53 protein-coding genes (1 of these 53 only partly in view) are annotated in these 57,671 nt (G+C 61.4%); 34 read left to right on the top strand and 19 right to left on the bottom strand.

Translation table 11 applies throughout. From position 1 onward, the window contains the following. The 5 genes from ACWHTU_RS13210 to ACWHTU_RS13190 all read left to right on the top strand — a co-directional run. Nucleotides 1–397: the final stretch of a calcium-binding protein gene (locus ACWHTU_RS13210; RefSeq protein WP_447859839.1), read on the top strand. The gene continues 968 nt to the left of window position 1, outside the view; the window shows 397 of its 1,365 coding nt (coding positions 969–1,365); its start codon lies beyond the left edge, outside the window; it ends in the stop codon at nt 395–397. After that, on the top strand, nt 398–931 hold the full coding sequence (locus ACWHTU_RS13205; protein ID WP_447859838.1) for a hypothetical protein: 534 nt from the start codon (nt 398–400) through the stop codon (nt 929–931). Nucleotides 932–1,007: 76 nt separating this feature from the next. Further along, complete coding sequence (locus tag ACWHTU_RS13200) at nt 1,008–7,724, top strand: calcium-binding protein (protein ID WP_447859837.1); 6,717 nt, start codon at nt 1,008–1,010, stop codon at nt 7,722–7,724. A gap of 14 nt (nt 7,725–7,738) precedes the next feature. Next, nucleotides 7,739–8,956, top strand: a complete 1,218-nt coding sequence (locus ACWHTU_RS13195; protein WP_447859836.1) for a M23 family metallopeptidase — start codon at nt 7,739–7,741, stop codon at nt 8,954–8,956. A gap of 179 nt (nt 8,957–9,135) precedes the next feature. Further along, complete coding sequence (locus tag ACWHTU_RS13190) at nt 9,136–9,411, top strand: hypothetical protein (protein WP_447859835.1); 276 nt, start codon at nt 9,136–9,138, stop codon at nt 9,409–9,411. A gap of 31 nt (nt 9,412–9,442) precedes the next feature. On the opposite strand, the gene ACWHTU_RS13185 is transcribed toward ACWHTU_RS13190, so the two are convergent. Further along, entirely contained in the window at nt 9,443–10,012 is a 570-nt protein-coding gene (locus ACWHTU_RS13185) for a hypothetical protein (RefSeq protein ID WP_447859834.1), read from the bottom strand. Between the two features lie 300 nt (nt 10,013–10,312). Between ACWHTU_RS13185 and ACWHTU_RS13180 the strand changes: the two genes are divergently transcribed. Beyond that, entirely contained in the window at nt 10,313–12,955 is a 2,643-nt protein-coding gene (locus tag ACWHTU_RS13180; RefSeq protein WP_447859833.1) for a PAS domain S-box protein, read from the top strand. After that, nucleotides 12,955–13,653: a hypothetical protein gene (locus ACWHTU_RS13175; RefSeq protein ID WP_447859832.1), complete on the top strand. Its 699-nt coding sequence runs from the start codon at nt 12,955–12,957 to the stop codon at nt 13,651–13,653. The genes ACWHTU_RS13180 and ACWHTU_RS13175 overlap by 1 nt, the downstream gene beginning before the upstream one ends. Nucleotides 13,654–13,660: 7 nt before the next feature. Here ACWHTU_RS13175 and ACWHTU_RS13170 read toward each other — a convergent pair whose 3' ends face one another. The 6 genes from ACWHTU_RS13170 to ACWHTU_RS13145 form a co-directional block, all read right to left on the bottom strand. Continuing rightward, a complete protein-coding gene (locus ACWHTU_RS13170) occupies nt 13,661–15,070 on the bottom strand; it encodes a hydroxysqualene dehydroxylase (RefSeq protein WP_447859831.1) in 1,410 nt (469 codons plus the stop codon). Next, entirely contained in the window at nt 15,067–15,927 is an 861-nt protein-coding gene (gene hpnD, locus ACWHTU_RS13165; protein ID WP_447859830.1) for a presqualene diphosphate synthase HpnD, read from the bottom strand. The genes ACWHTU_RS13170 and hpnD overlap by 4 nt, the downstream gene beginning before the upstream one ends. Before the next feature lie 10 nt (nt 15,928–15,937). Next, complete coding sequence (locus tag ACWHTU_RS13160) at nt 15,938–16,870, bottom strand: cobalamin-binding protein (RefSeq protein ID WP_447859829.1); 933 nt, start codon at nt 16,868–16,870, stop codon at nt 15,938–15,940. Nucleotides 16,871–16,989: 119 nt separating this feature from the next. Further along, entirely contained in the window at nt 16,990–17,682 is a 693-nt protein-coding gene (locus ACWHTU_RS13155) for an HAD family hydrolase (protein WP_447859828.1), read from the bottom strand. A 186-nt stretch (nt 17,683–17,868) separates the two neighbouring features. Continuing rightward, nucleotides 17,869–18,522: a hypothetical protein gene (locus tag ACWHTU_RS13150; protein WP_447859827.1), complete on the bottom strand. Its 654-nt coding sequence runs from the start codon at nt 18,520–18,522 to the stop codon at nt 17,869–17,871. A 175-nt stretch (nt 18,523–18,697) separates the two neighbouring features. Next, on the bottom strand, nt 18,698–20,443 hold the full coding sequence (locus tag ACWHTU_RS13145; RefSeq protein ID WP_447859826.1) for an adenosylcobalamin-dependent ribonucleoside-diphosphate reductase: 1,746 nt from the start codon (nt 20,441–20,443) through the stop codon (nt 18,698–18,700). 179 nt (nt 20,444–20,622) lie between these two features. On the opposite strand from ACWHTU_RS13145, the gene ACWHTU_RS13140 reads away from it, so the two are divergent. Next, complete coding sequence (locus tag ACWHTU_RS13140; RefSeq protein ID WP_447859825.1) at nt 20,623–21,036, top strand: secondary thiamine-phosphate synthase enzyme YjbQ; 414 nt, start codon at nt 20,623–20,625, stop codon at nt 21,034–21,036. A gap of 181 nt (nt 21,037–21,217) precedes the next feature. Further along, nucleotides 21,218–22,231: a hypothetical protein gene (locus tag ACWHTU_RS13135; RefSeq protein WP_447859824.1), complete on the top strand. Its 1,014-nt coding sequence runs from the start codon at nt 21,218–21,220 to the stop codon at nt 22,229–22,231. A 119-nt stretch (nt 22,232–22,350) separates the two neighbouring features. On the opposite strand, the gene ACWHTU_RS13130 is transcribed toward ACWHTU_RS13135, so the two are convergent. From ACWHTU_RS13130 to folB, 3 genes are all read right to left on the bottom strand, one after another. Then, on the bottom strand, nt 22,351–22,776 hold the full coding sequence (locus tag ACWHTU_RS13130; protein WP_447859823.1) for a hypothetical protein: 426 nt from the start codon (nt 22,774–22,776) through the stop codon (nt 22,351–22,353). Nucleotides 22,777–22,882: 106 nt separating this feature from the next. Beyond that, a complete protein-coding gene (locus ACWHTU_RS13125) occupies nt 22,883–23,728 on the bottom strand; it encodes a PHP domain-containing protein (RefSeq protein ID WP_447859821.1) in 846 nt (281 codons plus the stop codon). Continuing rightward, entirely contained in the window at nt 23,715–24,665 is a 951-nt protein-coding gene (gene folB / locus ACWHTU_RS13120; protein ID WP_447859820.1) for a dihydroneopterin aldolase, read from the bottom strand. The genes ACWHTU_RS13125 and folB overlap by 14 nt, the downstream gene beginning before the upstream one ends. Nucleotides 24,666–24,806: 141 nt before the next feature. On the opposite strand from folB, the gene moaC reads away from it, so the two are divergent. The 11 genes from moaC (at nt 24,807) to recN (ending at nt 36,384) form a co-directional block, all read left to right on the top strand. Continuing rightward, on the top strand, nt 24,807–25,298 hold the full coding sequence (moaC, locus tag ACWHTU_RS13115; protein ID WP_447859818.1) for a cyclic pyranopterin monophosphate synthase MoaC: 492 nt from the start codon (nt 24,807–24,809) through the stop codon (nt 25,296–25,298). Nucleotides 25,299–25,393: 95 nt separating this feature from the next. Then, nucleotides 25,394–26,113, top strand: coding sequence for a molybdenum cofactor biosynthesis protein (locus ACWHTU_RS13110; RefSeq protein WP_447859817.1), 720 nt, complete (start codon nt 25,394–25,396; stop codon nt 26,111–26,113). Further along, nucleotides 26,110–27,174, top strand: coding sequence for a GTP 3',8-cyclase MoaA (moaA, locus tag ACWHTU_RS13105; RefSeq protein WP_447859815.1), 1,065 nt, complete (start codon nt 26,110–26,112; stop codon nt 27,172–27,174). Before ACWHTU_RS13110 ends, moaA begins: the two co-directional genes overlap by 4 nt. Before the next feature lie 60 nt (nt 27,175–27,234). After that, nucleotides 27,235–27,948: a HoxN/HupN/NixA family nickel/cobalt transporter gene (locus ACWHTU_RS13100; RefSeq protein ID WP_447859814.1), complete on the top strand. Its 714-nt coding sequence runs from the start codon at nt 27,235–27,237 to the stop codon at nt 27,946–27,948. Nucleotides 27,949–28,087: 139 nt separating this feature from the next. Further along, a complete protein-coding gene (locus ACWHTU_RS13095) occupies nt 28,088–28,885 on the top strand; it encodes an MBL fold metallo-hydrolase (RefSeq protein WP_447859813.1) in 798 nt (265 codons plus the stop codon). A gap of 13 nt (nt 28,886–28,898) precedes the next feature. Beyond that, on the top strand, nt 28,899–29,735 hold the full coding sequence (gene accD / locus ACWHTU_RS13090; RefSeq protein WP_447859812.1) for an acetyl-CoA carboxylase, carboxyltransferase subunit beta: 837 nt from the start codon (nt 28,899–28,901) through the stop codon (nt 29,733–29,735). 31 nt (nt 29,736–29,766) lie between these two features. Continuing rightward, entirely contained in the window at nt 29,767–31,062 is a 1,296-nt protein-coding gene (locus ACWHTU_RS13085) for a bifunctional folylpolyglutamate synthase/dihydrofolate synthase (RefSeq protein WP_447863362.1), read from the top strand. Nucleotides 31,063–31,126: 64 nt separating this feature from the next. After that, complete coding sequence (locus ACWHTU_RS13080) at nt 31,127–33,529, top strand: LPS-assembly protein LptD (protein WP_447859811.1); 2,403 nt, start codon at nt 31,127–31,129, stop codon at nt 33,527–33,529. An 80-nt stretch (nt 33,530–33,609) separates the two neighbouring features. Beyond that, the gene (locus ACWHTU_RS13075; RefSeq protein WP_447859810.1) at nt 33,610–34,164 is read left to right on the top strand and encodes a hypothetical protein; all 555 of its coding nucleotides are present in this window, start codon (nt 33,610–33,612) and stop codon (nt 34,162–34,164) included. Between the two features lie 162 nt (nt 34,165–34,326). Further along, nucleotides 34,327–34,674: a thioredoxin gene (gene trxA / locus ACWHTU_RS13070; RefSeq protein WP_447859809.1), complete on the top strand. Its 348-nt coding sequence runs from the start codon at nt 34,327–34,329 to the stop codon at nt 34,672–34,674. A gap of 24 nt (nt 34,675–34,698) precedes the next feature. Continuing rightward, nucleotides 34,699–36,384 (top strand): DNA repair protein RecN, encoded by a 1,686-nt coding sequence (gene recN, locus ACWHTU_RS13065; protein WP_447859808.1) that lies wholly within the window; start codon nt 34,699–34,701, stop codon nt 36,382–36,384. Between the two features lie 10 nt (nt 36,385–36,394). On the opposite strand, the gene ACWHTU_RS13060 is transcribed toward recN, so the two are convergent. The 9 genes from ACWHTU_RS13060 to ACWHTU_RS13020 form a co-directional block, all read right to left on the bottom strand. Continuing rightward, the gene (locus ACWHTU_RS13060; RefSeq protein WP_447859807.1) at nt 36,395–37,540 is read right to left on the bottom strand and encodes an HD domain-containing phosphohydrolase; all 1,146 of its coding nucleotides are present in this window, start codon (nt 37,538–37,540) and stop codon (nt 36,395–36,397) included. 212 nt (nt 37,541–37,752) lie between these two features. Continuing rightward, a complete protein-coding gene (locus ACWHTU_RS13055; protein ID WP_447859806.1) occupies nt 37,753–37,932 on the bottom strand; it encodes a helix-turn-helix domain-containing protein in 180 nt (59 codons plus the stop codon). 48 nt (nt 37,933–37,980) lie between these two features. Then, on the bottom strand, nt 37,981–39,165 hold the full coding sequence (locus tag ACWHTU_RS13050) for a sigma-54-dependent transcriptional regulator (protein WP_447859805.1): 1,185 nt from the start codon (nt 39,163–39,165) through the stop codon (nt 37,981–37,983). Continuing rightward, nucleotides 39,162–40,451, bottom strand: a complete 1,290-nt coding sequence (locus ACWHTU_RS13045; RefSeq protein ID WP_447859804.1) for an ATP-binding protein — start codon at nt 40,449–40,451, stop codon at nt 39,162–39,164. Before ACWHTU_RS13045 ends, ACWHTU_RS13050 begins: the two co-directional genes overlap by 4 nt. A gap of 142 nt (nt 40,452–40,593) precedes the next feature. Continuing rightward, entirely contained in the window at nt 40,594–44,247 is a 3,654-nt protein-coding gene (locus ACWHTU_RS13040) for a PilZ domain-containing protein (protein WP_447859803.1), read from the bottom strand. A 418-nt stretch (nt 44,248–44,665) separates the two neighbouring features. Then, complete coding sequence (locus tag ACWHTU_RS13035; RefSeq protein WP_447859802.1) at nt 44,666–45,679, bottom strand: hypothetical protein; 1,014 nt, start codon at nt 45,677–45,679, stop codon at nt 44,666–44,668. Between the two features lie 75 nt (nt 45,680–45,754). Further along, entirely contained in the window at nt 45,755–46,678 is a 924-nt protein-coding gene (locus tag ACWHTU_RS13030; protein WP_447859801.1) for a YybH family protein, read from the bottom strand. Between the two features lie 89 nt (nt 46,679–46,767). Then, the gene (locus tag ACWHTU_RS13025; RefSeq protein ID WP_447859800.1) at nt 46,768–47,532 is read right to left on the bottom strand and encodes a Stp1/IreP family PP2C-type Ser/Thr phosphatase; all 765 of its coding nucleotides are present in this window, start codon (nt 47,530–47,532) and stop codon (nt 46,768–46,770) included. 8 nt (nt 47,533–47,540) lie between these two features. Beyond that, nucleotides 47,541–48,329: a ribonuclease H-like domain-containing protein gene (locus tag ACWHTU_RS13020; RefSeq protein WP_447859799.1), complete on the bottom strand. Its 789-nt coding sequence runs from the start codon at nt 48,327–48,329 to the stop codon at nt 47,541–47,543. Here ACWHTU_RS13020 and ACWHTU_RS13015 point away from each other — a divergent pair. The 14 genes from ACWHTU_RS13015 (at nt 48,310) to ACWHTU_RS12950 (ending at nt 57,636) form a co-directional block, all read left to right on the top strand. Next, complete coding sequence (locus tag ACWHTU_RS13015) at nt 48,310–48,876, top strand: cyclophilin-like fold protein (RefSeq protein WP_447859798.1); 567 nt, start codon at nt 48,310–48,312, stop codon at nt 48,874–48,876. The genes ACWHTU_RS13020 and ACWHTU_RS13015 overlap by 20 nt on opposite strands. 4 nt (nt 48,877–48,880) lie before the next feature. Next, nucleotides 48,881–49,162, top strand: coding sequence for a DUF507 family protein (locus ACWHTU_RS13010; protein ID WP_447859797.1), 282 nt, complete (start codon nt 48,881–48,883; stop codon nt 49,160–49,162). Nucleotides 49,163–49,256: 94 nt separating this feature from the next. After that, nucleotides 49,257–49,535, top strand: a complete 279-nt coding sequence (locus ACWHTU_RS13005; RefSeq protein ID WP_447859796.1) for a DUF507 family protein — start codon at nt 49,257–49,259, stop codon at nt 49,533–49,535. 38 nt (nt 49,536–49,573) lie between these two features. Then, a complete protein-coding gene (locus ACWHTU_RS13000; RefSeq protein WP_447859795.1) occupies nt 49,574–50,017 on the top strand; it encodes a tetratricopeptide repeat protein in 444 nt (147 codons plus the stop codon). A 26-nt stretch (nt 50,018–50,043) separates the two neighbouring features. Further along, complete coding sequence (gene bcp / locus ACWHTU_RS12995) at nt 50,044–50,511, top strand: thioredoxin-dependent thiol peroxidase (RefSeq protein WP_447859794.1); 468 nt, start codon at nt 50,044–50,046, stop codon at nt 50,509–50,511. Nucleotides 50,512–50,567: 56 nt separating this feature from the next. Next, a complete protein-coding gene (locus ACWHTU_RS12990) occupies nt 50,568–50,807 on the top strand; it encodes a hypothetical protein (protein ID WP_447859793.1) in 240 nt (79 codons plus the stop codon). A gap of 32 nt (nt 50,808–50,839) precedes the next feature. After that, nucleotides 50,840–51,739 carry a hypothetical protein gene (locus ACWHTU_RS12985; RefSeq protein WP_447859792.1) on the top strand — a complete coding sequence of 300 codons (900 nt, stop codon included), beginning with the start codon at nt 50,840–50,842 and terminating at the stop codon, nt 51,737–51,739. Nucleotides 51,740–51,819: 80 nt separating this feature from the next. After that, a complete protein-coding gene (gene radA, locus ACWHTU_RS12980; protein ID WP_447859791.1) occupies nt 51,820–53,181 on the top strand; it encodes a DNA repair protein RadA in 1,362 nt (453 codons plus the stop codon). Nucleotides 53,182–53,209: 28 nt separating this feature from the next. After that, a complete protein-coding gene (locus ACWHTU_RS12975; protein ID WP_447859790.1) occupies nt 53,210–54,049 on the top strand; it encodes a hypothetical protein in 840 nt (279 codons plus the stop codon). 12 nt (nt 54,050–54,061) lie between these two features. Then, complete coding sequence (gene tsaB, locus ACWHTU_RS12970; protein WP_447859789.1) at nt 54,062–54,850, top strand: tRNA (adenosine(37)-N6)-threonylcarbamoyltransferase complex dimerization subunit type 1 TsaB; 789 nt, start codon at nt 54,062–54,064, stop codon at nt 54,848–54,850. Then, complete coding sequence (rimI, locus tag ACWHTU_RS12965; protein ID WP_447863361.1) at nt 54,850–55,362, top strand: ribosomal protein S18-alanine N-acetyltransferase; 513 nt, start codon at nt 54,850–54,852, stop codon at nt 55,360–55,362. Before tsaB ends, rimI begins: the two co-directional genes overlap by 1 nt. 67 nt (nt 55,363–55,429) lie before the next feature. Further along, nucleotides 55,430–55,672 (top strand): YdcH family protein, encoded by a 243-nt coding sequence (locus ACWHTU_RS12960; RefSeq protein WP_447859788.1) that lies wholly within the window; start codon nt 55,430–55,432, stop codon nt 55,670–55,672. A gap of 78 nt (nt 55,673–55,750) precedes the next feature. Continuing rightward, complete coding sequence (gene tatC, locus ACWHTU_RS12955) at nt 55,751–56,518, top strand: twin-arginine translocase subunit TatC (RefSeq protein WP_447859787.1); 768 nt, start codon at nt 55,751–55,753, stop codon at nt 56,516–56,518. Further along, nucleotides 56,515–57,636, top strand: a complete 1,122-nt coding sequence (locus tag ACWHTU_RS12950) for a ligand-binding sensor domain-containing protein (RefSeq protein ID WP_447859786.1) — start codon at nt 56,515–56,517, stop codon at nt 57,634–57,636. Before tatC ends, ACWHTU_RS12950 begins: the two co-directional genes overlap by 4 nt. The last annotated feature ends 35 nt before the right edge of the window (nt 57,637–57,671 follow it).

Raw genomic sequence — 57,671 nt, 5'->3', positions numbered from 1 at the left:
CAATGGCCAGGAGGGGCTTGATTATCTGGAAGGCAATCAAGGAGACGATCAGCTTGAGGGCGGTGCGAAGAACGATATCCTCTTGGGCCAGCAGGGTGACGACCAACTCTGCGGCGAGGCGGATAACGATCGCCTCAACGGCGGGCTCGGCGATGATCTGTTGGACGGCGGCGACGGCCTCGACACCTATTTCTATCGTACCGGCCCAGGCCAAGATCGCATTGTCGATTCAGATAAGATCGGGGCCATCGTGCTCGATGGCCAGCCGCTCGCCGGGGGCATCTGGCGCCAAGGGACGACCGCAGATACGTGGGTCAGCCTCGATGGCCAGTTCACCTATGTCATAGTGAAACAGAGAGACCTGATCAATCGGAGGTTCAGAAGAAAGGTGGCGTAGATGTTTGGCTTAGCATTGCTCGTTGTCCTGGTGGTCTATGTTTACTTGGCGAAGTTCGTCGTCAAACTCGTCGGGCGATACACCGAGAGCAAGATCGTGAAGTATCTCACGATCGCTATCTTTGTGCTGATTCCGACGTGGGACATCATTCCGGGACACCTTTATTTTGGTCATCTGTGTCGAGATAGAGCAGGCATAAAGGTGCACAAGACGGTTGAAGTAGAGCAGAAGTATTTTTCGGCGAACGGACAACCAGACCGGAAGGAGCTTGGTGAAATCTATCAAAGCGGGAGCAAATTTGATGACCATTTCTCTAGGCTTTTCCATATCACTAAGGTGGAGACATTTGTCCGAGATATTCACACTGGAGAGATATTAGGATCAGCGACGCTCTTCCACTTTTATGGAGGATGGTTAGTCGCCTACCTGTTCCCTCAAGGTCCACCAAGTAGCTGTCCAGGATACGCTGTATATGATGATTTGTGGAAAGCTGTAATTAAACCGAAGCGAAACGTTCAAGTGGGAGGTATGTGAAATGGCAAATTTTATAAGCACTTATTTCCAGCAAGCTCAGTTCTCCTTGGCAGCCTATGCCAACTTGACGATATCAATGAATTCTAATCGGCAAGCATTTATAGACGCACTGAAGCTCGCTGGCTTCGCTGAGGCGCTCGCCACGCAATTTGCCGCCACCTATTCCATCGTCAGTGTCAGTCCGCCCAATCTGAATGGGTTCTCGGCGGTCTTGTTTCAGAAGAACGATGGGTCGAACGACCGCTTCCTGGCGATTCGCGGGACGAATGATCCTTTTGACGCCTTTACCGACCTCGTCGACATCGGGTTGCTCGGGAGTGCGGACATTCAGGCGCAATATGCCTCTCTGGAGGCGTTCTACACCCAGTTGAAGGATGAACTGAAGTTAACTCCTGCGGAGAGATTGATCGTGACCGGGCATTCCTTGGGCGGCTTCCTCGCCCAGACGTTTACCGCGGACCATGCCGACGTGGTCTCGGCCTACACGTATAACGCTCCGGGCATTGGGGGCTCGGTGCTGCAGGTGCTAGAAGTGCTGGGCGTCACCCCAGCCACATTGAATTTTCCGAACATCACCAATGTGGTCGGCCAAGGTCCTTCCCTGATCAGCGGGTTCGGGACCTCTCTGGGCACGATGGAGCGTGTATTCATCGAGGGGAGCCTCTTCGATCCCATCCACAATCATCGCATGACAACCATCACCGATGCGTTAGCGTTGTACGATCTCTTTGCCAAGGTGGATCCGACCGTGTCCGTTGCAGACGTCACACGTCTTCTGAAGGCCACCTCCGCGACCGCGGGCACCAGTTTGGAAACCGGCCTCGACGCGCTCCGCAAAGTCTTCCAGGGACCGACGGTGACGAGCACAGCGGTCGGAGATCGCAACGCGTACTACACGAACCTGGTCGTGCTCCGCGACATCTTGCCGGCGGCAAGCCCGTATCGCGTGGACAGTTTGGTTGAGGTGGCAAGCAGCACGGTGTTCAGTCAGGCTAAGGCCGCCACGCCGGATGGTTTGGCCTATCGCTATGCGTTGCGGGAGTTGAACCCCTTCGTCGTGCAGGGCGTGGAGTACCAAGCGCTGCATAATCAAGACGGGTCACTTGACCTTTATGATGCCACGACGGGTCAAGGGACCTGGACGCTGGTGGCGCTCAGTGATCGGGCGGAGCTGCTGGCGGAGAAGATCGCCTTCAATCAGACGGATGGCAGTCCAGCGAGTGGGACGTTGTTCGTGGATGAGACGACCGGATTTCATAATGGTCGTGGTGCCACGGCGACACAGGTCGTGATTTTCGGCGATGCCTCAGGAAATGATTTGATCGGGCGCGCCGGCGATGATCATCTCTATGGGGGCGCAGGGGATGATTCCATTCAAGGAGGTGAGGGGCGCGATTACATCGAAGGGAATGACGGGAATGATTTCTTGCTCAGCGGTGGCGCCGGCAATGACATTCTCCTCGGCCAACAAGGCAACGATCTACTGGATGGCGGGGTGAACGATGATCGATTAGATGGCGGGCTCGGTATCGATACGCTCAAGGGAGGCCCAGGCACGGATGTGTATTACTCTCGCAGCGGCTATGGCCAAGACATCATTGAGGATGCCGACGGGCTGGGCTCCATCCAGTTTGACCAGCGACAGCTCCAAGGCGGTCTTCGTCGAGCCAGCGATCCGGCCAACACCTACACCAGCCCGGATGGGCAGTTTCGCTATATGCTCTCAGGCACCACGCTGACGATCACGAGTCCCATCAATCCGGGGGACAGCCTCACGATCACACAGTGGCAGAACGGCCACTTGGGCCTTCGGCTCATCGAAGCGGGTGCCTTGCCTAATTACGACAACGGCCTGCCCACACGGACAGAGTTCACGCGCGAAGAGCCGGATCCGAACAATCCGGGGCAAACGATTCCCGTGCCGGTCTTTGATGACACCAATAACTCGTACACCATCGTCGGCGCGACCAACAACATCGTCCACGCCCTCGGGGGCGACGACACGGTGGGGAGCGATCTAGGAAATGACCAGCTCTTCGGCGATGCTGGGAACGATACGCTCTTGGGAGCCGACGGGCATGATCGGCTGTTCGGCGGGACAGGCAATGATGTGCTATCAGGGGATGAGACGGGAGCCGCCCCCGGGCAGGATGTCTTGGACGGCGGTGACGGGGATGATCAACTGTTCGGCGGTGCGGGGGATGACGAATTACTCGGTGGGGTCGGGGACGATCATTTGCAGGCCGACGAGGCGGGTGTGGCGGGCAATGATTGGCTGGAGGGTGGAGCAGGAAGCGATGTGTTGCTCGCGGGAGCGGGCAATGACTGGCTGGATGGCGGGACGGAGACGGATCTCTTGAAGGGCGAGGATGGCGACGACATGCTCTATGGGGGCGACGGGGACTGGTTTGATGAGTTGCAAGGCGGCTATGGAAACGATGTCCTCACCGGCGGTGACGGCAACGACAGTCTGTTTGGCGACGGTCCCAACTTCGCGACGGCGTATGATGCTTCCTTGGACGGCAACGACAGCCTCGATGGCGGCGAGGGGAACGACTTTCTGTTTGGTGGCGGCGGGAGCGATTTCTTGGTCGGCGGCGCCGGTCATGACTGGCTTGCGGGCGACTATACGAATCTCCTCTTCGATACGGGCGGACATGATCTGCTGGACGGCGGCGAGGGGGATGATCGGCTCGAAGGTGGAGCGGGGGATGACATCATCTATGCCGGGATTGGGGATGACACGCTCTTTGGCGACAATCCCAATGGCCCGACGACTACGGGAGGTAATGACTTTCTGGATGGAGAAGAGGGAAACGATAGCCTGCGTGGAGGGAAAGGGCGCGACACGCTGTACGGGGGACTGGGCGACGATGTCCTGTTCGGTGAGGAGGGCGATGATGTCCTGGATGGCGGCGCCGGGGTCGATGTGCTCGATGGCGGAACGGGTGATGATCTCGTGCACGGCGGCGCGGGCAACGACCGTCTGTTTGCCGGGCAGGGGACGGATACGCTCTTCGGTGATGAGGGGGATGATTACCTCAACAGTGGCAATGAGTATTTGGACACCGGCAACTCGGTGCTCATTGGCGGCGCGGGCCACGATATCTATGTCGTGGACAGTGCTGCCGACACGGTGATTGAAGAGGCCGCGAGCGGCACCGACACCGTCGAGAGCTTTGTCAGTTACACCCTCCCGGACCATGTAGAAAATTTCCTGGCCGCCGCAAACGGCCTTATCGGCACCGGCAATGCGTTGGACAACGAGATGCGGGGAAGTGGCTCCGCCACCCTGGATGGCCGTGCCGGTAACGACACGCTCATCGACGGGCGTACCTATGTGTTCGGCCACGGCTACGGGGTTGACACGATCGTCGAACACGATTCGAGTAGTGCCCCCTATTTTCCCGGCGGGGTCGGTGATGCGATCCAGTTCGCCGCCGATGTCCTGCCTGGCCACGTCCGGTGGCAGCGCAGCGGCGAGGATTTGATGCTGAGCCTTGATGGCACGACCGACCAGCTCCTGATCCCGTCGTTCTACACGGTCGCCTTTAACCAGGGCACCTATCTCTTGTCATCCAACATCTTTCTGCCGGGAGCCATGGTGACGGCGGGCGGGAATCCCTACTATGTGGCGCCCTCGCAGGTCGAGCGGGTCCAATTCGCCGATGGGACGGTGTGGGGGCCGGAGGCGTTCGATGCGCCGATGATCGGGGCCTACCATGCCAACACGTACAGGTTCGGGCGTGGGAGTGGCCAGGACACGATCATCGATTTTGATTTTACCAGCGACCAGGTGACGGATCTGATCGAAATGGGGGCGGACGTGTTGCCGAGCGACCTGACTGTCAGCCGCGTGGGGGATACTTTGACCCTTAGCATCGACGGGACATCGGACCGGCTCACGGTGCAGTCGCACTTCGCCTCGGTCTTTGTGCGGCCCTCGTTCTCGTTCTCCGGGATCACCGTCCCCGCCTATCGGATCGAGGAGATTCGGTTTGCGGACGGGACGGTTTGGGATGCCGCGGCCATCAACAGTCAGGTTCGGGATATCACCGGCACCGAGGTCTCGGAGTTTCTGCAAGGGAATGGGAATGACAATACGATCCTGGGGCTGGGAGGCGACGACACGTTGCATGGGCAAGAGGGCGATGATCTGCTGGATGGGGGAGCCGGCGACGACACGTTGTTCGGCGGGATCGGCGCGGATACCTACCTCTTTGGCCGAGGCAGCGGCCACGACACGGTCTACGACGACAATTTCAACGGCGCGGAGATCGACACCGTTCGGCTGGCGCCTGACGTGACGCCGGACGAGGTCGCCCTGCAGGCGAATGCGGAGAATGGGCTCGTGCTCGGGATCACCGGCACCAGCGATCAGCTCACCCTGCGCTTCTTCCTGGACGGCCCGTTCTACGAGATTGAACAAATCGCCTTTGCCGACGGCACGATCTGGGATACCGCAGCAATACTGGCCAGGGCCACAGGGCTCTTGCTAACGGGAACCGAGGATTCGGACTATGTACCCGGTACGGCACTGAACGATGTGTTGGTCGGATTGGGGGGGAATGATTTTCTGGACGGCCGGGAGGGCGACGACACGCTGCGCGGGGATGCCGGCCAGGACGAACTGGCCGGACGGGCCGGGGCGGATCTCCTGGAGGGCGGGGCGGGCCACGACACGTACTACTTCAACCCCGGCGATGGCACGGACACGATCGTGGATATGGCGGCGCCCGGCGAAGGGAATCGGCTCGTGTTCGGCGAGGGGATTGCCCAAGCCGATCTCAGGCTGACGCAGAACCCGAACACCTTGACGATTCGGGTCGGCACGGGCGGCGAGGCGATTCAGCTTGTGAACTTTGATCCTACCGGTGCGAACGGCTCGCTGGTGGTGGAAACGCTGGCCTTTGCCGACGGCAGCGAGGTGGCGTTGGCGAGTCTGCTCACTCCCACGATCCCCGGGACGGAAGGTGACGATGTTCTCTATGGCACCAACGACAGCGAGATCATTGATGCGTTGGGGGGCAATGATTATGCCGAAGGCCGGGGCGGCAACGACCAGGTGATTGGCGGGATGGGCCATGATCAATTGTTCGGCAATTCGGGCGATGATGTGTTGGTCGGGGGGGCGGGGAACGACCGGCTCTATGGCGAGTATGCCTACGATATCGGAGACACGCCGGGGAATGATCTGCTGGACGGGGGCGAGGGGGATGACAGTCTCACCGGCAACGGGGGACATGATGTGCTGCTGGGCGGCGCGGGGAATGACGGCCTGGCCGGCGGTGACGGCGATGACCTTCTGGATGGCGGGCCGGGGGACGACATCCTCACCGGCGGGGTCGGCGCGGATACGCTGCGGGGCGGCGACGGCGATGATTGGCTGATCGTCGACGGCGAGGATCTCGACGTCGATGGCGGGGCCGGCTCCGACACCGTCTCCGTCCAAGGCGTCAGGGGGGCGACGCTCGATCTGGCGACGGTGGAACAAGTCTTCGGCGGGGCGGGCGATGACCTCTTCACCAACAGCGCCCCGGACCGGCTGGTGAATCTCTCTGTGGAAGGTGGAGGCGGTCACGACACGGTGATAGGCGGCGCGGGCCATGATCAGCTCTTTGGTCGGGCGGGGAACGACACGCTGGTGGGCGGCGCCGGCCATGATACGTTGGGCGGAGAGTATGCGTACGACGTCGGGGATGGATCAGGGAACGATGTGCTGGATGGCGGCGACGGGAATGACACCTTGTTTGGCGGGAGCGGCGATGACCTCCTGCTGGGCGGGGCGGGCGATGATGCGTTGTATGGAGACTATGCGGGAGGCTCCGGAACGGGGAACGATGTGCTGGATGGCGGCGACGGGGATGACACCCTGTACGGCAATGCCGGGGCCGATACCTTGCTGGGCGGAGCCGGGGACGACACGCTGGTGATGGACGCGGAGGATATCCAGGTCGAGGGCGGCGCGGGGTACGACCGGCTGCTGGTGCAAGGGGGCGGGGGCGTGACCGCGGACCTGGCGACGTTCGAAGAGGTCTATGGCGGGGCCGGCGACGACGTCTTGACCCACAGTGCGCCGGACAGCACGGCGGCGCTGTCTGTGGAGAGCGGCGCCGGGGACGACCAGGTCACCGGGGCCGCAGGCAACGACTTGATTTACGGCCGGGCGGGGAACGACACCCTGGTAGGCGGGGCGGGCCATGATCGCCTCTATGGCGAGTATGCGTATGATGTGGGCGACGGCGCGGGCGATGATGTCCTGGATGGCGGCGCCGGTGATGATTACCTGCAGGGCGATGCGGGGAACGATACGTTGCTGGGCGGCGAGGGCGATGATCAGCTCATCGGCGGTCCGGGCAACGATACCTTGATCGGCGGCCCGGGCAACGACTCGCTCAATGGCGGGACCGGGAATGATTACTACCACTTCGATATGGGATTTGAACAGGACCTCTTGAACGATACGGATGCGATTCCGGGGAACACGGATACCGTGTTGTTCGGGACCGGTATCAATCCGCTGGATTTGATCTTGCGTCAAAATGGCAACGATCTGGAGATCGCGCGATACAATTCCACGGATCAACTGACGATCCAGAACTGGTACACCGGCGCGTCCTCTCAGACTGAGGTGATCCAAGCCGGCAACGGGCAGCACCTGCTGAACACGCAAGTCGAGCAACTCATTCAGGCCATGGCCGGGTTCAGCGCCCAGACGGGCCTCACGTGGGAGCAGGCCATCGCCCAACGGCCGGAGGACGTGCAGGCCATCTTGGCCGCCAACTGGCAGTAAGCTCACGGGCGGGGATGCTCTGGCTGGCGCTTCTCTGGGTACTCCTTGCGTGGGGGAGCGCCGCGCCCGCTCTTGTCGCCCAGGACGCCCGCCTTCTCGACCCTCCCGGCGGGCCATTCGCACTTGATCTTCCGCTCGCCTGCCAAGTCGGCGAGACCTGCTGGGTCGCCAACTACGTGGACGTCGATCCCGGCAACGACGCCAAAGATTTCCGCTGCCACGGCCGCACGGACGATGCCCATGACGGGACCGATTTTGCGATTCGTGATCGGGCCGTTATGGAGCAAGGCATTCCGGTACTGGCGGGCGCTCCCGGTGTCGTCCGGCGGGTTCGAGACGGCATGGAGGATCAGCCCATCACCGATGACACCTCACGGGCGCGTATCGCGGGTCGCGAATGCGGCAACGGGGTGATGATTGATCATGCGGGCGGCTGGCAGACCCAATACTGCCACCTGCGCCGCGGCAGTGTTCAAGTCAGGGTAGGCGAGCGGGTCGATCGCGGAAGCCAGCTTGGCCTTGTCGGCCTTTCTGGAAAGACGGAGTTCCCGCACGTGCATGTGACGGTCCGTCATCATGGCCGGGTGGTCGATCCGTTTACCGGGCAATGGGCGAGCGCCGGCTGCGGACTCGGGGGAAAACCCCTCTGGCGTGATGACGCGCACATTTCGTATGAGGAAGTGGCCCTCTACAATGCCGGCTTCTCAGGAGAGCCGCCGAACGTGGAGGCGATTCGTGGCGGTCGAAATGAGAACGATCTGCTGTCTTCCGCCGCGAAGGCCTTGGTGCTCTGGGTGGATATCTTTGGCGTCCAGGCTGGTGACACGATCAGGTTTCGCATCATTGGCCCCGATGGGAAGTTGGTGCTCGACCATGAAACGCGGATTGACCGAACCCAGGCGCGACGCTTTGTCTTTGCCGGACGAGGTCGGCAGACCGGTGCTTGGCAGGCTGGGTCCTACGTCGGCAAAGTCACGCTCCTCCGAAGCACCGGCGGCCAACAGGGAGAGCAGAGCGTCACTCGGCGAGTCACTATCGAGTCAGGTCGGACAAAAAGGAAGTCTTCATCACTGTTCCTCTTTCCTGATCTCCGGCAGGTAGCCGGCAGAGAATTGAGTGAGGTGCCGGAAACGGTTTTAGGAAAAAGGCCTGTGAGTGTTAACTATCGGGCAAACCATACGGATTTTCAGTCCGAGCGCGTGACCGACCACGACGCTCTTCTGAAGGGATAATCCTACATCTTCTGCGCTTCGTCCGGCACGGGTTCTCAGCTTGCCCGCTCGCAACCCCAATTACCACTGGAGAAATACCGGCCGATTGATACTCTGCGGCGCTGGCACAGCGGTTGCTGAGTTCCGGAGTGCCGTGTGTACCGCGCGAATCGCACGCTCACGGCGGAGGAGGATGGCCTATGGCGTTTGCATGGACGTGGCGAGTCTTTCAGGCCTATCGGAAATGGAAGCATGCGACCACTCCCGTGCTGCTGAACACCGAGACCGGGGAGCTGGTCGGATTCGATACCTACGCCAAGCCAGGGGAGGGGAACTGGGTGCTGCGCCGCCCGCTGACCTTGCCCGGGAGCACGCTGCCGCTGTTCCTAACCGCGAAACTGTCCACGGGCAACGAGTCTGCCGCCGGTGAAAGGTGCTCGCACACTTCCGACCAAGGGAAACAAGAGCCTTGCTGAACAAAGCCCCCCGGGCCAGAGCACCGGCGCATCATCGCGTCTCCGCCGAGGCGCCTCCGTTACCCGGTTTGCTTTCCTCCGGTTGGTCTTCTTTCCTGTTCGCGAGCAGATAGTCGGCGGCGAATTGGGCAAGGTGCCGATTGAGCTGATCGAGGACGCTGGTCTTGGCTTTGTCGCGGGTTCCAAACACATACGACTGAAGATCCCAGGCCCGTCCGGCCGTCAGCAGAGCCGTGTCCTGGAAGACCGCTTTCCGAGTCACTTCGATCGCGATGTGTCCGAAGAATCCCTTGAAGGTGTCCGTCGACGCATCCTGGAGAAACACCTTGCAATCGATACGGTCCGGACATCCGGGTTCGATCTTCAGGCGCGGCGCGTGGGTCCTCAGTCCGGCCCGGATCGCTTCCCGCAGCACGTCGGTCGTGATGCCGAAGGAGTCGCCAACTTCCCAGACGGACGCTTGGACGGACACGCAGTCGAGCCGGCTGAGAAACGGATCGGCAGCGACGGGGTGCGGGATCAACCACAGCAGCGCAGAAAGCGTCCACACTGCGCGGCGCGTGTGAACGTGAAATGGCTCGCGGGCGTCCATAGTGCGCATGGGCTCCGTGACCTCACCGGCTCCGTACCGGTTTTGACGGGGATTCCAACGCTCCTATCGGCGATCTCGATGCCTGACAAGCTAGGCTTCCTTTCTCGCCATGTCAAGCGGGGTCGTCGGATCTGGCCTGCCGATGCCCACAGCGGGAAACGAATCCCCTTGTAGGAAACGTGTATTTGCAAGACATAAAGGCCGTCCAGCCCTATACTGCCGATAGCCACGCAGTAGGGAACTCAGAATGCGGCAATCGGGTCGGCGCCGTTTCGAGACGCGTAAGGTCTTCCTCTCCCACGCTTGCCGATGGCCAAATCTCCCGCACAGAAGTTCGCCGCTCTCGTAGAGCGAGCGCAAACCATGCCATTGGCGGTGATGACCGCTGGGGTTGTGCTGACTGTCGCGCTAATGGCATTGGTCGGCTGGAACGCCTGGGACGTGTTCGAGCGCATCCGGTCAAGCGCGCGCATCGAAGTGCAGTTCCAGAGACTCAACGGCGATATCGTCTACCTCAATGAAGCGCGGACCATGTCGGCGCGGATGGCCTTGCTGATGGACGACTTTCAATGGAAGACCCGCTACCGGCGGTTGGAGCCCCAGTTGGCGGGCGTCATTCGGGAGATAGTCGAACTGGCGGGCGACACCGATGCTCGAGAACCCGCCGTAGGAATCGATAAGGCGAACCGCAAGCTGGTGGAGATGGAATCCCGTGCGTTCGCGCTGCTAGGGCGGGGACAGCGCCGGGCCGCCGCGGCGCTGTTGTTCGGCGACGAATATGAGAGGCAAAAACAACACTATGACGAAGCAATCCGGCTGACTGTGGAGACTGTTCGCGCGCGGATCAGGAACCGATTCATGGAAGTGCAGGGGCAATTCCTGGTTGCCGTCATCGTCTGGGTGATCTGCCTGGTGCTTCTCGTGTCGGCCTGGATCACCATTCTGTCTCTCGTGCAGCGATACCATGTGGGCCGAGACCGGACGGAGGCGGAACTTGCGTCGGCACGGCGGCAAGGCCTCTTGATTCTCAACTCGGTGAATGAAGGCATTCACGGCCTTGATGCCGAGGGACGGATTCTGTTTACCAATCGGGCGGCGGCGACGCTGTTCGGCTATGACGAACACGAACTGATAGGGAACCAGGCCCACCGACTTATCCATCATCATCATGCGGATGGCCGGGACTATCCATGGGAAGATTGTCCGGCGTTCCGGACGTTGCACGACGGCGAAGCGCGACAGGTCACGGGCGAGGTCTTTTTCCGCAAGGACGGTAGCAGCTTTCCGATCGAGTACATCTGTTCCCCGATACGGGACGAATCCGGAACGATCACCGGCGTGGTCGTGTGCTTTCACGACATTACGGCGCGCAAGCAGGTCGAGCAGCGGCTCCGCGAGAGCGAAGAGCGTTTTCGCCTGCTGGCCAAAGCCACAAACGATGCCATCTGGGACTGGAATCTGGAGACCAACGAACTCTGGTGGAACGAGGGCTTCGAGGTCCTGTTCGGCTATCGGCGGGACGAGGTGGAGCCGACCATCGAATCGTGGACGACCCGCATCCACCCCGACGACTATGATCGCATCGTCCCGGATATTTACCGTGTCATCGACGGCCGCGGCGAACAGTGGTCGGGGGAATATCGCTTTCGGCGCAAGGACGGCGCCTATGCCTACGTGCTGGACCGCGGCCACGTCATTCGCGATCCGTTCGGCACGGCCGTGCGTATGGTGGGCGGGATGACGGATCTGACCGAACGGAAGAATCTGGAAGCCCAGTTGCTGCACAGCCAAAAAATGGAAGCCATCGGTCGGCTGGCAGGAGGCGTCGCGCACGATTTCAACAATCTGCTGACCGTCATCAACGGGTATTGCGAACTCTTGCTGGAAGACAGCCGTGATGCCAGTCGAGGTCATGTCGAGCAGATCGCGCTGGCGGCCGAACGGGCCGCGACATTGACCAGCCGCTTGCTGGCGTTCAGCCGGCGCCAAGTCGTGCAGTTCAAGGTGGTGGACCTCAATGCCGTGCTGGAGAACGCCCGCAATCTTCTGATCCGGCTTATCGGCGAGCCCATCGAATTGGTCATGGTTTTAGATCAGGCGCTGGGGTGGGTCAAGGCCGATCCCGGCCAGATCGAGCAGGTCATCATGAACCTGGCAGTCAACGCGCGGGATGCGATGCCGCAGGGCGGGACGTTGGCGATTCGAACCGCCAACCTCGAGCTGGAGAAGCCGGACATTCACACGCGGTTTACGGTGCCGCCGGGCTCGTACGTGATGCTCGTGGTGAGCGACACGGGCGTCGGGATGGACGCGGAGACGCAGGCGCGTATTTTCGAGCCGTTCTTCACAACCAAAGCTCAGGGGGAAGGAACGGGGTTGGGGTTGTCCACGGTGTACGGGATTGTCAAGCAAAGCGAGGGGTATATCCTCGTGGACAGCCAACCCGGCCGGGGAGCGACCTTCACGATCTTGCTGCCCCGAGCGGCGGGGGAAGCTGTGACCCCCGAGGGGGTGCCGTCGGAACACCGACCGATGCGTGGGCGGGAGACCGTTCTCCTGGTGGAGGACGAGGACATGATCCGCGATCTCGTCCGGCATATTCTCGAAGCGCACGGCTATACCGTCATCGCCGCGTCGAGGGGGGAGGAAGCGGTGGAGCTCGCGAAACGCCACGACGGTTCGATTGATCTGCTGGTGACCGATGTCGTGATGCCAGGCATGAGTGGGCGGGAGCTGGCCGATCGGCTTGGCCGCTCCCGCGCGAATCTGCGCGTGCTGTATATGTCGGGGTATACCTACAACGAAATCGGCCGGCACGGTGTACTGGGGTCCGATATTGCGTTCATTCAGAAACCATTTGCTCCGGACGGGCTGATGCGAAAGGTGCGTGAGGTTCTGGACGCACCCGTGCCGCGTGAGCATGCCGCTGCCGGGGGAACACCGGTGCTGTGATGTTTCCCATCCTGCCCGAAGCCGTGACCACCGTGAGCCGCAGCGGGGCGGTTGGCGTGGGCTGGCTTGCGGTCGCCACGCTGGCTTTGGCGGGTGGCGAGCTGTATCAGACGGTGATGAGCAAGGAACCGAGAGTCTGCGAGACGATGGCAGAGGTGTTGAACCGCGACGCGGAGTGGGACGGCAACCTCCGCTATACGCACGACGTCTTTCGGCGCATCGCCTGGACTCCCGTGAAGTTACGCGGGCAGGCGCCCCGTGACGGACGGTGCTCGACGTTGGAGCAGGCGCGGTTCGACCTGGACAACGACGGCCGGGAAGACCTCGTAATCCGCAGCAGTTTTTGCATGCGCGGCCTGCCCAGCGACAGCCTCTACGTGTTCCCGCCGGACAGCGAGGTGCTGGAGCAGGCGACCTGGCAGGATCTGAGTCCGCTGCATGCGACCGCCGACAAATTCGAGCGGACGGGCGGAGCCTATGCGCTGAAGGAGTTGCCCGCCGAGGACACCCGGAGGAACGCAGCGCCACCAGCCGGCGTCTTCACGCTGCGGCCGTTCATCTTTGACCAGATCTCCTATGTCAGCCTGACGGACGCCCGTCGAGCCTGGATCGTCGTCGCGAAGTATCAGCAACGCGGACGCCTCCAGGATCTCTGTTATTTCCATGCTCCCTCACGGGAGCCCCGTCCCATCCAATGACGCACGATCAGTGATCAGCGGTCAGCCGTTCTCCGTATTGCCTCGCCGCCGGAGCCGAGGCATTCCAGACGATCGCCTCCGCGCACCGTTCGCCGCTGACGATCGCGCTTTCCAGCGAGGCGGGCCAGCCGGTGTCGGTCCAGTCTCCCGCGACCAGCAGGTTGGCGAACGGACTCCGGGGCAGCGGCCGCATGGCCCGCGTGCCGGGGCGGAGCGATAGCCACGCCCGCGGCTTTCGCGAGACCCGCGCGGTACTCATCGAGGCGGCAACGAGCGCCGGCAGGGCGTCGACCGCGTCGCGTTGCGCGATCTGAATCAACTCCGAGTCGGCGCGCTCCAGCGCTTCGGCGGTGCCGACGGCAACAGTCGAGACCCAGACGCCTTCTTCCTGCGATTCCGACAAGGGCCGGCTGACTATCCAGTGGAACGTCCGTCCTGCCAAGAGCACCAGGCGGGGAGATCGCAGCCGCCCCTCGAAGCGCAGGTGAACCGTGAGGGCCGAAGAGTCGGTCAGGTGCGCTAATTGCTGGAAGTAGGCGAAATGCGTGACGATCCGCTCTGGAATGAGCGCGCTCAACGCGCTGTGCGGCAGAGCGGCGATGTACCAGTCCGCGGTGAGGGTTTCGCCGTTGTGCAGGTGCACGGCGGCGACGCGGTCGTCGTCGAAAACAAGCCGCGCGGCGGCCGAGTTCAGCCGCAGCGTGACGCCGGTGCGCAGCAAACGCGCCCGCAGCGGAGCGAGCAGCCAGTGTTCAGCGTCCGTCGGCGGAATCGTAACGGCCGAATCACGCTGTCGCGAGAGAAAACACCGTTTCAACATGGTGGCGAACATGGCGGCGGAGACCGTTTTGAGATCGTCGCCCAACAGGAAGCGGGACAGGGGGTTCCAGACCGTGGCCCGCGCGGTCTGCGACTGGCCAGTCTCCTCCAGCCAGGCGTCGGCTGTCTGAAGTTCCAAGTTCTGCGGAAGCGGAGGAGCTCCCTCCCAGGTTCGCTCCAGAAATGACAGGAGACGCCAGCGGTCCCGGAACGACAGCGCCGTGAACAGTGCCACACCGCCTAGGGTATGCCAGGGGCCCGGTGCCCACAGGCGAGGGAACCGCATGCGTCGGTCGGCGGCGAAGAGCAGTTCGAATCCGACTGTGGGCGTTGAACGGATCAGCGGAGCCGTCCCGCAGCGATCCAGGAGATTCCACGTCGCGGTCTGACAGCCCAACAGGAGGATCGGGGCAGGCTCGGGCGGGATTGGTCCTCCGGCCGACTGCTCGCCGTCCAGGCAATCGATCAGGCGTCCGCCGAGCCGTCCCCGCTGCTCGCACAGGGTGACCGCGAAGCCCCGTTCGCTCAGTGCGAGCGCGGCCGTTACCCCGGCGGCCCCTCCACCGATAATCAAGACGGTTGGCTTTGTTTTGTTCACGGCAGTCGAGATCGTAGCCAGACGCCGGCGGCGATGGCCAGCCGATGGGAGGAAGAAAGACCGATGCGCGGTCCGAAGACCCGGTAACCGGATCGTTCGATGCGCCCCAAGATTCGCATATAGACGCCGCGCATGATTTCGGCTACGGTCAAGGCGCGCCGATCGTGTGCGGGGAGGGCGTCGATCGCCGCCCGCGCCCGGTCGTAAAACTCGCGCGCCCGCGCGGACTCGAACCGCATCAATTCCAGGAATGTCGGCGAATAGGTCCGCTTGAACAGTTCGTCTTCACTGTAGCCGAACCGCGCCAGATCTTCCTGCGGGAGGTACACGCGACCACGCTCCGCGTCCGCGCCCACGTCCCTCAGGATGTTCGTGAGCTGGAACGCCGTACCCAAATTGACGGCGTAGTCACACGCGCGGGGGGAGGTCAGGCCGAAAATGTGCAGACAAATCAGCCCGACCACCGACGCGACGCGGTAACAATAAAGCGAGAGTTCTTGGAACGTCGCATAACGCAAGATCGTCAGATCCATTTCGACGCCGTTGATGAGATCGTCAAAATACGCCTGCGGCACCGCCAGGCGGCGGGCGTGCTCCGCCAGACTGATTGTGACCGGATGGGTGGGGGACCCGTGATAGGCGGCGGCCAGTTCCTCGCGCCAGCGGCGAAGCTGGTGGTGCGGATCGCTTCCGGGAGGCGGTTCGTCCACTGCACTGTCCACTTCCTTGCAGAAGGCATACACGGCGTACATCGCGTCACGGCGCGGCTTCGGCAGAAACAGAAAGGAGTAGTAAAAGTTGCTGCCGCTCTTTTTGGTAACCGCGGCGCAGTAGGCTTGGGCGTCGGCGAAAGTCATGCACACGGTATTACGATGTGGCGTGGAGGAGCATGTCGAGTTGCTGGACGCCGGGCGGCAACGCTTCTCCGAACACGGTTGGGTGAAAGATCGCGGCCAGGAGCTCTACGCCGTCCACGAGGCGTGGTCCGGGGCGGCTGAAGTAGGAAACCGCCTCCACGACGTAAGCCTGGCCCTGTCGCCAGGCGCGCAGCGACTGCCACTCCGGCCGATCGATGAGGGATTTGATCTCCCGCGCTGTCCTGGCGATGGAAAATCCGCACGGCATCAGGACGATGACGTCCGGATCCGCGGACAGGAGCGCAGACCAGGTGATTCGTGGTGACGGCGTCCCGCTCGTGCCCAGCGCGTCGAGCCCTCCCGCGGCGGTGACCATGTCCGGCACCCAATGGCCCGCCGCATAGAGGGGCGACAGCCATTCGAGGCAGGCGATCCGCGGGCGTCTGGTGTCGCCGGCGACATGTTCGCGGATGCGGGCCAGCCGCGCGCGAAGGTCGGCGACAAGCCGCCGCGCTTCGGCCGTCCGCTCAGCCGCCGCGCCAATCCGTTCGATATCTGCCAGCACCTCCTCCAGAGTCGCGGGGTTCAGCGTCAGCAAGCGAGGCGGGCGTGGCAACGCCTGCACGGCCCGTTGCAATTGGTCCGGCGTGATCGCGCACACGTGGCAGAGGTCTTGAGTGATGACCAGATCCGGCGCCGCCTCGAAGAAACGCGGTTCATTCAGTCGATACAAACGACGGCCGGCTTGCACGGTCTCCCGGACACGGCGGTCGATCTCTTCGCTGGACGTGCATTCGCTGTCGATGACGGCTTCAACGAGGACCGGTTTTTCGCGGACGGTCGGCGGATAATCGCACTCGTGGCTGATTCCAACCAGATGGTCCGTCAGCTCCAGCGCGGCGACAACTTCGGTGGCTCCGGGGAGGAGGGAAACAATGCGCATAGCGGGTCACCGTCAGTATACCGGGTGATAGGCTCCAGGTGAGCGATAATGGACCGAATCGGCCAACTTGCTGCGTTCTCGCCCTGCGGATCCTTGCGTATCGTCTACGCGCCTCTGTTCTATACCCTTGGCATCCACAATCGTTTGTTCAGTTCGGCTAGGTCCACCCGCTCCAGCGATGGAACGACGGCGTCCGCTTCGCGCAAATCCTGAACTGTATGGGTGTTGGCTACGGCCAGGACCTTCATGCCGGCGGTGCGGGCTGCGCGGATGCCCGGAATGGAGTCCTCGATGACCAGGCAGTCCGCCGCCGCCAGGGACTCGTCAGACCGCTGCTGGTTCAGTGCGGCGAGCGCATGTAGAAAGCCTTCTGGATCCGGTTTGCCGCGCATCACGTCTTCCGAGCTGGTGATGTGTGCGAATTCCTTTCGGATGCCGGCCTGTTCCAGAATGAATTCGATCTCGGGACGCAGGGCTCCCGAGGCGATGGCCAATCGATACCGCGCGGCTGCGTCGCGTACCAGTTCCCGAACACCGGGAAAAATGATGAGATGCCGGCGAATGTGTTCCATGTAGGTGTTGGCCTTGCGGGCGACCAGATCGGCGATCAGCGCAGGCGGTGCAGACCGCCCGTTCGCTGCGAGCGCCGCCGCGAAACAGCCTTTGTCGTCGTAGCCCAGATAATTAGCATAATAGTCGGCCTCCGTCAGGGAGACGCCGATCTCGGCGAGCACTTTCCGGAATGCCGCGAAGTGGATCGGCTCCGTATCCGCGATGACCCCGTCGAAGTCGAAAATCAAGGCGCGTAGCATGTCAGCACGATCGAGAGAGAAGGCCGCCGCGCGGGGCTGCGGATGACGCGGATAGCTCCCGCTCCGAGAAACTGACTGCGTGGATGGATCGGCGCATGATCACACAGTGCGGTGCACCGGCAGGGTCGAGCCTGCGGCGAGTCAACGGGGTTCAAATTCGGAGAATGACGCGCTCGCGAGGCGAAGTCAGGGTTTTAGCCGCAGCCGGCTTTCCGGGATCCAACCCTTTACACCCTCGTCGGTCTTGACGAGGTAGACCCAGGCGTTGTTCCGCCATTCGCCGTCCAATACGGTCAATGTGGAACCGGGTCGAACGGCGGGACCTGGCCGTAGGCCCGCGGCGTCGAACGACAACGTCACCGTTGCGTCGGTAAGACCGGGATCGGCCACGACGGTGACTTTCTGGCCTTCAGCGAACAGCGGGCTGGGCGGCGAAGCTGGAACGGTCATCGGCACGGATGACGGACTTCCGGGTTCCGCGGCGGAAGGAGCCGGTGGCGCGGGCGGAGGCGCGGCCGGCGCAGCCGGCGTCCGCGTCGGGACCGTGGCGGTCGGCGCAGGTGCGGGTTCGCCCAGCAGCGACCCGAGCAGATCCATGACGATTTCCGGATCCATCGCGACGTATGCGGCGCCCGCAAGGAGCACGAGGATCAGCCCCCACAGAAGCGGGCGTCCGCCCGAGCGTTTGGGCGGCTTGCGGTCCGCAGTCCCGCGACCGGGACCGGTCTCTTCTTCGAGCGTGTCTTCAAATTCCAAATCCGGTTCGGGTTCGCGGGCCAAGTGGATGTTCCAGTTGGGGACTCCGGTCACTGCGCCTGCAATCCCTGACGAGGCGAGCATCAACAACCTCCTTCGACCATCGTGACGGGCCACGATCGAACTGGGCCACTAGATAGCATTATCGATCGGCAGTGTCAATTTTCTTTCGGAGGGGGCGAACGTTGCAGACGCTCAGCCATGTACGCAGCGATCCCTAAAAAAGGCTGCTGCGAAAGCCACGAGCGCGTCTTGCGCCTCAACAGTATTGAATCTGCGCGCAAGAAAGCACCTGCCTCTCGCGGCTCCCGGACCTGAAGACCGTGAGACCTTTGCAACCGAGCCGGTAGGCCAGCAAAAATGCGGAGGCGACGTCGCGCTTGGTGGCGGCCGGCGGGAGATTGATGGTCTTGGACACGCCGCTGTCGCTGTATTTCTGAAAGACCGCCTGTATGCGCACGTGGTGAGCCGGCGCGATGTCATGCGCGGTGACGAAAAGCCGCCGCAGGTCCGTGGGCAGGTCGGCCAGCTTGCGGATCGATTCGTTCACCGCCACGCGGCGCAGCAGTCTGGCAGAATAGAGCCCGGCTGCGCGCAGGCGGCGAATGAACTCGGGATGGATGGTGACCAACCGCACGTCTTCCATGACGGTCCTGACGAAACTGACGCCGTAGAGGGGTTCGATCCCGGGTGAGCAGTCGGCGATGATGCTGATGGTGCCGGTGGGGGCGATCGTCGTGACGGTCGCGTTGCGGAGCCGTCGGCCTTCCGATTCCCACCGGCTTCCCTTGAAGCTCGGAAACACCCCGCGCTCTTTCGCCAGTTCGGCCGAGGCGGCGTGCGCGCGCGCCTGCACAAAACGCATGAGCGCTTCCGCCGTTTTCAGCGCGGCGCCGGTGTCGTAGGGAATCCCGAGCTTGATCAGCAAGTCGGCGAATCCCATGATCCCCAACCCGATCTTCCGCGTGCTCTTGGTCATTGTCTCGATCTCGGGCAACGGATAGCGGTTCATGTCGATCACGTTATCGAGGAAACGGACGGCGATCGGGATCACCTGCGCGAGACGATCGTAATCGATCGACGGAGCCTTGGCCGGCCCTTTGACGAACCGGCCGACATTGATCGAGCCGAGCGTGCAGGATTCGTAGGGGAGCAGGGGCTGTTCACCGCATGGATTCGTTGCCTCGATTCGCCCGAGGTGCGGCGTCGGATTGGCGGCGTTGATCGTGTCAAGAAAGACGACGCCCGGCTCGCCGGTCCTCCACGCGGCTTCGGTCAGGCGGTCGAAGACCTCCGTCGCCGGCAGGCGTCTCACCGACTGGCCCGTGCGGGGGTTGATCAGGGCGTACGAACGTCGCTCCTTGAATGCCTGCATAAAGGCGTCGGTGATCCCGACGGACAGGTTGAAGTTCGTCAGTTCCTTAGGATCTTCCTTCACCGCAATGAAGTCCAGAATGTCCGGATGATCCACGCGCAGAATGCCCATATTCGCGCCGCGCCGCGCCCCCCCCTGCTTGATCACCTCCGTCGCCATGTTGAAGATCTTCATGAACGAGACCGGGCCGGAGGCGACTCCGCTGGTGGACGCGACGCGATCGTGTTTGGGGCGCAGATGACTGAACGAAAAGCCGGTGCCGCCGCCCGATTGATGGATCAACGCCTGGTGCTTGAGCGCGTCGAAGATGGATTCGAGGGAATCCTCGACCGGCAGGACGAAGCACGCGGACAGTTGTTGGAGATCCCGGCCGGCGTTCATGAGCGTAGGTGAGTTGGGCAGAAAGTCAAGTTGGGTGAAGAGCCGGTAGAACTGTTCCGCAATCCGGCCGCGTTCCGCCCGGGCGGAATACAGGCGCTCGGCTTCGGCGATGTTCTCTGCGACGCGTCGGAACATGTCCGACGGCGATTCGATCGGCACGCCGGCCTCGTTCTTGGCGAGGTAACGGCGACGGAGCACCGTCAGGGCGTTGGCGGAAAGACGCGGAGTGCGCGAACGGGTCTTGTCCATGGGAACGTCAAAATAACGGCCGATGATGACCTACATTATAAGTGATAGTTTCCAATCGGTACCATGCCAAATCTTCGACTCCTATGTGCTCTACAAAGAGTCCGACGCCGAGATGTCGAGGAGGGCTTGCATCCGGGCGTCGTCTGCGGCAGAATCGCCTCCCCCGCGATGACACCGCGATGAAGACCTATCGAGAAGAGCTGTGGTTTGAGACCGAGACCAGACGGGCTTACATCAACATCACCCCGCAGGTCGAGGCGGCCGTCAAGAAGAGCGGCGTGCGGGAGGGGCTTGTCCTGGTCAATGCGATGCACATTACCGCCAGCGTGTACATCAACGATGACGAGCCGGGGTTGCTCAAGGACTACGACGACTTTTTGGAGAAATTGGCGCCGCAGGGCGACCGGTATCGCCACAACCAGACCGGCGAAGACAATGGCGACGCGCACATCAAGCGCCAGATCATGGGACGGGAAGTAGTGGTCGCCATCACAGACGGACGGCTGGACTTCGGGCCATGGGAGCAGATTTTTTACGGCGAGTTCGACGGGCGGCGCCGGAAGCGGGTTCTCATCAAGGTGATCGGCGAGTGACCGAAGCGACGGGCCGGTCGATGCGAGTCCGGCGATCGCTCGGGAAAGGTCAAGATGGAGAAGTCGGGACGAGCGATGGAACGGGGAAGGTGCTTGCCACGGTTGCGAAAGTTTGGCAACATGACGCATCATACGCTGGAGAACCGACTTGATCCGGCGGTGCTGGTCTGAGGAGGTCACTATGTCAAGCTGGTCGCGGCCCGATCCGCTGATGCGCGATCTGATCCACCTTATTAACGCTCGCCGACACGACCACGGCGACACGGACGCGGCGGTGGACACCTTGCAGGCGTTTCTAGAGCAGGGCCGGGAGCAGGACCTGCTCACCGTTTTAGCGGCGCTGGACGAAGACATGGCGGAGTGGTTGTTCGATTTAGTTGCCGAAGCCGCCTGCTCGGTCGTGCTCGACGGTGATCTCGACGAGAAGCCAGCCTATGCGGTGATGGCGGCGTTGGAATTGCCGCTGCAGGCGAACCTGCCCCCGCCTCTTAAGCTCAAAATCGATCCGGTGGCGACCGCCGATCTGCTGCATCGGCATCTGCGCCTGCCAGCCGGCACCGTCGTGCGGGTCGAGCCCAGATTGCTCACCGATGCGACGCTGGAGCTGATGACGCTCCAGGCTCTCAACGAACATCTCATCGCGCTCGCCGATTCTCAGCGGACGCAGCCGATCACCGCGCGCGTGCATCCCCCAGTCGAGAACACCGCGTTCCTGATTTTCGAACTGATTGGCGCGCCGGATCCCAGTCTGCCGGAAGCGCTCGAAGAGCGGCATCGCCGCGTGCTGCTGGAAGGGTTGGTGGAACAATGTCCGGAGTTGGCCCTGGCGCCCCACATGCTTGAGGCGCCAGTCTATGCGGCCTATGCCATGTTCGACGCGCAGAACGCCGTACGACTGCACCGACTGGCAGATGAAACGGCGGCTGTGTGGCGAGACCTCGATCCGGTCGTCCGCGCGCGGACGATCGTGCACCTGCATACTCAATGCGGGAACGGGGTGTACATGCCGGTCTGGACCGACCTCTTCGACCCCGAACTCCCCGAAGACCACGGACCACTGTGGACCTCCCCGGACGTGTGGGTCTTCACCGCCGACTTACCGATCGAGTGGCCCGGGGAGATGCTCACCAATCGGCTGCTCGCTGAAGGCTGCACGCGGTTTGAGAATCATATCGTCGAAGCGCCGGAAAACTAGCCTGAAGTCAACAGTGAACAGCCAGCAGCTTCCGGCGATCAGGACACGGTCGAGGGCGCGTCGGTGCGACACGTCATTTGTCACCGTCCCCTTCCTCGTTTGGCGACCCCGCAAGTCCGTTATCGTCCCGGTCGTCCGCTGCCGCTTCCGCTGAACACGCCAAACCCGGAACGCGGAGTGAACGACGCAACAGGCGGGGGCGACTCGCGTGGCATGAGCGCGCCATGCGGATTGAAGGGCAGGATCGGCGCGGGCGTGAAGTTGTTGGGCGGAGGCGGCAGGCCGAAATTGAAAATAGTCCCGGCCCTGGTTTCTCCGCCGGGGCCGGTAAATTGATACGTCGAGATCCCGCCGAAATCGTAAATCGTGCCTCGTGTGCCGTGGCTGTCATGGTACAGCTTGATCCCGCCAAAGTCATAGACGGTGCCGGTCGTGCCATCACTGCCTTGGATGATCGTGATGTCGCCGGCCAAGGTGGGAGTGGTCGCGAGCAGGACCCAGATGATGAGCCCGGTGGTCCGGGCGATCCGGAGGTGTCTCTTCATGGCCGCCCCTCCTTGGAAACAATGAGAGCGACAGGAATCCGTGCGGTCTTGTCTTCATGATACTAAACGGAGGGCCTGAGTGGAGCAGCGTAAACGGGCGCGGGTGCTATACGGAGGCGGCTTTTTTGAGCGGATCGAGCAACTTCTCCGGCACCTTGAGATTGCCCCGGCCGACCCCGACCTCGATGTCGGGCTTTGTCACGCCGTGAAAGTCGCTGCCACCGGTGACGAGGAGGGCGAGGCGTTTGGCGATGTTGAGATATTGGGACGTCTGCTGCGCGGTGTGCGTACTGTAATAGACTTCGATGCCTCCGAGCCCCTCGCCCTTCAATTTGTCGCAGAGCCTGTACAGCCCTTCCGCTGACTCCTTGATCCAGGTGGGATGCGCCAGCACCGCCACGCCATGCGCGGCTCTGATCCAGGCGATGGCTTCGGCCGGCGTGGGCAGGGCGCGTGGCACATAAGCGGCCGCGCCTTCGGCCAAATACCGATCGAACGCTTCTTTCGCCGAGGTCACATACCCCTTGTTCATGAGCACACGGGCGATGTGTGGGCGGCCGACCGACTCGGTTCCCGCAAGGGCTCTTACCTCTTCGTAGGTGACCGCGAGACCGAGTTCGTTGAGTTTTTCGATGATGCGCGGATTACGGTCGTGGCGGCTGTTTCGCAGGTTGGCCAGACGACGAGTCAATTCGGTGTCCTTCCAATCAAGAAAGTAGCCGAGGATGTGTAATTCGCCGTCGCCGTAACAGGAGCTGATCTCGACGCCCGGGATGACCTCGATGCCCAGGCGTGCGCCGGCCTCCATGGCTTCCGGAATGCCGTCCACGATATCGTGATCAGTGATCGCCAGCGCGGTCACGCCGGCTTTCCCAGCGAGTGCCAACACGTCGATCGGTGGCAGGCTGCCGTCCGAATGCGTCGTGTGAAGATGAAGGTCAATACGGCTCATACGCCCCCTTGCCCGTCTTCTGCGCCACCAGTTGAGCGGTGAACGTGGCGCCAGCGCCGTGCCCGCCTTCGTGTTCGCCTTCGTCGTAATGCAGTACGCGCAGACGCGAAGCGAGGCGCAGCAATTCGTTATGCGCAAGGCAAAATTCCCAGCGCCGCGGGTGCTGATGGCGCAGGTAATTGTCGATCACAAACGTCTCGTAGACGAGCACGCCGTTCGGCTTCAGCGCATCGAGCAAAGCGGGAAAGAGCGACCGATAGAGGTAAAAGAAGACGACGATGACGTCGTACTCTTCCTTCGGAAGTTCGGGCGCTCGGTCACCTTTTTCCAGGTCAACCGTTCGGACGGTCAAGTTCTGGAGGTTCCGCTGCCGGGCGGTGGCCGCAAGCTGGGCCAGCGCCTGTTCGTCCCGGTCGATGGCTTCCACCTGGAATCCATGCGAGGCGAGGAACAGCGCGTTCCGGCCGGATCCAGCCGCCACGTCGAGCGCCTTCCCCTTCGGCAATCGGTGAAGCTGTTGGACGAGGAACCTCGCCGGCGGCGGATCGGCCGCCTGAAGCTGCTGGGCCGTTCGGCTCCGCTCTAGCCGGATCCCGACCGACTCGGTAGAGAGTTTAAGCGGCGGAGCCAGCTTGCGGACCCAAATTCGGACACGCTCGGCGGGAAATTCCGCGAACAACGTCCCGACGAGCCGTTCGGCCAGCGTTTCGAGGAGGCAGGTATCCTGACTCCTTCCGACTTCGACGATCCGTTCTGCGACCCGGGCATAGTCTACAGTATGGTTGATATTGTCGGTGGCCGCTGCCGCTTCGGTCTGATACTCCAGCTCCACATCGACGGCAATCGGTTGAGGCGTTTGCCGCTCTTCTGGGATGACTCCGCAATGCCCTTGAAATTCGAGGCGTTCGATGACGATACGACCAACCATACTGGCCATTCTCGTTGATCGTTCGGAAGGGTGTCAAGCAACGGGCGAGGAATCGGCCTGAATATCTTCGTGCTTGACTCCCCTTTTCAGCGGCTTCTATAATTTCTTGCATTCCTCACGCACTCGCAACGTCCTGATTCGCCGAGGAAAATGGCTGAGTTTACGCACTTTAACGAGGCGGGACGGGCGCGGATGGTCGATGTCACCGGCAAGGATCCGACTGAACGGATCGCCTCGGCGCAAGCTAAGGTCTACCTCGAGCCTGAGACGCTCGAAAAGATCCAGCGGGGCAAGATCGCCAAAGGAGACGTGCTGGCCGTGGCGCAGGTCGCCGGGGTTATGGGTGCCAAGCGGACTCCCGATCTGATCCCCATGTGCCATCCGCTTCTGCTGACCAGCGTGGACATCTCGTTCAAGGAAGATCCCCAACCCGATCGGAACGGCCGGTGCGCGATCACCATCACCGCGACCGTCAAGACGACCGGTCAGACCGGGGTGGAGATGGAGGCGATGACCGCTGTTTCGGTGGCGGCCCTGACCATTTACGATATGTGCAAGGCCGTGGATCGCGGTATGAGCTTCGGCGACATCTGTCTCCTGTCGAAGTCCGGGGGGAAGTCGGGCACGTATCGAAGGGAATGATGAATGAGGAATGTGGAATGAGGCGTTCGATAAGCGATCGGGCAAGTCGCAAATTCCTCGTTCTCAATTTCTAATTCCACATTATTATCGGTTCGATGATCGCCGTTAAACTCTTTGGCATGACGAAATCGCTCGCGCATAACCAACGCGAGCTGTCGGTGGCGCTGGCGTCGGGCGGGCGGGTCAGGGATTTGATTGGCATGCTGGACGCACAGTATCCCCAAATCGGCGAACTGATTCACAAAAAGAAAATCCTGGTGTCCGTGAACCAGGCCATCGCGCACGAGGATACCGAAATCAACGAAGGCGATGAGGTGGCGTTGTTGCCGCCTTTCGCGGGTGGGGCGCCTATGACACACGAGAGCGGAAACGGGGCAGCGCGCGGGGACGACGCCATGTTCGCCCGCGTGCAGCGCGAAGATTTTTCGGTCGATGAAGAAATCGCCCGGGTGCGCAGCCGATCCACGCGCATCGGCGGCATCGCGATTTTTCTGGGCACCGCCCGCGATCGATCGAAAGGGCGTGATGTGAGCAGTATCACCTTCGAATACTACGAAGGGATGGCCCAGAAAAAGCTGCGCGAGATCCGTGAGCGGGCGCTCAAGGAGTTCGATGTCATCGAGGTGCTCATCGTGCACCGTTATGGGGACATCGGAATCGGCGAGAACATCGTGCTGATCGTGGTCGGCGCCGAGCATCGCGCCGAGGCGTTCCGCACCTGCAAATGGGCGATCGACGAGCTGAAGCAGATCACGCCGATCTGGAAACTCGAACACACGCCGGAAGGCGAGGTCTGGGTCGAAGAGCATCCATGAGTTCGCTACCGCTCAGCGAAACGGCACCGGTGGTTGGTGATGTCTTCGGCCGACCGTTGAAGAGTCTGCGGTTGTCGGTCACCGACCGGTGCAACCTCCGTTGCAAATACTGCATGCCGGAGGAGGACTACACCTGGTTGCCCCGCGAAACCATCCTAAGCTTCGAGGAATTGGCGACGCTCACCGATTTGTTCACGGAACTCGGCGTGGACAAGGTGCGGTTGACCGGGGGCGAGCCTCTGCTCCGGAAGGATCTGCCGATCTTCGTCCGGATGCTGACCCGGAACCGGCGGATCAAGGATATCGCGCTGACGACAAACGGCGTGTTGATGGCCGATCAGGCAGAAGCGCTGCACTACGCCGGCCTGCATCGCGTCACCGTCAGTTTGGATACGCTGCGTCCCGACCGCTTCCGCGCCTTGACCCGGCGCGACATGCACCGCCAAGTACTGGAGGGGATCGACGCGGTGGTGCGGGCCGGATTCCAGAACCTAAAACTGGATACGGTAGCGATCAAGGGATTTAACGACGACGAGTTGGCGGACCTCATCGAGTATGGCAAGCACGTCAGCGCCGAGGTCCGCTTCATCGAATACATGGATGTCGGGGGCGCGACCGAGTGGTCCATGGACAAAGTTCTCTCCCGCGCCGAAATTCTCGACCGGTTGAGCCGCCGATACGGCCCCGTCGAGCCCGTGATCGAAGAAAGCTCCGCGCCGGCCCAGCGCTTCACGCTACCTGATGGCACGACGTTCGGGATCATCGCGTCGACCACCTCCCCCTTCTGCGCGACCTGCGACCGGAGCCGCCTAACCGCGGACGGTCTGTGGTATCTCTGTCTTTATGCGAAGGACGGGATCGATCTGCGCGCCCCGCTCCGCGCCGGCGTTTCGCGGGACGATCTCATCGCGCTCATTCGCGCCGGCTGGCGCCAGCGCAAGGACCGAGGCGCCGAGGAGCGCAAGGCCCTGGAGCGGTTCGGGCTTCGGGAAGCGCGACTGATCGAGATCGAGCGGCTTCGGGAAGATCCCCATCTTGAAATGCATGCCCGAGGGGGGTGACCGGGCGTCTTCCGTTCGGTTGCGTCCACGGCGCTGTTCAGCCGTCCCGCGTCCCTTTTCATGTTCATGTTGGAGAGTCACTTTCTCACGATGCTCGGCCTCGGCTTTGTGCTGGGGCTTCGGCATGCGCTGGATGCCGACCATCTGGCAGCCGTATCCACCGTACTCGCGCAGCGGCCGACGTTCAAGGCTTCGGGATTGATCGGATTGTGGTGGGGTCTGGGGCATACCGTAATGCTGCTCGCGGTGGGCTGCGTCGTCATGGCGATGAACGTGGCGATTCCTGACCGTCTGGCGGAAGCCTGTGAGTTTGGAGTTGGAGCTATGCTGGTGGCGCTCGGGGTGTCGCTGGCGCTCAAGATGTCCCGAGAACGGTGGCATCTGCACGCCCACGAGCACGACGGAAAACGGCACCTCCACTTCCATAGTCATCGATCCGGCGCCGATCACGTCCATGGGCACTGGCTGAAACATTCTCTTCAACCGTTGTTGATCGGCATGGCCCACGGCTTGGCCGGATCCGCCGCGTTGCTCTTGGTGGTGCTCTCCACCGTCCGAACGTTGGGCGAAGGGGTGGCTTACATTCTCGTGTTCGGCGCCGGGTCCATCTTCGGGATGATACTGGTCGGGCTAGCCCTCAGCGTTCCGGTCGTCTGGTCGCTTTCCCTCGGTCACCGGGTGTATTGGGCGGTGCAGGGACTTGCCAGCCTGGGAAGCATCGGTGTGGGAGTCGCAATGATGGTTCGTATCGGATTCAGCGGGGGGCCGCTGTAGGCCGCTCGCGATTGGGTTCGGGAGGCCACCTGGCGCACCCGCGGCTTTCTTCGTGCGAAGCCGCAACAGGTGTGATAGGCTTTGCGCTTGTGTGTCCGATGACCAGAGGAGGTCGCCGACGCGATGATCGGCCGACGGGGTGCCGCTTGTGAAGATCCGGGTGCTGGGGTGTCACGGTTCTGACCAGCTCTTGGATGAAGCGCGCGGACCGCTACAGTGCGGAACCTGTGGGTTTCTCGTCAATGGAACCGTGCTGGTGGATGCGGGCACTGTCGGTTCGCAGCTCCGGTTGGCCGAGCAAAAGCAGATTCGCCATGTTCTGCTGTCTCATCTTCACTTCGACCACATCAAGGGGTTGCCGACGCTGGCCGACAATCTGGTCGGCGAATCCGAGATCCCGGTCGGTGTCGCCAGCATCCCGGAAGTGCTCAAAGGGCTGGAAGCCCACATCTTCAACGGCGAGGTGTATCCGGACTTTTTCCGGTTGCCCGACCCTGGCCGACCGGTCTTTGTCTCGTGCCCGCTCACGGCCGGCAAGGAAGCCCGGCTGTCCGGGCTGACCGTGATACCCGTTCCGGTGAACCATTTGGTGCCAACGGTCGGATTTGTCCTGACTGACGGCGTGACGACGGTGCTGTACAGCGGCGATACGTACCGGACCGACCAACTTTGGCGCATCGCGGCGGGTTTCCCAACGCTGAAAGCGGCCTTCATCGAAACTTCCTTTCCGAATGAGATGGAAGAATTGGCCAAGCTCACCAAGCATTTGACGCCCGCGCTTTTGGCAGAAGAATTCCGCAAGATCGGCCGTCCGGGCCTCGCGCTCTACGTCTATCATATGAAACCGCGGTTTCGAGATCGGATCCTGCGCCAACTCAGCGATCTGAACGTGCCGAATCTGACCGTGTTGGAAGAAGGGCAGGAGCTCATCGTCTAAGCAGTGAGGATCTATGGCGTGGTTTAAAAAACACAAATCGACCGAGACCGAGGGACCGAGACGAACGAAGGTCACGGAGGGCATGTGGCTAAAGTGCAATCATTGCCGTGAAATCGTCTATCGCAAGGAAGTCGAACGCAACAACAAAGTCTGCCCCAAGTGCGATTACCATTTCCCTATTTCTGTCATGGAGCGCATCTCTCTCCTGGTGGACCTGGGGACGTTCAAAGAGTGGGATGCGGAACTGGAACCGCTCGATCCGCTGGAGTTTCACGACACCCGGTCCTACCGTGAACGGGTGAAGACCCAGCAGGAAAAAACGGGCCGCAAGGATGCGATCGTTATCGGAGAGGGCTCGATCAACGGCAAGCGGGTGGCTTTGTGTGTTTTCGATTTCGGGTTCATGGGCGGCAGCATGGGTTCCGTGGTCGGAGAGAAGATTTGCCGCGCGGTCGATCGGGCGCTGGCGTCCCGCCTGCCGGTGATCATGGTTACGACCTCGGGCGGTGCGCGGATGCAGGAAGGGATTCTTTCGCTGATGCAGATGGCCAAGACTGCGGCGGCGATCGCGAAACTGGGGGAGGCCAAACTGCCGTTCATTTCCGTGTTGGCCGATCCGACGTTCGGCGGCGTGACGGCCAGTGTGGCGATGTTGGGCGATGTGATCATCGCCGAGCCCAAAGCGTTGATTGGATTCGCCGGCCCCCGCGTCATCGAGCAGACGATCAAGCAGCAATTGCCTGACCAGTTTCAGCGGGCCGAGTTTCTGTTGGAGCACGGCATGATCGACATGATCGTCGAGCGCAAACAACTGAAGGATACGCTGAGCACGCTGGTGACCCACTTCTAGCGTCACACCCGCCCGCACCGAGCCGACCGTGATGTTCTACGAATCCGCTGTTGAGTTTCTCTACGGTCTCCAGAAACACGGGATCAAACTCGGACTGGACAACATGCGTCTGTTGACAAGCCGCTTGGGCGAACCGCAGCGGCGCTATCGGATTCTGCATATCGGCGGGACCAACGGCAAGGGATCGACCGCGGCCCTCGCGGCGGCGATCCTGCAGGCCGCGGGGTACCGCGTCGGTCTCTATACGTCGCCCCATCTGATCGATTTTCGCGAGCGTATCCGCGTCAACGGCGAACTGATCGGCGCAGCGCAGGTGGCGGAGTTGACCGAGCGCCTCCGCAGCGTCGTCCAGGGCGATTGTTCCCCGACGTTTTTCGAGTTCACCACCGCGATGGCTATGCAACACTTCGCCGATGCCGCGGTGGACGTAGCCGTGCTGGAAGTGGGCATGGGCGGCCGGTACGACGCCACCAATATCGTCGAGCCGCTAGTCACGGGCATCACCACGGTCGCGCTGGATCACGAAGAGTACCTCGGCCGGACGGTGGACGCGATCGCGTCGGAAAAGGCCGGCATCATCAAGCCGGGCGTTCCAGTGATCGTCGGGTTAGTGCCCGCGGAGGCATTCACGGTCATCGAGGCCGTTGCGTCGCAGCGCCAGGCTCCCGTGTTGCGGTTGAACCGCGATTTCAGAGTGGAGGGAAAAAGCCCGGCGCGATTCCGGTACGAGGGGGTCACCGTCCGCCATGATGAGCTGTCCTGCACGCTGGAGGGACGGCATCAACTGGACAATGCCGCCTGCGCGCTGGCGATGATCGAAGCGGCGGGCGCCAGCGGACTGCCGGTTTCGGAGGCGGCGATCCGCGCCGGCCTCAGGTCCGTTCGATGGGAGGGACGGCTTGAGGTGGTCGAACAGGAGCCGACCGTTTTGCTGGACGGCGCACACAACCCGTCGGCGGCCCAAGTGCTCGCCGATTACTTGGATCGGTATCGACGCGATCATCCGGGTTCGCGCGTGATTCTGGTGCTCGGCATGATGCGGGATAAGGATCACCGCGGCTTCCTGGCCAGGCTGCTTCCGGTTGTGGACGAGGTTGTGTTGACCCAAGCGGATATCGCCCGCGCGGCCCGCGCCGACGACCTCCGTCGCGCGCTTGCTGATTTGATTCCCTCCGCCCATGCGGTCCCGCCGGCCGCCGACGCGCTAGCATTGGCCAAGCGTTTGGCCGCTCCGTCCGATCTAATCTGCGTCACCGGTTCCTTGATGCTGGTGGGCGATATCAAGGCCCTCCTGCGCGGCTGTTGGCCCTCGCCTCTCCGGGGTTGAGATGGGTCGACGGCCCGGGGCGGTCATCGGGTGGTCATGCTGTGCGCTGACTTGGTTTCTTCTAATGGGTTGGGTTTCACCCGCGCGGGGCGCGGGCGAACCGGCCGCCCCGTCGACCGCCACCGCGACTCCCGCCGCCGCGCAGCCGATCGAGATCACCGCCAACCGGATCGACTACCTGAAGGAACTGGAAACGTACGAAGCCGATGGGTCCGTGGTCATCGTCCAAGGGACGGTCCGTCTGACGGCCGACCATGTGACCGTCAGAATGCTGCCGGGCATCCTGATCGCGACCGGCCATGTCCATCTCGCCGATCCGAAGACGGACGTGTGGGCCGAACGGCTGGAGCTGAACGTCAATACCGAGGCCGGCGTCGTCATCAACGGTCAGGTTTATCTGCGGCCGACCAATACATTTGTGACGGGCCGTCTGCTCCAGCGCTTCTCGGAAGATCATTACCGAGCCAAAGACGGATCGTTCACCAACTGCGATGCCATGGAGGGAGCGATTCCCGCCTGGCGTTTCACGTTCGACGATATCGATGTCAACGCCGGGGAGAGCGTGGCGCTTAAGGGCGCATGGCTGTGCGTCAATGACGTGCCGGTCGTACCGATCCCCACCCTCACGTACCCGCTCAGCACCCGCAAGAGCGGGTTTCTGATTCCCAATGTCGGATATGACAACCGGTTCGGCGCCAGTCTCCGGCAGAGCTACTTTTGGGCCATCAACCCCAGCCAGGATTTGACCGTCTCGCCGCAGTACTACAGTGATCTGGGGTACGGCGGCGACTTGGAATATCGGTATGTGCTGGATCGCAAATCGCGGGGCCAGTGGCTCGTCAGCGCGCTGCAGCAGCAGAAGTTGCCCAATGTGGCCGGGGTGAGCCCGGAAGGAGCGGATGTCCGGCGAACGCGGGCGCTGATCAGCGGGACACACGTTCAGCAGGTCAACCCTGACCTGCTCATTCGCGCCCAGGCGTTTCTCGTGACTGACCCCGATTATCTGCAGCAACTCAGCAATTCCGGCGCCCAACGGGCGTTGCCCAGCGGGGAATCCAATCTGTTGGGCAGCCGGCGCGTGCCCTATGGCAACCTCTATCTGCTCGGCCAATATCTCCAGCCTCTGCAATCCGGCGGCAGCGACACATTCCAGCGGCTTCCGGAATTCGGATACACGGTGTCCAACTTTACGCCCTTCGGCGGTCCGGTGCTCCTCGGGATGGACGCCAACTTCGTGAACTTCTATCGCGACCAGGGCTTCACGCAGAATCGGGTTGACATAATGCCGGGCCTGTCAACGGAGACGCTCAACATCGGTCATGTCGTCGGTCTGACGCCGCGACTCAAGGTGCGGGAGGTCTACTACACGCGCGGCGTGCGAACGGAGGAATCGGTGCACCGCGAAACGCTATGGGCCTCGCTGGAGGCGACCTCTAAACTGGCGCGACAGTTCCGGACAGGCGACGGCGGAGGATTCCTGCACACGATCGAACCGGGCGTGATTTACGAATACGTGCCGCCGACCGATCAATCGCGAATCACGCAGATCGATCAGGTGGACGATCTGCCGAAGAAAAATTTGCTGACCTATTCGCTGCGAAGCCGGGTGCTCCAACAGATTGCGCAGGGCGGCAGTTTTAACTGGTTGGACTTGACGCTGGCGCAAAGCTACCGCGTGGGCGCCGTGCAGACGAGGGCCAGAGATTTCACCCCAGGCGTGTTGCCGGAGGTCGGATCCGTGACCCAACCGCTTGTGCCGGCCACCGTGGCGATCGACGGAAAGAAGTTTTCCGATGTATGGCTGCGGGCGGTGATCGGGAATACGACCCCCCAGATCGTGCCCGCGCCGGGGCAGGCGTTCGCAAAAGGTAGCGCCGCCGGGATCGGACAACTTCCGACCCTGAACAAGTATCTCGTGGTGGATGCGTTCCTCGATCCGTATCGCGGGACCATGAGCCAGTGGAATACGGACCTCCGCTTCCAGCAACAGAACCTGTGGTATGTGGAAATCGGACAGCGTCATACGCGCGAGGGAAACCGTGTGCGGCGCGGAGACGTGTGGAATCCGATCTCGTTCAACGAAGTGTTTGCGCCGACGCCGGAAATTCAGTTCGTGACCGCGGGGGGCGCGTTTCGAACGCCGTGGGGCTGGACCGTCGGAGCCAAGGGGTACTATGACGTCAAGAATGGTCGGAGTCCGGAATACGATGTGGTCGCGCTCTATCAGAATCCGTGCAAGTGCTGGTCGCTGGGACTCTACTATCTGCAATTCCCCGACCGGGCACAGTACAATTTCATGCTGAGTTTGACCGGCGTGGGATGGACCGAAAACTTCGGCACTGCGGTCTTGCGCACGATCCTCAGCCCGCTGTTGATGGGCGAGCGCGGCCTGCCTTGGGCTTCTCCCGGCGGGCCCTATGGCCGGCCGCAGCCGGAACCCTCGCCGCCGGGTGCCGTTCAGCCTTGAAGATAGGGAACCGTCATGTTCCTATCCGGTTCGATTATCGGTTCGCCTGTAATGGCTCGGCTTCGACCAGGAGGTGTTCTATGCAGTGGATGGTTCGTCCAGACTCGTCTCTGATCCGGTTCGGCCTGACCACCCTCATGGCTGCGGTGTTGCACGCGGCCGGAGTCCAGACCGGTCCTGTCTACGGAGCGTCAGACGTGTCGGCCGGTCACCTGCAGCGCGCAAAAGTGTTTCTCGCCGCAGGCGACTACAAACGAGCGATCGAGGCCTGCCAGCGGGAGATCGATGTGCATCCGTCGGCGGAGAGCTACGTTTATCTGACATACGTGTACCATGCGCTGGACGGCTATCTGGATCATCTGGCTAAGACCGATCGCTGGGTGGCGGTCGAACATCTCTTCCTCAATCTGGCGACCGGCCGGCCGGAAGATTTGGTCGATCCGCCGGATGTGCTGGCCCGGATTGCCAAAGAGATCATTCAGAGCGCGGTGCAACGTCAATCGGATATCAGCGCGGCGATGGCGACCAGGTTGGATAAGACGGTCACCGAGCGTCTGTGGAAACAGCAGACGGCATGGCGGGCCGCCAGACCCGATGATTGGTGGTTCGGTGTGCCGGACGGATGGGGGTGGTGATGAGACGTACGGGGTGCGCATCGTGCCAAGAGCGAGCGACCGTCTTGCTAGCGACGACGAATCGGCATCGGCGTTGACAGTCCAAAGAAGCGTGGTATACGATGCGCGCACATCTTTCCGAGTCCATGTCCTGTTTGTGTTGAACCCGAGGAGGGAACGTCCGTGGGTGGTGATGTCTTAAAAGTCGATGAGGCGACCTGGGAGACCGAGGTCATCAAAGCGCCAGAGTTAGTCATGGTGGATTTTTGGGCGGTGTGGTGCGGGCCCTGTCAAATGGTCGCGCCGATCGTCGACGAACTGGCCAAGGAATATGCGGGCAGGCTTAAAGTCCGAAAACTGAACACCGACGAGAATCCCGAGATCGCCGGGCGCTATCAAATTATGAGCATTCCGACCATTCTGTTTTTCAAGAACGGCCAGCCGGTCGAAAAGCTCGTCGGAGCGAGACCCAAGCGGCAGTTCAAGGAAGTGATCGATTCGTTGCTCGCCCAGCATTCGGGCACGGCATAAGGGTTTCACCCATGTCCCGCGGCCATGCTCACCGAGCTGCACATCTCCAATTTTGCGGTCGTTGAGCAGCTCGATCTTCAGCTCGCCGGGGGTTTTACGGTTCTCACTGGCGAGACGGGCGCGGGAAAATCCATTCTCATCGACGCGATCGGCTTATTGATCGGGGGGCGAGCCTCCACGGAGCAGATACGGGCTGGGACCGAGGAAGCTCATATCGAGGCGGTGTTTCGGCTGGATCCGGCCTCTCCTGTCCTGAAAACGTTCCGAGACGCCGGTGTGCTGGGCGCGCAGGAGACCGAGTTGATCGTCCGACGCATCCTGTCGCGTTCCGGACGAAACCGTGCGTACCTCAACGGCAGCTTGACCCCTCTCCATCTCCTCGAATCCCTCGCCGGCACGGTCATCGACATTCACGGCCAACATGACCAGCAGTCGCTTCTGTCCGCGCAGGCGCAGCAGGACATGCTGGACGCGTTCGGGCGCCTCGGAGCGCTGCGCGACAGGTATGCGGCGGTTTATGAGCGATGGCTGGCGAACCGACGCGAATTGGAAGAGGCCGACCGTCTCTCGGCGGAACGGGCCCAACGGGAGGACTTCCTTCGGTTTCAATCTCGTGAGATCGAGGAGGCGGCGATTCGGCCGGGAGAGGAAGAACGTTTGCAAACCGAACACCGGCGCTTGGTGCACGCGCGGCGTCTCGCAGAATTGACGCAGGCGGCCTATGAGTCGCTGTATGCCGGGGACCACGCCGTGATCAATCAACTCTCGGCGGTCGAGAAATGCCTCCGGCAGCTTCAGGCAATCGACCCTGAGACCTCTGTCTGGGGCGAGGCATGCGGGCAAGTGGCTGTGCAATTGAAAGACCTCGCGGCGTCCCTTCGGGACTATCGAGACCGGCTGGAGCAGGACCCCGATCGGTTGGAGCGAGTCGAGGAACGGCTGGATCGCCTGCAGCGGCTGAAGAAAAAATACGGCGGGAGCGTCGAAGGCGTGCTGGCCTATGCCGCTCAACTGAAGCGGCAGCTTGAGGAACTCAGCGACTCTCAGATCCGGATTGCCGACCTACGGGCGTCGATCGAAGAAGACGTCCGCTGTCTGGATACGCTTGCATCACAGCTTTCCGATGGCCGTGCGAAGGCGGCGGAATGCATGCAGGAACGGGTGTCGGAGGAACTGGCCGCGTTGCACATGGATGACACTCGCTTCGAGATTCGAGTCAGGACCGGCGTCGGCGAAGAGGCGTTCTCGCCGACGGGGCGCGATGGTGTTGAATATCTGTTCTCGGCGAATCCAGGCGAGCCTCTTCAGCCGCTCGCCCGCGTTGCTTCAGGCGGGGAATTGTCGCGCGTCATGCTCGCGATCAAAACGGTCTTGTCCGAAACCGACCGGGTGCCCGTGCTGATCTTTGACGAAATCGACTCCGGGATCGGCGGAGCGGTTGCGACCGTCATCGGACGACGGTTGCGGGCGTTGGGCGCCTTTCGTCAAGTGCTGTGCGTCACTCATCTGCCTCAGGTCGCTTCGCAGGCCGAACACCATCTGTTAGTGGAAAAGAGCGTGCGGAGAAACCGGACGATTACGTCGGTAAGGAAGCTCGATCAGCATGCCAGGCGGGAGGAGGTGGCCAGGATGCTCGGCGGTCTCACCATTACGAAGAAGGTGCGAGAGACGGCGGCGGAGATGCTCGACGGCGCGGAGAAAACGAGGTGAACCCCAGGGCTTAGGGTTCCGGAGTCGCCGTGGGCAGGGCCGCGATGGCCAGGGCGGGAAGCGAGGCCTTGCATTCATTGACGACCCGAACGAACACCTCCGTCAGGATCGGATCGAAGCGGGTCTCCGCTTCCAGCGAGATCCGGCGAACGGCCTCTTCAATCGAGGTGGTCGGCCGCGCGGGCGAGTCGGCCGTAAGATGGTCGAACGCTTGGGCGATCGCGACGATCCGAGCGAGGAGAGGGATTCCTTCGCCTTGGAGACCGTGAGGGTAGCCGAAACCGTCGTAGCGTTCGTGGTGGTAGGCGATGATCTGGGTGACTTCCGCAGAAAAACCGAGCGGCAACATCATGCGCGCTCCGATCTCGGGATGGCGTTTCAGGTTTTCGGCTTCGGTGGGATCGCCATGGCCGAATGTATAAGGATCGAGAGCGATTCTCCCGATATCGTGGAGAAACGCGCCCAGCGCGAGGGATTTCTGTTCCGCCATGGTGAGGTTGAGGCGGTTGGCCAACAGCGTCGCATAAAAGCTGACTCGGCTGCAGTGGTTCAGCAAGTGCCGGTCCTTGGCCTCCAGCAGATCGGAGAGCAGAGGCAGCAACTCGGCCATATCGCTATCACTCGGCGTCGGTCCTTCCTGCGGTGACTTCATGCTGGTGGGATAGTGGCGTTTCAGTTCGATCCAGGTCTTGGCACAGTCCTGTTCGGTTCCCCAAGCCGAACCCGCGTGCGTGAGAAAACGACGCAAGAAATCGAGCCGCTGTTTTTTCTCCAAGGTTTGATTGATGAGCGCGATCAATTCGGTCACATTGAACGGCTTCAGCAAATAACCAGCTGCGCCATGGCGGATACCCTCCATCGCCGATTTCAGACTGCCGTAGCCGGTAATGATGATGACCTCCACATCGGCGTGCTCGTGTTTGATGTCTTGGAGCAGATCGATACCTTGGCGATCAGGCAACTTCTGATCAAGCGTGATCAGATCAATATGGTGTTCTTTGAGCACACGCAGGGCTGAGTGGGCGTTTTCGACGGCATGAATCTCGAAGAAGGGACGGAGGATGACCTTAAGCGCATCGCGAGGGCCGGCCTCGTCATCCACAACGAGAATCGCGGGTTTCTTGGGCAGGGCTGTCGAACCGGACGATGTGTTCATCGGTCTACAGTTATGTAGTCAGACAGGATATTGAGCAATTTACGTGCCTTATCAAGGACTCGCAAGATTAACCGCAAGTTACAGTAGGGATGATCATTATGCATCTATATATAGGTTGTGATAGAAACGGAAAGCGGCGATTGAGCTGCTGTTACGAGTCACTTGCTAAGTGAAAATCGTACACGAATCGGTCACAACCGTCCACGCCTGTGTCATTCTTGCACCAACTGCGCGGGTTCGCTGCTCGTCGAACTGTCCGGTCTGCTGATCCCCAGCGTATCCATCCGATACTTCAACATGCGGCGGCTGATACCCAAGAGGTTGGCGGCGTGCGTCTGCACATAGTTGGTGCGCTTGAGGGCGTCTAAAATAATTTCCCGTTCGAACTCCATCACAGCTTTTTCGAGAGACAACCGACCGGCCAAGGTGTCTTCGCGTAACTACGACGAGCGGCTGTCGCTCCGCAGCGAAGTGGGCAGGTGTTCCGGCAGGATCGTAGCGCCTTGCGACCACAAGAGCGCCTGTTCGACAACGTTTTCCAGTTCGCGGACGTTGCCGGGCCAGGGGTATCGAGACAGCAGCTCGATGGCTTCTTTGGAGAACTCCTGAGGAGGCCGTTTCTCCTCTTCGATTCGCTTGTCCAGAAAATGCTTCGCGAGAAGCGGGATATCCTCTCCGCGTTCCCGCAACGGAGGCAGATACAGCGAAATGACGTTGATGCGGTAATACAGATCTTCGCGGAACGTGCCGCGGCGAACCAAATCGTCCAGATTTTTATTGGTGGCCGCGATGATGCGCACGTCTACCTTAATGGGTTGGACGCCGCCGATGCGGGTAAACTCCCGCTCCTGCAGCACACGCAGAAGTTTGGCCTGAGTCACTGGACTCAGGTCGCCGATCTCATCCAGAAACAGGCTGCCGCTGTTCGCCAACTCGAATTGACCGACGCGGCGGGCGGTCGCGTCGGTGAACGAACCCTTCTCGTGGCCGAACAGCTCGCTCTCGATCAACGTTTCCGGAAGGGCGGCGCAATTCAACGCGATGAAGGGACGGTCGCGGCGCGAGCTGTTGTAGTGGAGCGCCCGCGCCACCAGTTCTTTGCCCGTTCCGCTCTCTCCCGTGATCAGCACTGTGGTACGGCTGTCCGCCACCTGTTCGATCTTGGCGTAGATCTCCTGCATGGCGGGACTTTTCCCGATGAGGTTGTGGAAGGCGTACCGGTTCACCACCTGGGCGCGGAGGTAGCGGACTTCTCGTTCAAGGTCGTGTGACTCGAGCGTGCGGGCGACGACGATGCGCAGTTCCTCGACGTCGAACGGCTTCGACAGATAATCGGACGCGCCCAGCTTCATCGCGTCCACGGCGGTTTTCACCGACTTGGTCCCGGTCAGCATGATCACGGGGATCGAGCGGTCCTCCGCCCGCATGGCCTGCAGCACGGTCAGCCCGTCGGTACCCGGCATGATCACGTCCAGGAGCACCAGATTGGGCGATTCGCGCCGGAACAGATCCAGTCCTTCCTGGGCGTCCGCCGCCGTGATGACATCATAGGTGGGTTCCAGGACCATCTTCAGCGAAGCCCGAACCCGCGGTTCGTCGTCGATCAGCAAAACCCGTTTCTTCATAGCTCTCCGGTCGGCTGGCCGGCGCTCGAGCGAGGAGCCGCGGGCATGTTCACATAAAACGTCGTGCCGACGCCCTCTTTGCTCGAGACTTGGATGTTTCCATGGTGCTCCTGGATGATCTGGTGCGCGATCGTTAACCCCAAGCCGGTCCCTTCGTGCTCGCCGCTGTAGTGTTTCGTGGTGAAGAAGGGATCGAAGATGTGATCCAGATTGCTCTCCGGAATTCCTGTCCCCGTGTCCTCGACTTCGATCTGCACCCAAACCTCGCCGGAAGGTTTGGTGAGCCGATGCGTGCGCACCTTCAGAAAGCCGCCGCGCTCGCTCATCGCGTCCATCGCGTTGAGCAGCAGATTCAGAATGACTTGTTTGATCTGTTGGCGGTCCAGCATGACCCGGGGAAGATCCGGGGCCAACTCTCTTTCGATCATAATGCCGCAGCTATCCGCTTTCACTTCCACAAAGTACAAACAGGAAGAAACGATTTCATTGAGGTCTTCCTCCGTCAGCTTGGGTTCCATGTAACGGGCGTAATCCAGGATCTCTTGGATCAACCGCTCGATGCGATGAACGTCGTCGATGACTACCTTGCTGAATTCCCTGATGAATTCCGGGTCGTCCTTGCGCTCGGGCGCGAGCTGAATGAAGGTTTTGATCGATGTCAAAGGATTGCGGATCTCGTGGGCGAATCCGCCGGCGATGGTTTCAAGCGAACGGAGGCGATCGGTTCGTCGCATCAAGGTTTGGGATCGCCGCAGATCCTCGTACAGGAGGGCGTTGTCCAGGGCGTTGGCGGCGTTCTGAGCGAGAACCATGAGCAGGTCCGCCTGGTCCAAAATCGGAAAGTCGTTGCCGGGGCTTGTCCCCATGAGACAAAAGGCGATCAGGCGGTTTTTGGTGATCAGCGGAACACAGACCTCGGCGTGCCAACTCTCGAGAGTCGCTTGCATACCGGGACTAAGCGTCCCGCCGCGCTCTTCGCCAGTGCCTGCGCGAACCACGGACGACTGACAGCGGGATAGAAACGCAGGGATCTCATGATGTGCGGGGATGCAGGAAGGGAGCGCGGTGTCGGGGATGAAACCGCGGGAACAGGCCAGATGGTAGATGTCCTTCTCTTTGTCGAGCAGAAACAGCGCCGCATGCGAAACTCGGAGCAATTGGGACAGTCCCGCCACGATCCGCTCGCCGAGAACGCTCAGTTCGGCGATGGTTCCCATGTCCTTGCTGAAATCCGCGATAATTTTCAACGCGTCAGCCGTCGGAACGACCTCGGTCTTCCGTGTCATGCTGTCTTTCAGACTCGGCCTGTAGTCGCGGCATTCCAAGACAGGCGAATCGCTGTGTACTGTTCCGCCGGGGTGTTGAAAACGTGTCCTCTGCTGAAGCGGGAGGACGATCGCGGCAGAAGTATACACCTGGTGCGGGAATTCAGCCAGAGGAATTCGGCTTTTCAACCAACCCGATGCAGGCGTTGCCGGCGAAAGCGGTGTAGACGCGCGGGCGGACGGCGCCGCTCAGTCTGAGCAAACGAGACAAATCGTTTGGATCGAAGCTATGGATTCGGCCTTCCCGGAGTGCCTGTCGCAAGCGGCCGAGATAGAGCAGCAATTCCCGGTCTTGGAAATGTGCCCGGTATATCGTGGAGAGATCGGTCTCCGGTGTCCAGGTTGCGATCAGCAATGTTCCGCGTGGCGCCAACACGCGCAACAATTCGCGGAGCGTGTAGAGTGGATCGTGTGCGTAGTCGAGTGCAAAGCGACAGATCACCCGGCTGAATCGGCCGTCTGGAAAAGGCAGGCGGATGTTCCAGTCGGCGCATACCCAGGAGAACTGCAAAGGAGGGACAGGCGCCAGGGCGCCGGCGAATTTGGCGTTCAGGTCGACCAGCGTCTCAAGTGTGGCCAGGTTGGCCTGTGCAAGAAAGTCAGCCTGGTTATCCAAGCCGACATACCGCACGGTTCGAGCGAGCGTCTTGGGTATGTGTCTTGAGCGATACGCCTGGTTGATCAAGAGCAAGCGGGCGAACTCACCATGTCCGCATCCGACCTCTAAAATCGGTTCGCGGTCCTCGATTTCCCCGAGCAAACGATGAAGATGATCCAACAGACGCCAGTAGTCGGGATGCTGTTCGTGCTGATGGCCGCGCTGCACGTGGGCTCGCCACAGAGCCGGAGCGTCCGCAGCGGACGTGTCATGGTGCACCTTGATCCGTTCCTGTTCGACGCGACGCTGAAAATCGATCTCCCGCTCGACCGGATCGAAAACGGTCTGCAAGGTCTCCCGATGGAGAAGCCTCTTACGACATTGCGCGACCAATTCACGAACGAGCAACAGGGCCGGCCCCTCGGCTTTACGAGGGGGCAGGAAGGCCTCCGGTTTCAGGTGGATCACCTCCCCCCGCGCGCCCAACGCTGCCAGGACACGTTGCAACGAGTCCCGACGGATTCTTTCCTGCGCGGCGTCAGAAGGTTCGCGACTCTGCGGTGTCAGGATGAGGACTGTGGCGCGGATCTGTTCGGCGTCCTGAACGGCCGAAGCGACATCCACGAAGCTTCCCGTCACCGCATCCTGGAGCCAACGGTCCATGTCGACGTTGAGCCCTAAAAGATTGTCCAGTCCTCGCCGCTCTCCTTGGATATAGGCTTCGACCAGATCCTGCCGATGCTCGAAGGCTAGGGCCTGCCTCACGTCCAAGACTCCGTTCAACAGAATCAACAGGACCATCCGGTGGTCTCGTGCGGCGACCTTTAATGCAACGCGACCATCGAGATCCGGGGCGATCACGGCGATTGGCGCAGACGGCCAAGTCTGCGCGGCGAAATCCAGCACGCCCTGCAGATCCGCTTGCATATCGGTGAGCGTCGTGTGTTCCAGGTCGCCGTCGCTTTCGCCGATGTGATTGGAGTGATCGAAACGCAGCGTCTGAAACCCATTGTTGGCCAAATATTGGGCGAGAACCAGGTGGTCGGTCTTGGTCCGACCATAGCCCGGGGCTATGATAGCCAAAGCTGCGCTGGGACCGAGCGGATCGCGCGGCAGGTCGTGATAGAGAGCGAGACGGCGTCTCCGTGCGTTCCAACATTCGATCAGGGTGTGGACGACCTTCGTTCGTTCCAAGCCGTCTTCGATCTGCAGGGGAGAGGTGAGCAGGCGAGCGATCAGGTGGCTGATCGCCCGCCTCGTCTGTTCTTCGAGCGGGTGAAAGCGGACTCCCACGCGCAGGGCGGTTTCGGAAGGACCGGGCCGGAGGTTTTTCGGTGCGCTTGGATCCGGGGTCGTCCAGACGACGTCTCCGGTCACGACGGATTCGGCGTTTGGAGACGGCGAGGGCGGCGCCGCGAGAGGCAGACGGAGCGCCAAGCGAGGCGCCAGCGTATCCAGACGCGCGTTGACTTGCAGACACGCACCGCTACGGCTGATATTCACGGTCAAGCCGATGTGCTGACCTCGACCGGACGATGGCTCGGAAGATTCGATGCGGACGGGCAGAGTCAGTTTCACCCTGATTGCGAGTCGCCGATCGGCGAATGGGCTTTCGACGCTCTCGAACGGACGGTGCAAACCGGTTTGGCGGTCAGGCGGACAAGCGATGGGGACGAGCCCTTCGATGGAAAGCGGAAAAGATTGCTCGCGAACCGCGTCGAGCAAGGAGGCCAAGACCTGACGTTCCGTGTCGCCGAGGGGAGCAAACTCGACGGCCAGCGCGGTGGACCATGGAGCCGCCGTGGCGTGCGCGGCCTCGACTCCGCCTCGCTCTCGGACCGTGCCGCGGATCTCCAAGGCTCCGCCGGCGCTTCTGAGGCTCAGGTAGATGGGCTGGCCGTCGACGGTGGGGAGGCGATCAGTGAACGTCAGATAGGCGCCGCCGAGACTCATGTTGAGCGCGGTGCCGTTCCAGGTGCATCCTTCGACGGTCAGGCGGGACTCGATCCGCGTCAAAACCCGCGGCCAGCGCCGGCGCTCGGCTGCGGCGACGGCCGGCCGTTCCTCTGCTGGCGGTTCGGCTCGCGGCGGCACAGTCTCCTTCCGTTCCCGCTCCGCTTCGGGCAGGGAAGGGAAGGCCGCGGTGAGTTCTTCCCTCACCTGTGCGGCCTGAGAAGCGTGTGCCGCCATGGTCTCCAACTGGCGTTCGAGTTGGAGCGCCCGGATCGCGTTCAATAACTGTTGGGAGTTGGCTTGAAGGGCTGAAAGCGGATCGTCGAGTTCGCGGGAAACCTTGATGAGAAGCCGACCGATCTCAAGCAGGCGGTCCGTTTGTCGGAGTTGGCTCTGCAGGCGGTGAACCGTCTCTTCCTGCCGCCGGCGCCAGGAGATATCCCGCAAGATGCCGAGCGTTCCGAGGAAACGGCGTTGGGGGTCGTAGAGGCCCTTGGCGTGAAGTTCGACCTCCACACCGTGTTCATCGTGGCCCGTTCCAGCCTTGGGCAAAAGGCGTAAGAGGACTTGCCGGCTGGATCGGGCTCCGCTACGGCGCTCGTTGAAACGATATTCAGCTGCTTGGCGCTGGTCTGGAAGAAGAATTGTCGTAAAATGCGCGCCGACCAATTCTTCGGGCTCGTATCCCAGGAGCGACGACACATGAGAGCTGATGTACACGAACCGCCCTTCGGAATCCAATTCGTATACGGTGTCGGGTAGTGTTTCGACAAGGCGGAGGTATCGTTCATGGGTCAGATCGAGTTTCGCGCGCAATGCGCGTTTTTTCACCGCCTCCCCGGCGACGATCATGAGTTCGGTGAGAAAAGCCGGTGAGTGTTTGAAGAGATGGAAATCCGCGCCGCCGCGGATGACTTGCAGGAACGTGTCGGAGTCGGTGTGTTCGCTCTGAACGATGATCGCGGCCTGCGGTGCGCGCCTCCGCAACTCCGGGAGAATCATGATTCCGCTTCGGGGAGACAGGCGCTCTTCGACCAAAATGACATGCCAGCTTTGCTTGGAGGCCCATTCGACCGCTTCGTCCGAGGAATAGACCGCTTCCACCCGGCAACCGGGATAGAAGCCACGCATACTGATCGTGACGAGCTTGATCTCTTCCGCGTGCTCGTTCGCGACCAGCATCGTGAGCGGTTCTTGTTCCGGCATTCGGTCTGTCCTGCGGAGCTGAAAAGGGCTCCGTCTCTGTGCGGGATCGACGACACGGGCTGGCTCGACCACGTCAGCCGCCTATGCCAGATCCTCTCTCGGCGCAGCCCGGAGTGTACATAAGCGGTTCTGGCGCTGCGCCCCTTGCTTAGCGGTTGCCCGTAGGCTGAAGCAACGGGTGTTATGCGACGAATCGCCGTGTCTATCGGGTGCGAGAGGTCTTGAATAGCATAGTCGGACCGCTCCAACCCAGTCCGCGGCGTGGGGGCGGAGCCTACTTTGGTAGGGGATGGAGAACGAACGTCCGGAGACGCGACGGGCAGAGGAAAAACATATGGCCAAATTTGTACGCGACGGAAGAACCGCACCGACGTCGGAGTCCCCGTGCTCCGACGCCCAACATCTCCGCCGGATGCCCTTAGTGAGCTGGCGAACCGCCGTTTCGGCCGGGTTCAGGACAAGTTCCAGGTGTCATGTAGAGGAGGTAATTGCCCATACCATACTGGATGTTCGGATTATGGAGCGGGTGGTGGTAGACCATGACCATTTCATAGTCATCCTTGGTGTTGACGGAAAACCCTCCGGCGTCACGATAAACTTGGTGCGGTCGAAACTCCAGAAACGTGCCATCCTGAGCCACGTCCGGGACCGTCCGCAAGAGCGTCCGGCCGGCGGTCCTGTTTTCCAAGGCGATCAGCAACAATTCGTCGTGGCCGTGGGGATAGGCGAACTTAACGCAGCCATCCATACGGAACTTCAACGGAGCCGACAGGACATGAACACCCGGTTTGATTTCTATCCCTTCGTCGGTCTGGTCGGGCCCTCGCTGTCCGAACTGGCTGTAACAGACGATATTCACCCCGACCTGGTAGACCTCCATTTCTTTGATTGGAGTTCCATGCGGCGCCATGTACATAGTAAAGGAAGCCATGACGTCTTTGGTCGGTGGCGCCTTATGGTAAAAGGCGACCACAGACATGAGGTGCTGTCCTTTGGCGAGCTTCACGCCGTAGCCGTCCGGAAACCGGGCCTCCGTCATTTCGAGACCGGCCCCTCCGAAGAACAGCGGCTCGCCCGGACAGGAGACGCTGGGGCGGTCGTTGTTGAGCATGAGAATGTGGTGGAGATAATTTTTGGGCAACGGCTTGCCGTCTTTCGTGAAGACTTCGGACTTAAAACCGATCATGTACATGTCCTTCGGGAGCTGAAAGATGTGCTTCGGCATACTGGCCGCCAATTCTCCGTCATGGTCCGAAGGCAGGTCGATGGGGCCGAACGTAAGCGTCACCGCGTCATCCGTGATTGTCACCCGGGTAGTCGTCTGATTGTTCAGCGTCGGAACGGCGTGGTGGTCGTGGTCATCGGACGCAGAGACGGAGCCGACATGAGTGGCGAGCAAGAACAACAGGCAGACCGCGGACGAGCGCTTCATAGGACCTCCTTGGTGAGAAAGGCGCAGATCGCGCTCCGGGTTGACTCTCAAGGTGTGGTGTCACAGCCAGGCGTATCATCGCGTCGATGGAGACGATGGAGGAGGCGTGAGCCGCTTCCAGACATAGGTTCCTCCGTGTTGTCTCGGAGGAATGTTCGTCCGGCTGCCGACTCGCGTGTACCACCAGATGCCTTTCGCCTGCGTGCCGTCCTCCGACAACAGCACTTCGAAACCGCCTTCGCGATCGTTGCCGGGTTGTTGCCAGGTGCCTTGCCAGAGCCGGTTGAGGAACTTCGTGGTCTTGATCGTCCCGCCTTGATGGGTGTAGCTGCCGTTGCCGTTCCGATCGAGTGTGGCGTTATAGGTTTTATCTTCTTCTTGGATCTCCCATTCGCCGCTGAGGTCCGGCCGCTCACCATCCGTCCCGGGCTCGACGGCCGTCGAAACAAAAGCGGCAACTGGCGGGGCGACTGCCGCGTCGAATCGCGGTCCGCGGGAGGACTCATGCCAGGAATGCAGCACCCATCGGCCGTGGCGGCGTTCCAGGACGCCGGTCTCGCGCAACGGAAGCACGGTGCGCGTCTGGTCATCGCCTCGGCCGACATACCGGATGTAGTCCAGCTCCATCGCGAACCACGCGGTATCACCGCGCATCCACACCTTAAGATTTTGAATGAAAATTTCCAGCCGGGCAACTGACTCAAACTCTTCCTGCATGTCCCTGACGAAGTCGGTCCAGCCCACGTATTTGCGTCCTCCGATGGTATAACTGATGATGTCCGCATCGTGAGCCATCAGTCGAGAGAGCGTCGCCAGGTCCTTCTCTGCGTTGGCGCGGACCAGAGTCCGGATCACGGCCTCGGGACTGGATGTCTCGTCGTCGGCGGTCCCCGCGACGCCGCGCGCCCAAAGCGTGTCGCCGAAGGCAAGGAAAAGCAAAAGAGATAGAAGGATGGTCAAGACCACTGACTCTTGGCGGCTGCGAAATCCGATGACCATCCCCGGAGTCGAAAGAGGAAGGAATGAAGGTCGGGAATTGAGGCTACAGAATGGCGGTAGCGTTGTCAATTGCTTTTTCGGGTCACAAGTCAAGAACGGGGATCTTGACACACCGCCACCACCGTCACATTGTCCTCGCCGCCCGACCGCAGTGCTTCCTCGACCAGCGCTTCGCAGATCTGTTGGGGCAGCCGACCGGCCCGTCGTAACACACTGGCGATCTGCTCGTCGATCAGCATTTTTGTCAAACCGTCGGTGCAAAGCAGGAGCACATCGTCTCGCCGCAAGAAAAAGCTCGATACATCCGGCTCCACCGTCTCCGCGATGCCGAGCGCGCGAGACAGCACATGGCGATGCGGGTGCGTTCGCGCCTGTTCCGGGGTAAGGAGACCGTGCCGGACATACTCTTCCACGAGCGAGTGATCGCGGGTCAGCGGTAAAAGATGCGCCTCGCGCCAGAGATATGCCCGGCTGTCGCCGACATGGGCGACCGTGGCGCGTGCACGAAACCCGGACGCAATGTGGAGCGCGACGAGGGTGGTACCCATTCCTTTCAATTCGGGGGAGATTTCCGCGGTCGCGAGAATGGCGCGATTGGCGCCTTCGATCATGGTCTGAAGTTGAGCGGCGGTCTGGCTTCCGCGGATGCGTTGTGCGAGGCGGCCCGGACGGACCGCGCCAGCTTGTTGGGCGATGGCGGCGACGGCCGATCGGCTGGCCACATCGCCGCCCGGATGGCCGCCCATTCCGTCGGCGACGAGCCACAGGCTGCGATCATTGAGAACCGCAAAGGCGTCTTGGTTGGTGGAGCGGAGGAGCCCTGTGTGTGTGAGTCCGTCGCCGATCCAGGGCATGCGGTTCTTCAACCAGGGTATGCCGCCGACCGAATGACTGGTGTAGGCGGTCCGTACTGTTCGAGGAGTCGCCTGTACAGCCGCTCCGCCAACGGTTCCAAATTGCGGGTGTCGGCCGCGTTGTACCGGAGGAGAAGATCCAAGCTGCTCTGCCGGCCGCAGCGCCATTCCCTCCAGAGCCTGACAGCATCCCAGCCATCCAGCCCGGCGAGGTCCGCGTCGCGCGAAATCGAGAGCTCGGATTCGATGCGCTTGAGTCCTCCGTGGAGACCCAAGCGGCGAGCTGCAAAGCACAGATCAAAGTGCGGCAGCCCGAAGTCCAGGCCGGGAAAGGCGGCGCGCAGGAACGGAACGTCGAAAACGCTGCCGAAGAACGTCACGAGGAGGTCGGCTTGGGCCAAGGCTTCGCGGAGCCGCTCTTCCGTCAACGTGTCCCCGTAGACCAGGCTGGTCATCCGCCCGTTGGCATAAAGTCCGATGACGGTTGCGTGGGCATATCCGGCCGATTCTCCCGAGGCTTCAATATCGAGAAAGAGCGTGCGCAAGCGGAATGTCTCGTACAGGCGCCAGTGCTCGCGCGCTTTAAGGCGTGCGGCGAAAAACCGCGAGTCGCCGGCGGCGAGATGGTCGATCGCCGCCGATACCTCTAAGTCATAGAGCGGCTTTCGTTGGGGGGAGATGCCGGGCACGGAGGGTTCTCGGAGAAATGCGCGCCAGCTATCGATCCCGTGCTCCCACAGGCGCCGCTCGGAATAGGGGCCGATTCCCTTGAGAAAAATGAAAGTGGATTCCAGCATCAGCGTCTCGGAGAAAACGGGAGGCACGCCGGGAGATTCTAGCCTTGATTTCACCCCGCAAACAAGCTACAGTCCGCTGCCGAAGCGACGTTTGCGCGTCGTGTCGTTCGGCAGGGGACGGGGTGAAACCGCGGGGAGACGCATTCCGAGCATCAATGACGAGATGGGAGACACCGGGAAGCGGATTCGCATCATTGTCGGGTCGGTTCAACTCGAGGCGGAGCTGAAAAATAATAAAACGGCCGAAGGCGTCTATGCGGCCTTGCCGGTCGAAGCACCGGTGAACACCTGGGGAGAGGAATTGTATTTCACACTCCCAGGCGTGAAGGATTATCGCGAAACCGCCACGACTCAGGTCAAGGTAGGCGACGTGGCGTTGTGGGGGGCGGGCCAGGTGTTGGCCATCTTTTTCGGGCGCACTCCCATGAGCATGGGGCCGGATCCGGTCCCTGCGGATCGGGTGAACGTCATCGGGCGAATCGTGGGCGATCCCACGCTGTTGCGGCAGGCCGTGGGCGCCACACGCATTCGGGTGGAGAAAGCGTGACGAGATGAGGCTCTCCAAGGAACGCATCCGACACATGGCCGAGGCGTTGGTGACACGCCTTCAGCACGAGGGCTATCTCGAACTTGCCGGGGACAAGAAAACGGCGGTCGAGTCGCTGGAGTACGCTATCACAGAGGAATTGTCGGTGGAGGACCGCCTGAATGCCGAGATTCGGCAACTCCTGAAAGCCTATGAAGCTGAGATTGAACGGGGGCAGGTGGACTACCAGAAGATGTTCACGATGATCAAACAAAAATTGGTCCGGGAACGGGGGATCATCCTTTAAGGTTCTGAGTGCTGGATGTTGAGTTCTGAGTTCCGGAAAACTCGGGCGTCGTCGCTCAGCGCTCAGAACTCATCGCTCAGCACTTAGCTTCGGAATGTTGCTCAGCGAAGACAAGGTCGCCCATCTCTCGCACATCATTCTGAACGTGTTGAAGCAGAGTCCGGCCATTCGGCTCACGGGAGAAGAAGGTCGCGTTCTGCGCGAGATCAAACGCGTGATAGCGGCGGAACTCGCGCAGGAAGAAAAGCTCGATCAGACGGTACGGGCCAAATTGCGGTCCTATTCCCGGCTCATCGTCGAGGGCAGTGCGGAATGGGAGGTGCTGTACCGCAAGATGTTTGAAGAGGAGCTTCGCAAGCAAGCCAAGCCTTGAGTTCGAGAACCACAGCCCGAGTTGTGGGAGGAGGAGTTATGGGGATCGCGAGCGTTGTGGTGAGCGTTCTGTTCGCTCTCACTCTGGGAGCCTGCGCCGGGAATGAGAAGCCGAAACCGCTGGTACCGCTGGCCTTGGGCGCGGGAGCCCAGGCGTCGGCGGTCGCCCTGACCCAGGAGGGGACCGCCGCCTATCAGAGCGGCCAGTTCATGGAGGCGAAGACCTATTTCCGTCAGGCTGTCGCGGCCGCACCGGATTCCGGTCCGGCGCATTACAACTTGGCGCTGGCGCTGAACGCACTGGGGGAAACCGAAGAAGCGCGCGCACATTTCATCGAGGCTGCCAATCTCGCCCCGGGCGATAAGGTCATCTGGGATTCGCCAGCCCTGCGGCCCTATGGTTCGCCGGAGTCAAAAAAGGTGGTTAAGGAACCTCAGAATAGTTACACGAGGCCGGCGTTCGGACAACTCGGTCCTCGGTGATCCAACGGAGGCGGAACGTTGCCACCATGGCGAAAGCGTTGGCGGTCGGAGACAAGGCGCCGGAGTTCGCACTCCCGAACGAAACCGGCAAGACGGTGAAGCTCAAGGACTTCAAAGGGCAACCGGTCGTCCTTTACTTTTATCCCAAAGACGACACGCCGGGCTGTACGAAGGAAGCGTGCAACTTCCGCGACGCCCTGGAGACGATCAAGAAGACAGGCGCGGTCGTGCTGGGCGTCAGTCTCGACAGCAAGGAGTCGCATCAGAAATTCATCGCCAAGCACCAGTTGCCCTTCTCGTTGCTCAGCGACGAAGAAGCGACGGTGTCGAAAGCCTATGGCGTGTACAAGCAGAAGAACATGTACGGGAAAACGTTCTGGGGTATCGAACGGAGCACCTTTGTCATCGATTCCGCCGGCAGGGTAAAAGCGATCTTCCGCAAGGTCAAGGTCGACGGCCACGTGGACGAAGTGCTGGCGGCCTTGAAGACATAGCTTTGATGCGAGAGCCTGTGGGTCAGGGGCATTATCGTCTCGAGCCTCTCGAAATTATGGACATCCGAGAAAAGATTTGGCATGGACTCCGAGCCGCATCGCTTTCCGTCATGCCCGGCGCAGGACACTTGTACATCGGCGAGAAACGGGGCTATACGCTCCTCGTCAGCGCCCTGACCCTTCTTCTGGTCTCCCGCCTCATTTGGCCGCCCGCCGAACTGTTCTATTTGAGTTTAGCGATCTTCTCGGCCTTCGACGTCTATGCCACCGTCAAGCGGGGATATGGACTGATTTGACGGGTGGTATCGACCGACACTGCCCAGTAAGCATGCAAGCGAGGCAAGCCTTCGCTCACAGGGTGTTCGGCGCTCTCGCTGTACTTGCACCATGGGCTTTCCTCCAATGTGCGATCGCGGACGGCGAGGTCCAAGGAGCCGAGAAGATCGAGGGCACGCTCTCAGTCAACGATACGTTGGTCGTGTCCGGAGAGACGGCCAGGATCGAGGCAAAGCTGGTACGGAGCGGGTTGCTGAGCGAGACCGGCCTTGGCGGCGAGAGACTCGAGCTGCTCATCGAAGGCAAGGTCGTCGCGACGGCCATGACGGGCGGCGACGGTCGTGCGTTTTTCGACTATCGGCATCCGAGGAAGGGCAATCACACGCTGACGGTCACGGTGCGGCTGGTCCCAAATCCCCGGGTCTTAGCGCCCGCGGCGACCGGGACACTGGCCGTGTGGGAGCGGCGGCGTCCCATCCTGCTGGTGGAATTGGCAGCGTTATTCGAAGAACCCCCGGCGCCGTTCCTGCCGCTGCCGCTGGAGATTGGCGGTCCAGGGCGCCCGGCTGCGGCGCCCGACGCCGCGGATGAACTCGCACGGTTGACCAAGTTTTACTACAATCCTGTCTATCTGGCGTGGCCGGGCAAAGAGCCATCCGGCTCATTCGGCTCGACGGACGAAATCAGGGCCTGGCTTCGTGACCATAAATTCCCCGACGGCGTGGTCATGACCGTGCGCCCGGGCCAGGATGCCCTCAAAACGGCGCTCGACGAGCTCAAAGCCCAGGGCTGGGCCTCGCTGAAAAGCGGCATCGGCCGCACCCGCGGTTTTGCCGAAGTCCTCCTCGACCACCGCCTGGAGGTCGTTATCGTTCCCGAGTCCCGACGGGGTGAACTGCCGCGGAAAGCAAAGGTGGCGAAGGATTGGAAAGAGGTGAGGAAAAAGCTCTAGCTTTCTTTCTTTTTCCCATCGCGATCCTTTAAGATAGTCTTGATCTTCTTGACCCTTGAGTAGGCTGAGGCCTCCGGCGGATGCGGGCGAAGACCAGTTTCTCCTGCCAGGCATGCGGACACCAAGCGCTTCGGTGGCTGGGCCGCTGCCCAGACTGCGGCGGCTGGAACACCATGAGGGAGGAACGGGTCTCCGCCGCCAGCAAGGGCCGCCCGGCTGCATTCAAGATCGCCTCCTTCAACGCGACCCCTCTTGTGGAGATCGAGGCCGTCGGCGAACATCGCCGCTGCACCGGTATCGGGGAATTCGACCGGGTGCTAGGCGGCGGGGTTGTCTCAGGCTCCGTGATCTTGATCGGCGGAGACCCCGGCATCGGCAAGACGACATTGCTTTTGCAGGCCCTTCCCAGATTGGCCTTCGACGGAGAGAAGGTCCTCTATGTCTCCGGCGAAGAGTCGCCGCGGCAGATTAAGATGCGGGGGCAACGGCTGGGGATCGAGCATCCCGGGTTGTTGATCCTGGCGGAAACTTCGTTGGAGGAAGTCCTCAAGGCCGTGCGGGAGATCCAACCGGCGGCGATAGTCGTGGATTCTATTCAGACGGTCTATACGGATCAACTGTCTTCGGCGCCTGGGAGCGTCAGCCAAGTGCAGGAGGTTGCCGGCCAACTGATGTGGTTGGCCAAACGGAGCGGCGTGCCGGTGTTCATCATCGGCCACGTCACCAAGGAAGGGGCCATCGCCGGTCCGCGCTTGCTCGAGCACATTGTGGATACGGTGCTGTACTTCGAGGGAGACAAAGGCCACAGCTACCGCATCCTGCGGGCGGTGAAGAACCGGTTCGGGTCGACCAACGAAATCGGCGTCTTCGAGATGAAGGATGTGGGTCTAGAAGAGGTCGGCAATCCCTCGGAGCTGTTTCTGGCGGAACGACCGCGACGCAGCCCCGGCTCCGTCGTTGTGTCAAGCCTCGAGGGCTCACGCCCGATCCTGGTCGAAGTGCAGGCGCTCGTGTCGCCGACCGGCTATGCCATGCCCAAACGCATGGCCAACGGCGTCGAGGTGAACCGGGTCTCGCTGCTCCTAGCCGTCATGGAGAAACGCCTCGGGATGCATCTCTCCGGACAGGACGTGTACGTGAATGTGGTGGGCGGCCTGCGGATCGACGAACCGGCTATTGATTTGGGAATCGTGGCCGCCGTCACTTCGAGCTTGCGGGAGGTGCCGATCGATCCTCACACCTTGGTGCTGGGTGAGGTGGGGCTCGGGGGAGAGGTGCGGGCCATTACCCAGGCTGATCTTCGCATCCGCGAGGCCGCCAAGATGGGATTTCGGCGCTGTCTGCTGCCGGAACGGAACGTGTCCAAGCTCGGGCCCATCGACGGCATCGAATTGATCGGCATTCACGAGTTACAAGACGCCTTGGATGTGGCGCTGACGTGAACTGCATCGTGAAAAGTTCAAAGAGCACATGAAGTTTTCGAATCATCTTGCCTACTCCGTGTTACCCGTGGCACTGGCGCTCATAGCCGGCTGTGCATTCTGGTTTCCCCGCGCGGAGGTCCCGCTGAAAGAAGCGACGGCAGCCGAGCTCATCGCTCTGTTGCGCGAGCGAGAAGCGGCGATCCAGACGATGAAAGGGCTGTTTCGGGTGTCCATCAAGGGAGAAGGGATCCCGATCGCGCAGCGGATGGAGGGCGCCATTTATTATCGCCGTCCCGATGCGATGCGGCTTCAGGGATTTACCGTCTTGGGGAGCGAGTTGTTTGAATTCGTCCTCTCGGATGATCTGTACAAGCTACGCCTGCCCGCGATGAGTCGCGTGCTGACCGGTCGCTCGTCCGAGATGGGTAAAATGGGCAAGTTGGCGCGCCCGTTCCAGTTGAGCGTCTGGGCGATGAGCGGCGCGGTCGGGATCGCGTCGGTGGCCGAACACGAGCGCGTCGCGCTCGCCGAGGACGGCGATCGATACCGCCTGGATGTGTTCGCGCCGGGCGAAGGCGACCCCCGGAGCAGGACCGTGGTCCGCCGTATTTGGTTCGAGCGGCGCTCGTTCCAGGTGGTGCAGGAGGAGCGGCTGTCGCCGACCGGCGAACTCGAGGCGGTCATGTATTTCGACGATTTCCGTCCGGTGGGCGAGAGCGAGAACGGCGGACCAGCGCGGAACGCGAGAGGGGGATCGCGAACGCCGCTGATGCGGCCGTTTAAGATTACGATGGAGGACGGCCATGGGCGGGGCAGCCTGCAGGTAACGTTTCATGAGATCATCCCCAACGCGCCGTTACGACCGGCCGATCTCGGAACCGTGTAGCGGGTGTAACGCATGAAGATTCTGGCTGTTGAAACTGCGACGGCCTGGCAAAGCGTGGCGATTCTCGATGGCGAAACGGTGTTGGCCCGTTCGGATCGCGATGCCGAAGGCTCGCACGCCAAATGGCTGGTCCCGACGATCGATCGGTTGTTGTCGTTGGCAGATCTTGAACTCGCCCAATTGGACGGGCTCGCCGTCTCAATCGGGCCGGGGTCCTTCACCGGTTTGCGGATCGGGTTGGCGACGATGCTGGGATTCCGGGCGGTGACAGGGTTGCCTCTTGCGGTGGTCCCGACGTTGGAAGCGTTGGCGTGGAATCTCCGCGGGGCGGTGATCCCCATCTGCCCAATCATCACGGGCCGAACCGGTGAAGCCTACTGGGCCTTGTATCAGTGGACCGGTGAGGGAACGTTGCGCCAGCTTGTGGGAGAACGAGTCGGGCCGCCGAACCGGGTCGACCAAGCTATACACGGCCCGACCCTTATGTTAGGGGACGGATGGCGGCGGTACGCGACGGACATCCGCCTGGCGTTGGCCGACCGGGCATCGTTCCTCCATGAGGCGCCGGACGAAGCGATGCTACCCTCGGCGGTGAGTATCGGTCTGGCGGGGTTGGAACGGCTGTCCCGCGGAGAAATAGCGGGGCTCGGCGTGGCTCCCCGCTATGTCCAGCGTTCCGAAGCCGAAATCGCGCACGAGCGTCGTCCGGCTGGTTTGAGGACCAAGAGCCAGCGGATCATCCAACACGGGATCGGGCGTCGGCGAACCCGGCGCCCGATCGACTCTATCCCTCGGCCGTGATGAATGAGAATCCCTCCTGCCTGTTACACGGGTCGCTGGTGATCGAACCGGCTTCTCGGGAACTGTTGCCCGACCTGTTGCGGATCGAAGAGGCTTGCTTCTCCGCGCCCTGGAGTCGCAAAATGTTCGAGGCGGAGATGACCGGCAACCCGTTCGCCCGGTTTCTGGTTGCCCGGTTGGTCAACCGCGATGCGATGGACACAACCGTCGTCGGGTATTTGTGTTTCTGGATCGTGTTCGACGAAGTGCGGTTGATGAATTTGGCGGTGGTCCAAACGGAACGGCGGCGGGGCATCGCAACCGCGTTGGTATCAAGGGCTCTGGCGATGGGAAAAGCGGAGGGGGCGGTGCGTGCCGTGCTGGAGGTGAGGGCGTCGAACCATGCCGCCCGTGCGTTGTACGAGCGATTGGGCTTTCGCCCATTTTCGGCCAGAGCGAAGTACTATACCGATCCCGTGGAGGACGCGGTGCTGATGCGTTTGGAACCGTTAGTGGCCGAAGCGGCGCCGTGACATCACGTCGAGGAGCCAGCCCCGGAGGGCAGGCTCGCGTTTTCTTATTCAACCAGGGAGGTGCGATATGCTGACGGACAGTTCGATTGCTGAGCGGTTGCGCCAATCCAGCAGCGAATTCCGGGAGTTGGAAGAATCTCACCACCGGCTTGATGCTGAATTGGCCGAACTCCAGAAACGGCACGTGCTGACCCCGTCAGAAGAACTGCTGAAAAAGCAGATTCAGAAAGAAAAGCTGGCGAAAAAAGACAAGATGGCGGAACTCATCCGCCTGTATCGCGAAAAGGAATTGCACTCCACCACACACTAAATCATTCGCGCCGAGTCAGCGCGCCGCCCGCCAGGCCGATGGAGCGAAGCCGGGCTGAAAGCCGGGAGTCCGTGTGCCATGCTTCCACCGTTAGCGACCCACCTACGGACGGTCAAACGACGGCTTGCGATCGTCGCCGGCACCTTGGCGGCGACGTTCGTCTTGACGTTTACCTACTCGGCCGAAATCATCGCGTGGCTCAATCGACCGTTTCCCAACGCCCTGGTGTTCTATGGCCCGGCCGAAGCGCTGTTCGCCTCTGTCAAGGTCTCGTTCTTGGCGGGCTTTGTGTTGAGCCTGCCGGTGATCTTCTATCACGTTTGGAAATTCATCGAGCCGGCTTTGCTGCCGAAGGAGCAGCGCCTGGCGATTCCGCTGTTTCTTCTGGCCGGTTGCCTGTTCGGATTGGGGTTGGTCTTTTGCAACCTCGTGATTCTGCCCTTGGTCATCGAGTTTTTCGTCGGTTTCGGAATGGATCGGGCCATTACCCCGGAGCTGGCCGTCGGCACGTACATCGATTTCAACGTCAAGTTTCTACTGGTCTTCGGCTGCGCGTTCGAGCTGCCGCTCGTGCTGACGTTGCTGGCCCGCATCGGCGCGGTGTCGGCCCGCGCGCTGGCGTCCTATCGGAAGCACGCTGTGATGGTCGCGTTGATCTTGTCGGCTGTCGTTACGCCTGACGCGACTTTGTTTACCATGTTGTTGATGGCCGTGCCGCTCATGGTGCTGTACGAGGTCGGAATCATTGGTGCCAGGTTATTCGGCCGGACTTCGGCGGCCGGCGAAGATGCCGCTCCGGTGGAAGCCCCGGTGCCGATAGGCACGGCGGGACATCGGGTGCGATGATGAACAAGCTGTTATGCAACGGTGGGCGTGGTCGTGGGATCGGATCGATCGGATTGGGAATCGGTCTGTTGGCCGGAATCGCGTTCGGCGCGGCGCGGGTCGAGGCCGAGTCGACCATCGATTTCCTGAGTCCGCACCGAGCCCCAACGCCGCGGGTTTGGAAGACGAACCGGCCGACCGAACCTTCCGCGTCCGCGGTGAGCATTCAAGCGATGACCACGCTGGGCAAGAACACCGTGTTCGCCGGGTCGTTCGGCATGGGCATATTCCGCAGCGATGACCGCGGAGGGGTATGGACCCCCGTGAACGAAGGCTTGACCGATCCTTTTATTCTGTGCCTGGCGGCCGGTTCAGATGGCACGGTATACGCGGGGACGTTCCGCGGAGGCGTGTTTCGGACCCGCGACCGTGGCGAGAGCTGGCAACCGGTGAACGCGGGACTCAAGCGACTGGAGATCAAAACGCTGCTGATTACGCCCGGTGTCATCTATGCCGGAACGGGCGACGGCGTGTATCGGCTGAACGAGGCTGACGATCGCTGGACCGTGGTAACCACAGGGCTAGACGAAGTCCTGGTTCATGCGTTGGCCAAGGCGTCGGACGGCACCCTGTTCGCCGGGACTTCGGGAAAAGGCGTGTTGCGGTATAAAGAAAGTTCGCCGGGTTGGGTCCGCATGCGGCACGGGCTCAGGGACCATGAGGGGCTGGTGGAAAATTTCATCAGGGTGCTGGCCATTGACAAAGAGCAGGGCGTGTATGCCGGCACATTCGACGGCGGCGTCTTCAGGAGCAATGACGGTGGCCAGACATGGCGCCCGATCAGCCGTGCGTTGCCGAACGATTCGATCCGCGGCATTCTCGCCAACGAGCGGGGCCTGTTCGTCGCCACCGGCCGGGGGATCTACAAGACCGTCGATCAAGGACGGCAATGGACAGCGTTGAACAACGGTCTGACCAACATGTCGGTGCAGGTGCTGGTCGACTCCGGTGCCGGATCGCTGTATGCAGGAACGAGTTCCGGGGCCTTCCGCAGCGACGACGACGGGAAAACTTGGGTGCCGATCAGCGAAGGCTTGCAGGGAACCTTGCGCTCGCCGTTTGAGACGCCGTTCAAATAGAGGCCGCTCTGAAAAAACGGCGAAAAAACCGATAA

The sequence above is a fragment of the Nitrospira calida genome, from assembly GCF_976986435.1.
Note: the sequence above shows the minus strand (reverse complement) of the source record. Positions and strands in the feature narration are given on the sequence as shown.

Coding starts and splice junctions, on each gene's coding strand:
- ACWHTU_RS13200 (WP_447859837.1), top strand. CDS start 1,008: ATGAATTCTAATCGGCAAGCATTTATAGACGCACTGAAGCTCGCTGGC.
- radA (WP_447859791.1), top strand. CDS start 51,820: ATGCGGGCGAAGACCAGTTTCTCCTGCCAGGCATGCGGACACCAAGCG.
- ACWHTU_RS13020 (WP_447859799.1), bottom strand. CDS start 48,329: ATGCTGGAATCCACTTTCATTTTTCTCAAGGGAATCGGCCCCTATTCC.
- ACWHTU_RS13180 (WP_447859833.1), top strand. CDS start 10,313: ATGGCCAAATCTCCCGCACAGAAGTTCGCCGCTCTCGTAGAGCGAGCG.
- rimI (WP_447863361.1), top strand. CDS start 54,850: ATGAATGAGAATCCCTCCTGCCTGTTACACGGGTCGCTGGTGATCGAA.
- tatC (WP_447859787.1), top strand. CDS start 55,751: ATGCTTCCACCGTTAGCGACCCACCTACGGACGGTCAAACGACGGCTT.
- ACWHTU_RS13085 (WP_447863362.1), top strand. CDS start 29,767: ATGTTCTACGAATCCGCTGTTGAGTTTCTCTACGGTCTCCAGAAACAC.
- ACWHTU_RS13160 (WP_447859829.1), bottom strand. CDS start 16,870: ATGCGCATTGTTTCCCTCCTCCCCGGAGCCACCGAAGTTGTCGCCGCG.
- ACWHTU_RS13140 (WP_447859825.1), top strand. CDS start 20,623: ATGAAGACCTATCGAGAAGAGCTGTGGTTTGAGACCGAGACCAGACGG.
- recN (WP_447859808.1), top strand. CDS start 34,699: ATGCTCACCGAGCTGCACATCTCCAATTTTGCGGTCGTTGAGCAGCTC.
- folB (WP_447859820.1), bottom strand. CDS start 24,665: ATGGCCAGTATGGTTGGTCGTATCGTCATCGAACGCCTCGAATTTCAA.
- ACWHTU_RS13050 (WP_447859805.1), bottom strand. CDS start 39,165: ATGAAGAAACGGGTTTTGCTGATCGACGACGAACCGCGGGTTCGGGCT.
- ACWHTU_RS13130 (WP_447859823.1), bottom strand. CDS start 22,776: ATGAAGAGACACCTCCGGATCGCCCGGACCACCGGGCTCATCATCTGG.
- ACWHTU_RS13100 (WP_447859814.1), top strand. CDS start 27,235: ATGTTCATGTTGGAGAGTCACTTTCTCACGATGCTCGGCCTCGGCTTT.
- ACWHTU_RS13110 (WP_447859817.1), top strand. CDS start 25,394: ATGATCGCCGTTAAACTCTTTGGCATGACGAAATCGCTCGCGCATAAC.
- ACWHTU_RS13080 (WP_447859811.1), top strand. CDS start 31,127: ATGGGTTGGGTTTCACCCGCGCGGGGCGCGGGCGAACCGGCCGCCCCG.
- ACWHTU_RS13055 (WP_447859806.1), bottom strand. CDS start 37,932: ATGGAGTTCGAACGGGAAATTATTTTAGACGCCCTCAAGCGCACCAAC.
- accD (WP_447859812.1), top strand. CDS start 28,899: ATGGCGTGGTTTAAAAAACACAAATCGACCGAGACCGAGGGACCGAGA.
- ACWHTU_RS13045 (WP_447859804.1), bottom strand. CDS start 40,451: ATGACACGGAAGACCGAGGTCGTTCCGACGGCTGACGCGTTGAAAATT.
- ACWHTU_RS13030 (WP_447859801.1), bottom strand. CDS start 46,678: ATGGTCATCGGATTTCGCAGCCGCCAAGAGTCAGTGGTCTTGACCATC.
- ACWHTU_RS13010 (WP_447859797.1), top strand. CDS start 48,881: ATGAGGCTCTCCAAGGAACGCATCCGACACATGGCCGAGGCGTTGGTG.
- ACWHTU_RS13000 (WP_447859795.1), top strand. CDS start 49,574: ATGGGGATCGCGAGCGTTGTGGTGAGCGTTCTGTTCGCTCTCACTCTG.
- ACWHTU_RS13135 (WP_447859824.1), top strand. CDS start 21,218: ATGTCAAGCTGGTCGCGGCCCGATCCGCTGATGCGCGATCTGATCCAC.
- hpnD (WP_447859830.1), bottom strand. CDS start 15,927: ATGACTTTCGCCGACGCCCAAGCCTACTGCGCCGCGGTTACCAAAAAG.
- ACWHTU_RS12950 (WP_447859786.1), top strand. CDS start 56,515: ATGATGAACAAGCTGTTATGCAACGGTGGGCGTGGTCGTGGGATCGGA.
- bcp (WP_447859794.1), top strand. CDS start 50,044: ATGGCGAAAGCGTTGGCGGTCGGAGACAAGGCGCCGGAGTTCGCACTC.
- ACWHTU_RS13175 (WP_447859832.1), top strand. CDS start 12,955: ATGTTTCCCATCCTGCCCGAAGCCGTGACCACCGTGAGCCGCAGCGGG.
- moaA (WP_447859815.1), top strand. CDS start 26,110: ATGAGTTCGCTACCGCTCAGCGAAACGGCACCGGTGGTTGGTGATGTC.
- ACWHTU_RS12985 (WP_447859792.1), top strand. CDS start 50,840: ATGCAAGCGAGGCAAGCCTTCGCTCACAGGGTGTTCGGCGCTCTCGCT.
- ACWHTU_RS12990 (WP_447859793.1), top strand. CDS start 50,568: ATGGACATCCGAGAAAAGATTTGGCATGGACTCCGAGCCGCATCGCTT.
- ACWHTU_RS13035 (WP_447859802.1), bottom strand. CDS start 45,679: ATGAAGCGCTCGTCCGCGGTCTGCCTGTTGTTCTTGCTCGCCACTCAT.
- tsaB (WP_447859789.1), top strand. CDS start 54,062: ATGAAGATTCTGGCTGTTGAAACTGCGACGGCCTGGCAAAGCGTGGCG.
- ACWHTU_RS13060 (WP_447859807.1), bottom strand. CDS start 37,540: ATGAACACATCGTCCGGTTCGACAGCCCTGCCCAAGAAACCCGCGATT.
- ACWHTU_RS13145 (WP_447859826.1), bottom strand. CDS start 20,443: ATGGACAAGACCCGTTCGCGCACTCCGCGTCTTTCCGCCAACGCCCTG.
- ACWHTU_RS13190 (WP_447859835.1), top strand. CDS start 9,136: ATGGCGTTTGCATGGACGTGGCGAGTCTTTCAGGCCTATCGGAAATGG.
- ACWHTU_RS13185 (WP_447859834.1), bottom strand. CDS start 10,012: ATGCGCACTATGGACGCCCGCGAGCCATTTCACGTTCACACGCGCCGC.
- ACWHTU_RS12960 (WP_447859788.1), top strand. CDS start 55,430: ATGCTGACGGACAGTTCGATTGCTGAGCGGTTGCGCCAATCCAGCAGC.
- moaC (WP_447859818.1), top strand. CDS start 24,807: ATGGCTGAGTTTACGCACTTTAACGAGGCGGGACGGGCGCGGATGGTC.
- ACWHTU_RS13015 (WP_447859798.1), top strand. CDS start 48,310: ATGAAAGTGGATTCCAGCATCAGCGTCTCGGAGAAAACGGGAGGCACG.
- ACWHTU_RS13150 (WP_447859827.1), bottom strand. CDS start 18,522: ATGCTCGCCTCGTCAGGGATTGCAGGCGCAGTGACCGGAGTCCCCAAC.
- ACWHTU_RS13125 (WP_447859821.1), bottom strand. CDS start 23,728: ATGAGCCGTATTGACCTTCATCTTCACACGACGCATTCGGACGGCAGC.
- ACWHTU_RS13155 (WP_447859828.1), bottom strand. CDS start 17,682: ATGCTACGCGCCTTGATTTTCGACTTCGACGGGGTCATCGCGGATACG.
- ACWHTU_RS12975 (WP_447859790.1), top strand. CDS start 53,210: ATGAAGTTTTCGAATCATCTTGCCTACTCCGTGTTACCCGTGGCACTG.
- ACWHTU_RS13075 (WP_447859810.1), top strand. CDS start 33,610: ATGCAGTGGATGGTTCGTCCAGACTCGTCTCTGATCCGGTTCGGCCTG.
- ACWHTU_RS13005 (WP_447859796.1), top strand. CDS start 49,257: ATGTTGCTCAGCGAAGACAAGGTCGCCCATCTCTCGCACATCATTCTG.
- ACWHTU_RS13195 (WP_447859836.1), top strand. CDS start 7,739: ATGCTCTGGCTGGCGCTTCTCTGGGTACTCCTTGCGTGGGGGAGCGCC.
- ACWHTU_RS13205 (WP_447859838.1), top strand. CDS start 398: ATGTTTGGCTTAGCATTGCTCGTTGTCCTGGTGGTCTATGTTTACTTG.
- ACWHTU_RS13040 (WP_447859803.1), bottom strand. CDS start 44,247: ATGCCGGAACAAGAACCGCTCACGATGCTGGTCGCGAACGAGCACGCG.
- ACWHTU_RS13025 (WP_447859800.1), bottom strand. CDS start 47,532: ATGCCCTGGATCGGCGACGGACTCACACACACAGGGCTCCTCCGCTCC.